The organism is Acinetobacter sp. G11 (genome assembly GCF_049808495.1).
Lineage (GTDB): Bacteria > Pseudomonadota > Gammaproteobacteria > Pseudomonadales > Moraxellaceae > Acinetobacter > Acinetobacter kookii.
Map to the genome: position 1 here is coordinate 1 of NZ_JBNCAT010000007.1, position 57671 is coordinate 57671.

43 protein-coding genes, 1 other RNA gene and 3 pseudogenes (1 of these 47 running past the window's edge) are annotated in these 57671 nt (G+C 43.2%); 18 read left to right on the forward strand and 29 right to left on the reverse strand.

All coding sequences use genetic code 11. The features are described 5' to 3' along the window. A pseudogene (locus ACPUEY_RS04505) lies at positions 1-148 on the forward strand (IS4 family transposase); the annotation flags it as partial. A 66-nt stretch (positions 149-214) separates the two neighbouring features. On the opposite strand, the gene ACPUEY_RS04510 reads toward ACPUEY_RS04505, so the two are convergent. From ACPUEY_RS04510 to pilG, 6 genes are all read right to left on the reverse strand, one after another. Continuing rightward, a complete protein-coding gene (locus ACPUEY_RS04510) occupies positions 215-673 on the reverse strand; it encodes a hypothetical protein (protein WP_131273600.1) in 459 nt (152 codons plus the stop codon). A gap of 4 nt (positions 674-677) precedes the next feature. After that, the gene (locus tag ACPUEY_RS04515; RefSeq protein ID WP_425121281.1) at positions 678-5177 is read right to left on the reverse strand and encodes an Hpt domain-containing protein; all 4500 of its coding nucleotides are present in this window, start codon (positions 5175-5177) and stop codon (positions 678-680) included. A 173-nt stretch (positions 5178-5350) separates the two neighbouring features. Then, entirely contained in the window at positions 5351-7423 is a 2073-nt protein-coding gene (locus tag ACPUEY_RS04520; protein WP_425121282.1) for a methyl-accepting chemotaxis protein, read from the reverse strand. A 45-nt stretch (positions 7424-7468) separates the two neighbouring features. Beyond that, positions 7469-8005: a chemotaxis protein CheW gene (locus tag ACPUEY_RS04525; protein WP_092818787.1), complete on the reverse strand. Its 537-nt coding sequence runs from the start codon at positions 8003-8005 to the stop codon at positions 7469-7471. 5 nt (positions 8006-8010) lie between these two features. Further along, on the reverse strand, positions 8011-8379 hold the full coding sequence (locus tag ACPUEY_RS04530; protein WP_131273602.1) for a response regulator: 369 nt from the start codon (positions 8377-8379) through the stop codon (positions 8011-8013). A 24-nt stretch (positions 8380-8403) separates the two neighbouring features. After that, positions 8404-8787, reverse strand: coding sequence for a twitching motility response regulator PilG (pilG, locus tag ACPUEY_RS04535; protein WP_086195987.1), 384 nt, complete (start codon positions 8785-8787; stop codon positions 8404-8406). A 280-nt stretch (positions 8788-9067) separates the two neighbouring features. Between pilG and ACPUEY_RS04540 the strand changes: the two genes are divergently transcribed. The 4 genes from ACPUEY_RS04540 (at position 9068) to ACPUEY_RS04555 (ending at position 15846) form a co-directional block, all read left to right on the forward strand. Then, positions 9068-9712 carry a hypothetical protein gene (locus tag ACPUEY_RS04540; protein ID WP_425121283.1) on the forward strand — a complete coding sequence of 215 codons (645 nt, stop codon included), beginning with the start codon at positions 9068-9070 and terminating at the stop codon, positions 9710-9712. A gap of 62 nt (positions 9713-9774) precedes the next feature. Then, on the forward strand, positions 9775-10899 hold the full coding sequence (locus ACPUEY_RS04545) for an efflux RND transporter periplasmic adaptor subunit (protein ID WP_425121284.1): 1125 nt from the start codon (positions 9775-9777) through the stop codon (positions 10897-10899). Positions 10900-10926: 27 nt separating this feature from the next. Further along, positions 10927-14031, forward strand: a complete 3105-nt coding sequence (locus tag ACPUEY_RS04550) for an efflux RND transporter permease subunit (RefSeq protein ID WP_425121285.1) — start codon at positions 10927-10929, stop codon at positions 14029-14031. A gap of 96 nt (positions 14032-14127) precedes the next feature. Beyond that, positions 14128-15846 carry a proline--tRNA ligase gene (locus tag ACPUEY_RS04555; RefSeq protein WP_425121286.1) on the forward strand — a complete coding sequence of 573 codons (1719 nt, stop codon included), beginning with the start codon at positions 14128-14130 and terminating at the stop codon, positions 15844-15846. Between the two features lie 54 nt (positions 15847-15900). On the opposite strand, the gene ACPUEY_RS04560 is transcribed toward ACPUEY_RS04555, so the two are convergent. The 6 genes from ACPUEY_RS04560 to ACPUEY_RS04585 all read right to left on the reverse strand — a co-directional run bounded on the left by ACPUEY_RS04560 (position 15901) and on the right by ACPUEY_RS04585 (position 23991). Beyond that, positions 15901-17193, reverse strand: coding sequence for a hypothetical protein (locus ACPUEY_RS04560; RefSeq protein ID WP_425121287.1), 1293 nt, complete (start codon positions 17191-17193; stop codon positions 15901-15903). A gap of 39 nt (positions 17194-17232) precedes the next feature. Then, positions 17233-19557 (reverse strand): DUF6160 family protein, encoded by a 2325-nt coding sequence (locus ACPUEY_RS04565; RefSeq protein WP_425121288.1) that lies wholly within the window; start codon positions 19555-19557, stop codon positions 17233-17235. A 28-nt stretch (positions 19558-19585) separates the two neighbouring features. Then, positions 19586-20305, reverse strand: a complete 720-nt coding sequence (locus ACPUEY_RS04570) for a hypothetical protein (RefSeq protein WP_425121289.1) — start codon at positions 20303-20305, stop codon at positions 19586-19588. 11 nt (positions 20306-20316) lie between these two features. After that, on the reverse strand, positions 20317-22425 hold the full coding sequence (locus tag ACPUEY_RS04575; RefSeq protein ID WP_425121290.1) for a hypothetical protein: 2109 nt from the start codon (positions 22423-22425) through the stop codon (positions 20317-20319). 245 nt (positions 22426-22670) lie between these two features. Next, positions 22671-23240 carry a dCTP deaminase gene (dcd, locus tag ACPUEY_RS04580; RefSeq protein ID WP_092818796.1) on the reverse strand — a complete coding sequence of 190 codons (570 nt, stop codon included), beginning with the start codon at positions 23238-23240 and terminating at the stop codon, positions 22671-22673. Positions 23241-23397: 157 nt separating this feature from the next. Further along, on the reverse strand, positions 23398-23991 hold the full coding sequence (locus ACPUEY_RS04585) for a LysE family translocator (protein WP_261182846.1): 594 nt from the start codon (positions 23989-23991) through the stop codon (positions 23398-23400). Between the two features lie 276 nt (positions 23992-24267). Between ACPUEY_RS04585 and ACPUEY_RS04590 the strand changes: the two genes are divergently transcribed. Further along, positions 24268-24810 carry a DUF2062 domain-containing protein gene (locus ACPUEY_RS04590; RefSeq protein ID WP_092818798.1) on the forward strand — a complete coding sequence of 181 codons (543 nt, stop codon included), beginning with the start codon at positions 24268-24270 and terminating at the stop codon, positions 24808-24810. Positions 24811-24982: 172 nt separating this feature from the next. On the opposite strand, the gene apbC is transcribed toward ACPUEY_RS04590, so the two are convergent. Beyond that, a complete protein-coding gene (gene apbC / locus ACPUEY_RS04595; RefSeq protein ID WP_425121291.1) occupies positions 24983-26260 on the reverse strand; it encodes an iron-sulfur cluster carrier protein ApbC in 1278 nt (425 codons plus the stop codon). A 377-nt stretch (positions 26261-26637) separates the two neighbouring features. On the opposite strand from apbC, the gene ACPUEY_RS04600 reads away from it, so the two are divergent. After that, positions 26638-26925, forward strand: coding sequence for a hypothetical protein (locus ACPUEY_RS04600; RefSeq protein WP_425121292.1), 288 nt, complete (start codon positions 26638-26640; stop codon positions 26923-26925). A gap of 254 nt (positions 26926-27179) precedes the next feature. On the opposite strand, the gene ACPUEY_RS04605 is transcribed toward ACPUEY_RS04600, so the two are convergent. Next, complete coding sequence (locus ACPUEY_RS04605) at positions 27180-27560, reverse strand: hypothetical protein (protein ID WP_425121293.1); 381 nt, start codon at positions 27558-27560, stop codon at positions 27180-27182. Between the two features lie 10 nt (positions 27561-27570). Between ACPUEY_RS04605 and ACPUEY_RS04610 the strand changes: the two are divergent. Then, positions 27571-28086: pseudogene (locus ACPUEY_RS04610) on the forward strand (CoA-transferase); the annotation flags it as partial. Between the two features lie 222 nt (positions 28087-28308). Here the strand turns inward: ACPUEY_RS04610 and ACPUEY_RS04615 are convergent. Beyond that, the gene (locus tag ACPUEY_RS04615) at positions 28309-28791 is read right to left on the reverse strand and encodes a VOC family protein (RefSeq protein WP_425121294.1); all 483 of its coding nucleotides are present in this window, start codon (positions 28789-28791) and stop codon (positions 28309-28311) included. A 1579-nt stretch (positions 28792-30370) separates the two neighbouring features. Here ACPUEY_RS04615 and hcaE point away from each other — a divergent pair. From hcaE to ACPUEY_RS04635, 4 genes and pseudogenes are all read left to right on the forward strand, one after another. Continuing rightward, positions 30371-31738, forward strand: a complete 1368-nt coding sequence (gene hcaE / locus ACPUEY_RS04620; protein WP_131273617.1) for a 3-phenylpropionate/cinnamic acid dioxygenase subunit alpha — start codon at positions 30371-30373, stop codon at positions 31736-31738. Further along, positions 31735-32253, forward strand: a complete 519-nt coding sequence (gene hcaF, locus ACPUEY_RS04625) for a 3-phenylpropionate/cinnamic acid dioxygenase subunit beta (RefSeq protein WP_425121295.1) — start codon at positions 31735-31737, stop codon at positions 32251-32253. The genes hcaE and hcaF overlap by 4 nt, the downstream gene beginning before the upstream one ends. Before the next feature lie 48 nt (positions 32254-32301). Further along, complete coding sequence (locus ACPUEY_RS04630; protein WP_425121296.1) at positions 32302-33267, forward strand: 3-carboxyethylcatechol 2,3-dioxygenase; 966 nt, start codon at positions 32302-32304, stop codon at positions 33265-33267. A gap of 13 nt (positions 33268-33280) precedes the next feature. After that, positions 33281-33406: pseudogene (locus tag ACPUEY_RS04635) on the forward strand (3-phenylpropionate/cinnamic acid dioxygenase ferredoxin--NAD(+) reductase subunit); the annotation flags it as partial. A 139-nt stretch (positions 33407-33545) separates the two neighbouring features. On the opposite strand, the gene ACPUEY_RS04640 reads toward ACPUEY_RS04635, so the two are convergent. The 8 genes from ACPUEY_RS04640 to ACPUEY_RS04675 all read right to left on the reverse strand — a co-directional run bounded on the left by ACPUEY_RS04640 (position 33546) and on the right by ACPUEY_RS04675 (position 43968). Next, positions 33546-33887 carry a DUF3325 family protein gene (locus ACPUEY_RS04640; protein WP_425121297.1) on the reverse strand — a complete coding sequence of 114 codons (342 nt, stop codon included), beginning with the start codon at positions 33885-33887 and terminating at the stop codon, positions 33546-33548. Further along, the gene (locus ACPUEY_RS04645) at positions 33884-35401 is read right to left on the reverse strand and encodes a PepSY-associated TM helix domain-containing protein (RefSeq protein ID WP_425121298.1); all 1518 of its coding nucleotides are present in this window, start codon (positions 35399-35401) and stop codon (positions 33884-33886) included. The genes ACPUEY_RS04640 and ACPUEY_RS04645 overlap by 4 nt, the downstream gene beginning before the upstream one ends. Then, positions 35402-35686 carry a hypothetical protein gene (locus tag ACPUEY_RS04650; RefSeq protein WP_425121299.1) on the reverse strand — a complete coding sequence of 95 codons (285 nt, stop codon included), beginning with the start codon at positions 35684-35686 and terminating at the stop codon, positions 35402-35404. A 73-nt stretch (positions 35687-35759) separates the two neighbouring features. Continuing rightward, positions 35760-37955, reverse strand: coding sequence for a TonB-dependent receptor (locus ACPUEY_RS04655; RefSeq protein WP_425121301.1), 2196 nt, complete (start codon positions 37953-37955; stop codon positions 35760-35762). Between the two features lie 405 nt (positions 37956-38360). Beyond that, positions 38361-39809 carry an NAD-dependent succinate-semialdehyde dehydrogenase gene (locus ACPUEY_RS04660; RefSeq protein WP_425121328.1) on the reverse strand — a complete coding sequence of 483 codons (1449 nt, stop codon included), beginning with the start codon at positions 39807-39809 and terminating at the stop codon, positions 38361-38363. 16 nt (positions 39810-39825) lie between these two features. Further along, a complete protein-coding gene (gene gabT / locus ACPUEY_RS04665) occupies positions 39826-41088 on the reverse strand; it encodes a 4-aminobutyrate--2-oxoglutarate transaminase (RefSeq protein WP_425121302.1) in 1263 nt (420 codons plus the stop codon). 281 nt (positions 41089-41369) lie between these two features. After that, on the reverse strand, positions 41370-42551 hold the full coding sequence (locus tag ACPUEY_RS04670) for a hypothetical protein (protein WP_425121303.1): 1182 nt from the start codon (positions 42549-42551) through the stop codon (positions 41370-41372). Positions 42552-42696: 145 nt separating this feature from the next. Continuing rightward, positions 42697-43968 (reverse strand): Glu/Leu/Phe/Val family dehydrogenase, encoded by a 1272-nt coding sequence (locus ACPUEY_RS04675; protein WP_425121329.1) that lies wholly within the window; start codon positions 43966-43968, stop codon positions 42697-42699. A 318-nt stretch (positions 43969-44286) separates the two neighbouring features. On the opposite strand from ACPUEY_RS04675, the gene ACPUEY_RS04680 reads away from it, so the two are divergent. Beyond that, positions 44287-45789, forward strand: a complete 1503-nt coding sequence (locus ACPUEY_RS04680; protein WP_131273627.1) for a PLP-dependent aminotransferase family protein — start codon at positions 44287-44289, stop codon at positions 45787-45789. Positions 45790-46206: 417 nt separating this feature from the next. Continuing rightward, positions 46207-47652, forward strand: coding sequence for an amino acid permease (locus ACPUEY_RS04685; protein ID WP_180176442.1), 1446 nt, complete (start codon positions 46207-46209; stop codon positions 47650-47652). 149 nt (positions 47653-47801) lie between these two features. Here the strand turns inward: ACPUEY_RS04685 and ACPUEY_RS04690 are convergent, their stop codons facing one another. Further along, entirely contained in the window at positions 47802-48401 is a 600-nt protein-coding gene (locus tag ACPUEY_RS04690) for an NAD(P)H-dependent oxidoreductase (protein ID WP_425121304.1), read from the reverse strand. Between the two features lie 116 nt (positions 48402-48517). On the opposite strand from ACPUEY_RS04690, the gene ACPUEY_RS04695 reads away from it, so the two are divergent. Then, the gene (locus ACPUEY_RS04695; protein ID WP_425121305.1) at positions 48518-49141 is read left to right on the forward strand and encodes a TetR/AcrR family transcriptional regulator; all 624 of its coding nucleotides are present in this window, start codon (positions 48518-48520) and stop codon (positions 49139-49141) included. Between the two features lie 99 nt (positions 49142-49240). On the opposite strand, the gene ssrA is transcribed toward ACPUEY_RS04695, so the two are convergent. Further along, positions 49241-49600: a transfer-messenger RNA gene (gene ssrA, locus ACPUEY_RS04700) on the reverse strand. A 131-nt stretch (positions 49601-49731) separates the two neighbouring features. On the opposite strand from ssrA, the gene glpK reads away from it, so the two are divergent. After that, positions 49732-51216, forward strand: coding sequence for a glycerol kinase GlpK (gene glpK, locus ACPUEY_RS04705; RefSeq protein WP_425121307.1), 1485 nt, complete (start codon positions 49732-49734; stop codon positions 51214-51216). Between the two features lie 56 nt (positions 51217-51272). On the opposite strand, the gene ACPUEY_RS04710 is transcribed toward glpK, so the two are convergent. The 3 genes from ACPUEY_RS04710 to ACPUEY_RS04720 all read right to left on the reverse strand — a co-directional run bounded on the left by ACPUEY_RS04710 (position 51273) and on the right by ACPUEY_RS04720 (position 54738). Next, positions 51273-52802 carry a DHA2 family efflux MFS transporter permease subunit gene (locus ACPUEY_RS04710; RefSeq protein ID WP_425121308.1) on the reverse strand — a complete coding sequence of 510 codons (1530 nt, stop codon included), beginning with the start codon at positions 52800-52802 and terminating at the stop codon, positions 51273-51275. Positions 52803-52808: 6 nt separating this feature from the next. Continuing rightward, positions 52809-53960, reverse strand: coding sequence for an HlyD family efflux transporter periplasmic adaptor subunit (locus ACPUEY_RS04715; RefSeq protein WP_425121309.1), 1152 nt, complete (start codon positions 53958-53960; stop codon positions 52809-52811). Positions 53961-54237: 277 nt separating this feature from the next. After that, complete coding sequence (locus tag ACPUEY_RS04720; RefSeq protein ID WP_425121310.1) at positions 54238-54738, reverse strand: thioesterase family protein; 501 nt, start codon at positions 54736-54738, stop codon at positions 54238-54240. Positions 54739-54840: 102 nt separating this feature from the next. On the opposite strand from ACPUEY_RS04720, the gene hemB reads away from it, so the two are divergent. Both hemB and thiO read left to right on the forward strand, forming a co-directional pair. After that, on the forward strand, positions 54841-55854 hold the full coding sequence (gene hemB / locus ACPUEY_RS04725; RefSeq protein ID WP_092818830.1) for a porphobilinogen synthase: 1014 nt from the start codon (positions 54841-54843) through the stop codon (positions 55852-55854). Between the two features lie 18 nt (positions 55855-55872). Beyond that, positions 55873-56997, forward strand: coding sequence for a glycine oxidase ThiO (gene thiO / locus ACPUEY_RS04730; RefSeq protein WP_425121311.1), 1125 nt, complete (start codon positions 55873-55875; stop codon positions 56995-56997). Here the strand turns inward: thiO and ACPUEY_RS04735 are convergent. Beyond that, positions 56983-57671, reverse strand: partial view of a TIGR01777 family oxidoreductase gene (locus tag ACPUEY_RS04735; protein ID WP_261182875.1) — the 3' portion only. The gene runs 220 nt beyond the window's last position; the window shows 689 of its 909 coding nt (coding positions 221-909); the start codon falls outside the window, past its right edge; its stop codon occupies positions 56983-56985. The genes thiO and ACPUEY_RS04735 overlap by 15 nt on opposite strands.

The window sequence follows — 57671 nt, forward strand, 5'->3', positions numbered from 1 at the left end:
ACATTTAGGGGAAGCGGGTTGGACAGTTCAACGCTTACTCAGAATAATTCAAGTGAATTTATTTGAAAGAAAAACTTTAAAAGCTTTATTCTCACCCGATAAAATCCCCATTAAACAAGAGGAAGCTCATGTGAGCTTCCTCTTGTAAAAATTGTGGGACAGCAGTGACTTAACAGTTCCTTTTTTATTACCCGGCTTTATACACGCGACAACATTACAATCCTAAAGAAGACTGAATCTGTTCAAGATTAGGCACATAAAACACCTGATCTCCCATGCGTACATACTGGAATACATCAGAATCTGTTGCCGTGCGCTCTTCATCTACCACTTCGGAAATACGCAGACGAATCGTTTTTGGCATCTCATTACACATCAGGGCAAAACGCTGACTGACATCATCGCCTTCAATGACCAATGCTACACCCATTTTACGTTCCGGATCATTCACCGCATACACCGGCAATTTCAACTCATGCCATTCCACAAAAGGCACCTGTGTAGCGCTATCCAGTGCAGACAGGACAATATTTTGCGGAAGAATCATCGCTTCCTTACCATGGCAATCGATAATATAGGTATCGATAAATCCGGTAGATACCGTAATAAGGTGGTGTAACTCTTGTTGTGAAATTCGATCAACAGCAGAGTTTGAAACACTATTTTGGCTCATTGAATTATCCCTGACTGATTTCTAACAAACTTTCCACATTTTCCAGCAGTTCCGCTTCCTGGAACGGTTTGCCCATATAGTGCGTTACGCCCAGGCTGAATGCACGTTCACGGTGCTTCTCGCCTGTTCTCGACGTAATCATGATAATAGGCAAGTTTTGATGCACATCATGGTGACGAACCAGGTTGGTAACTTCAAAACCGTCCATACGCGGCATTTCAATATCCAGCAACATCAAGTCCGGTTTGACATTTTCCAGCTGCTCCATGGCATCAATACCATCTTTGGCCGTCACCACATCAAAGCCTTGACGCTCAAGTAAACGTGAAGTCACCTTACGTACAGTTACCGAGTCATCCACAATCATGATCAGGCGGCGTGCATTGCTGTAACGGGAATGCTCACGCTGATCAGACACATGTTTAAGACGCTGGGTGTTCTGAATTTGTCGGGCAATATTCTGACCATCCAAAATCAGACAGACTTGACCATCACCTAAAATGGTTGCTCCGGCAATGACACCGACACTTGAGAATTGCTGACCAATCGGTTTTACCACAATTTGTGCACGCGAACCAATCAACTGATCGACAAGCAATGCAATGGTTTGCCCATTATTGCCCTTAATGAGCAGCACAGGCAAAGAATGCGCCACATTACTTAAGCGAGGCAAAGGCTGATTGGAAACGAATTCGGATAAATAACGCAGTTTGTAACTGGTGTTATCAATTTTAAAGAAGTCTTCTTTACTGTTGAAATATTGCTCCAGCGCAGATGGTGCAATTCGTACAATACGGTCAATTTGTGCCAAGGAAATCGCAAACTGCTGATCACCTGATTTCACCATCAGGGCATCGCTCACCGCTACTGTGGTCGGTACCCGGATAGTAAAGGTTGTGCCTTTACCCAGTTCAGACTCGATGGAAATATGACCGCCCAGTGCCTTAATTTCGCTCTGCACCACGTCCAGACCTACACCACGCCCGGAAATTTGGGTCACTTCTTTGGCGGTACTAAATCCAGGATGGAAAATTAATTGCAGGATTTCCTGCTTGTCAATGGATTGATCGGCTTTAATTAAACCCAGGCTGAGCGCTTTTTCTTTAATTTTTGCTTCATCAATCCCTTTACCATCATCACTGAACGACACCAGGACGTCGGTACCTTGACGGCTGATATTGAGGACAATTTTTCCGACTTCAGGCTTCTGAAGTTCATGACGTACGTGAGTGTCTTCCAGACCGTGGTCAATCGCATTACGCAGCATGTGCTCAAAAGGCGTGACCAGACGCTCTAGAATGTTACGGTCCAATTCACCTTCGGTGTTTTGCACCACCAGTTCTGCCGGACGGTTCAAGGTTGATGATGTCTGACGCACAATCCGCTGTAAACGTGGCAACAAACGGTCAAATGGTACCAGACGGGTACGCATCAGGCTTTCCTGAATCTCGGCTTGAATGCGTGATTGTTGTAACAGTAAGCCTTCCGTATCACGAATCTTTTCGGACAAGGTGGTTTTGAAATCGACCAAGTCGGATGCAGATTCCGCCAGTGATTTTGACAACTGGTTCAATGATGAATATTGGTCCATCTCCAGCGGGTCAAAATCGGCATAACGTGAGTTATCACCATGTTTGGCAATAATTTGCGACTCTAGCTCGCCTTCCATTCGGCGTAACTGGTCCGCCAGACGCTTGATCGCCAATTCCATCTCGTTGAGGGTATTACCAAACTGCCCCAAGTCCATTTCAATACGCGAACGGTTAATCGCATTTTCACCAGACAAATCGATCATTTTTTCCACCAGATCGGCAGAAATACGGATCATTTCATTGCTGTTGTCCTGTTGATTGCTTGTATCCCACTCACCCATCATCGCTGGAGGTTCGGTACCATCGCCCTGAACAAATTCAAAGACTTTAGCTGTAGACAGCATATCGGACTGAGTCACGCGATTAGGCAACTGCGCAATGACATCAACAAATTCAATCGACTCTAAACTTAATTTAACGCTATCAAAATTACTGTAATCATGCTCGAAAATAGCCTGCTTTAACCATGCCAAAGTGGTTTGCAATAACAGGTCATAAACATTGGAATTGAACTGATGCACAGCGAAGCGTTCGAAGGTGGTTTCCAGCTGGTAAGCAATCGCCCCTACCGGTTCATTTTCCACCATGCGCGCACCACCTTTCAAACTGTGGGCTGCACGCTGCAATTGGAGCAGCAAACTACGGTCACTGCGCTGCTCAAACCATTGTTGCAGCAGGCTATCTGTAGACTCTAGAATTTCTTCTGCTTCTTCCAGGAAGGTTTCTTCTGCAATTAAACGGATACTGTCGTCTGGCTCTTCAACATGGGCTGGACTTGCCAAAGCAATGTCAGCAACTGCATCGACTTCTGCTGCTGAAATTGCAACAGGTTCCACTGATTCCTCAGCAGCTATGTCAGCTTCAATTTGAATTTCTACTTCAGCGCCAGCTTCCGTTTCGACTGGAGTTTCCAGTTCCTCAATTTCAGTTGCAGCTTCAATTTGAACTTCAGGCGCTGCTTCTGCAACGGCAATGCCGACAACCACACCACCTTGAGCTATCGCTTGAATATTACGTAAAATTTCAATTGATTCAGCAGCAGCATAGTCAATCTGATCGTCACGGATGATTTGAATGCGGTCAGAAACGTCATCTTGTACTAGACGAATAATGCTGATGAGCTGTGGATTGACTTCAATTTGCTGACGGATCACGCGTTCATACATGCTTTCCAATTCATGCGAAATCAAACCAATATGCGTCGCCTGAATCATATTTGCTCCCCCTTTGAGGGTATGCAAATAACGCATTAAATTATTCAGTGCTGCTGTATCGGATGGATCTTTCGACCAGGTGTTCAAATCCCGATCTATCCCGCCCAACAATTCTTCCGCTTCTTCCAGGAAGATACCCAACAAATCTTCATCAAAATCACGATTTGCATCAGCAGCATGCATTTGTGCACGGTCTGAACGAATTTTTTGTGAAATCTGGGCCAGATCTAGACTGCCTGAAGCAGGCGTTGCCAAAACTTCTGCTTGCATTGCAACACTCGGTTCATGCGCTGCAAACTGTTCAAGATCTTGCTGAACAAAGGCGGTAAGATCATTCAAAACTTTCTGGACATCAGCGGTTAAAATAACGCGCTGGCCTGCTGCCAAGGTATCGAACAGATGAATGAATTCTTGATGTGCCTGCCCAAACAGATCATAGGCATAATCGATATTGAGCAATTCCGGTTTTAATATCAGGGCTTCATAGCCAGACTTCAATTCATTGGTAAATTGATGAATGCCCATCGCAGCACGATTATCGGTATGGTCCAATAATTGCTGTGCCTGCTGGCTTAAAGTCTGAATGTATTCTGGATATTCTACTTTGGCACGTTTTTCAAATTCAAATTCCGCATCCAGAAGCAAATCAATATTTAATTCGACCAGCTTGGACACCAGACCTTGCGGATTGACATCCTCATCGACTTCTACCGAATTGAAACCATAATCGTCCCATGCTGCATTGAAAGTGGCATAGATTGCATCTAGTTTCTGGGTTTGACCCTGTCTTAAGATATGCAAATAATCACGGACAAACTCAGCATACTGAATCAGTAAGGCAGTCTGACTGGAAGTAGAAACAATTTCTTCTTGTAAAAGTGTTTTAAATAAGTTTTCAACCTTGGTACTGGCTGCAAAAATCTGCTCAATATGCGCCATGGAAGAACTGCCACGCAAGGTATGCAAGGCACGGATCAGGCCATTATAATCCTGATGTTGTTCCTGTTCAGTTTTCAGGAACTGGTCAATCGTGAGCAGATGTTCTTCCGCTTCTTCAATAAAGATCGCGACCGTTTCTTCAATATCATTGTTATCGTCTGATGCAACTGGCGCTGCTGCGGCTGTTGTTTCGATTGCCGTTTCAGGTTCTGCTTCACTAGATGCTTGATCCTGCAATTCCAGGCCAGTGAGACTGTCGACACTGGTCATTGTGGTAGACAACTCAAGCAATTCTTCCAGTGCAGGTTCCAAACTGACCTGCTGCTGTATTTGCTGCCCCAATAGGACTAAAGGTCTTAAGTCGATATCAGCATTTTGTACCGTTTTAAAAATTGGGTATAACTTATATTGATAAATATTAAACACAGACTGAGCAAATCGTTGAACTGTGCTGTCTAAAGGTACTGTACCGGAAATAACACGATTTAAAGTATCTTCCACCGACCATGCCAACTCGCCCGCAGATTTTGCCCCCACCATACGACCCGACCCTTTGAGCGTATGGAAATGACGGCGAATGGTCGTTAAAGTTTCTTGGTCATGAGGATTTTCCAACCAAGCTGGAAATAAAGTACCCAATTCAACGAAGATTTCTTCTATTTCTTCAACAAAAATTTCTAAAATTTCTGCATCTTGATCAAGATAACTATCTTCAGGAAGCGTAGTCGTTTCAACTAAATTTTTTAATATTTCTTTCATAGCTTAGGCTTCTTACGTTTATCTGCCACCAAGAAGGTTGCTCAAACTTAATTGTCACCATCACGCGAGACCTAACTTTGAAGTTAAGTTCATCTTGTCGATGCTTTATCTGTATCTTGTGGATACCCCCTGCCCGAGAGCAGGGTATATCACTGCAACGCTGTTGAATTAACTTAGTCAGGTAATTTAAAGTCAGTTACAGATTCACGTAATGATTCGGCCATATTTGCCAATTCCGATACCGAACGTGCTGTATCGAAAGTTGCAGTTGTTGTTTGCGAAGTAATTTCTTGTACAACATTCATCGTTGTCGCAATGTGACCAGCGGAAGCGGACTGAAGTTTTGCAGCGTCCGAAATGCTGGCAATCAATTTCGCCAGGTTGCTGGATACCGTTTGAATTTCATCCAGTGCCACGCCAGCATCCTTGGTTAAGCTTGCACCACGAACAACCTCTGATGTGGTTTGTTCCATCGAAATTACGGCTTCGTTGGTATCTGTTTGAATGGTTTTTACCAGGCCTTCAATCTGTTTGGTTGCAGAGGCTGAACGTTCCGCAAGACGCTGTACCTCATCGGCTACCACGGCGAAACCACGACCGGCTTCACCTGCCATCGACGCCTGAATTGCAGCGTTCAAGGCCAGGATGTTGGTCTGGTCGGCAATATCGTTAATCAAGGCAACGATGTTACCAATTTCCTGAGAAGATTCACCCAGACGTTTAATACGTTTAGAGGTTTCCTGGATCTGCTCACGAATGGTGTCCATACCTTCAATCGAACGGTTTACAACCTCTGCACCATTGGCAGCAATTTGTACCGAACGCTCCGCAACCACTGCAGATTCTTCCGCGTTTGCCGATACCTGGTCAATAGACATCGCCATTTCGTTAATCGCGGCAGATGCACCGGCAATCTCTTGTGCCTGGTGTTCAGATGCTTCAGCAAGCTGGTGGGTAATGCCCTGGGTATTCGCCGTATACTGCGCAACTTCTTGAGAGGTTTCAGTAATACGCGATACCAGGTCACGTAACTGGTCAATCGCGAAGTTAATGGAGTCGGCAATTGCACCGGTAAAATCTTCCGATACCGTTGCATATGAACGCAAGTCACCATCCGCTAAGTCGGCAATTTCATCCAGTAAACGTAAAATCGCGTTCTGGTTACGGTCATATTCTTCTTGCAGGCTTGCCACACGCTGTTTATCTGACTGGCCACGTAATGCAAGCAATTTGAATACAGCAAACAGGAAAGCAACCAAACACAAGATTAAAAGCAAGGCAGGAAGTGCAATAGCCAAGCTTGAACCGCCAGATAGTTTATTCAGGTTAGTTAACAATTCATCTGACTGGGCAAAAATGGAAGCAGAAGCTTGACGTACTTTTACAATTTGAGCCGAGTTTGAAAGAATCGTTGCAGAAGCAGATTTTAGTACATCATCGTATTCGCTTTTAATCCCTTCCAGTGATTCACGCAATGCCGGATCGCTAATACGTTCTACACCCAGTTCTGCACTACCATTGAGCTGCGCATTCAGGTAAGAACCGAAGGTTTCAGTATCAGCACTGAAGTCATCCGCAGATTCGCGCGAGTTGTCATTACCTGTAAGTACCGAACTGATCGAACGCAAAATACGTTCTGCAATGAATACCTGGTTTTTCGCAATAACAACCTGGTTAGACGGCATGTTTTGACGTGCCATCTGGTCAACCATCAGGTTATATTCTGCCTGAATTCCTGGAATTGATTCGCCAATTGCAATGTTGGTATCGTACAGCTTGTTAATCATTTTTTGTTGGGACGAAATTAAATCAATCCCTTCTGATAGCGATTTCCACTGCTTTTCCACGTCCACCAATGCAGCCGTATGTGGATGAATGTCTTTAACCGTTTCCAAGTTTTCAGCAAATTCTTTTTGCGACTGAATTAATTTATCAATCGACTCTTTGGTTCCTGAAGCGGTTGCATCAGTCGCCTGACGTGAAATGGTTTGTGACAATAGACGCAAATCACCCACACTACGTGTCAATTCGTTATTACGTGGCACACTATAGAATAGGTATAATAATAAGAATAGTGCTACGACCAGAGAAAATGCTGCGCCCAAAATCAATGGTTTGGACTTTTCACTGTCACCAAATACACGTGATAATTGCTCTGTTTGTGATTGAATCTTTGCTAATAAAGCATTCCCGCCCTTACGGCCGGTGCCTTCACCTGTATTCTTCTTTTTAAGTTTAAAGCCCATCCAGCTTCTCCCCGAGTTGCGCTATCATTCTTTAGCTTGCGACTATTAATTTATAAATTTTACAGAGGCATTCATGTATTTTGGGTTTTGCAATAAACGACTAAATAAGAAAACATGCCAGTGCTGATTATGTTGATAAAAATATCCCTGACAATATTCTTGTAAATTGCTATCTAATTCACTGTTTTTAGAAAAGAAGCTTTTCTTATTAAAGTGTTGAATCCCCAAAACCTGATCTACCACCAAACCGACATAATGGTCATTATGACTAATACACAATACTTTTTGAGTCGGTGAAAACTGACTTCGATGTCCGGAAATATAATGCGCCAAATCAGCGACTGAAAGTAAACGTCCCCGAATATTGGCCAGCCCCATCACCCATGATTGGGTATTGGGAACCGGTGTATATTTTGGTGGATAGATCACTTCAGATACTTCACCCAAAGGGGCAACAAAATATTGTCCCATCATCTCAAAAGCAATGCCTGACCATCGGTTTACTTCATTTTCAGTGGTAACGTAGTTTTTATTGCCACGTTTAGCCAGCCGAAGTAATTCGATAAATCCATTTGCTGCCATAGAGCTTATCCTGCATTGAGGTGGTGCTTAATCACATCAATTAATTGGTTTTCGTCTACAGGCTTGGTTAAATAATCACTTGCCCCCTGACGTTTTCCCCAAACGCGGTCAGTTGCCTGATCCTTGGTACTGACAATCACAATCGGAATGTGTTTGGTCGTAGAACCCCGTGCAATTTGACGTGTCGCCTGAAACCCGTTTACTCCAGGCATGACCACATCCATAAGCACCAGATCTGGCAATTCTGCTTGTGCCATTGTGACACCATCCGCCCCATTTGCCGCTTCAATCACCTCAAAGCCATGCTTGGTTAAAATCTCTCTAAAACGAAATGTTTCTGTAGGTGAATCATCAACGATAAGAATACGTGACATGCTTTTCCCCCAATAAAAATAAACTTATGCTGTTACGTGATTACGGATTGCGTTTAACAATTCATCTTTACTAAAAGGTTTAGTTAAATACTCATCCGAACCTACAACACGACCTTTTGCCTGGTCAAATAAACCATCTTTACTTGACAGCATAATGACTGGAATATTCTGATAATTCTGCGAATTTTTAATCAATGCACAAGTTTGATAACCGTCTAAACGTGGCATCATGATATCTACAAAAACGATATCCGGATTTGCTTCAGCAATTTTTGCCAAAGCCTCAAAACCATCTACTGCGGTCACAACTTCACAACCTTCACGTTGTAATAATGTTTCTGCTGTACGACGAATGGTTTTTGAATCATCAATCACCATCACTTTTAGATTTTGGAATTTTTCGTCCATTTAATGATCCTTCCCATTTTTAGAATGTACAAACAATTTTAGTCAAAAATTTTATTACAAGTTACGAACATTTTTAACATATCTTTACTTGCCTTTTCAATGAACATTTTCCGCAGAAAGACTCACTTTTTTTTATTTTCAATAACAGCTTCACACTTTCTATCGACCAATGATTTTTTTTTGACAGACAGAGGTTTTTTATTGCTTATTTTAAGTCTAATATAGCCTATTTATTGCTTTTAAAATAAGTAATTTAGTCAACTTTTATTCGGGGGTAACAATGCAAAGTCAGTTTAAATACAAACTTGCTTTCATTGCACAAAAAAAAATGAACTTTAGATTCATTTTTCTTTCTTTTCTCGTTTTGCAGGCAGCAGTGGCATATGCTGAAAATCCACTACCCAAAGCCACCTGGTATCGCTACTACGACAGTAAAGGGGTAGCCAATATTAGTACCAATGTCACCCCCAACCATATTCGCCATGGCTACGAAGCCCTAGATCAGAATATGCAGGTCATCCGGCGTAATCATGCCTATAATACTGAAGCCGACATCAAACAGGCCCCCCAGCGTGCAGCCCACGCCAAGCAGCAGGCAACTGACTTAAAACTAAAAAAAGCTTATGGTAATAGCCAGGTTGCACTGGCAAAACGTAATGACGCATTGGGCAACATTAAAAAGCAGATTGCCTTCCAGCAAGACCAGTTAAAACAATTACAGACTGACCGTATCTACTTTAAGCGTCAGCAGATTGAACATTTACGTAAGGCTGAAAACATTCCTGTCAGCTTGAAAACTACCATCGAGAATAATCAAAAGAATATTGAAGCAAAAAGAACAATGATTCAATCATTACAAATAAACTATCGAAAAACACAAGCAGAATACGACAATATTATCGCTCGCTTAAAAGCGCTGGAATAATTGCATTTATTATGTGAAGCGCTTAATTTAAGCCACAATAAATAAAAAAAGGATGAACCTACATGCTACCTCGACAGCATACAAATAAATCTAAATTAAGGGACCATACGCAATATTTAAGCACCAGTTTCCTCTGTTTGAGTCTACTTCTGACTGCTTGCCAAAAAAATGAAATAGAAAAACCTGTAGAAACCACAAAAAAAATCGAGTTAATTGAAAAGGATTTAGTTTCTGTAAAGAATGGCACTTCTATCGCTAAAAGTGCTTTTACCGGTACACTTCGTGCAGTTAATCAAAGTAGCATACAGGCTCAGGTCACTGCCACCGCAACCCAGGTCTATGTACAGGTCGGACAGTCGGTTTCTAAAGGTCAAGTACTGGTTCGCCTGAATAATCAGGACAATGCGGCACGCTTAGCGCAAGCTCAGGCCAATTTGGCAGCGACACAAGCTCAGGCCAGTCTGGCTAAAAATATGATGCAGCGCAAAAAGCGCTTATTGGATCAAGGCTTCATCTCCAAAGTTGAATATGAACAGGCTCATGTTGACTATCAGGCGCAACTGGAAAATGTGCACGCACAGCAGGCAAATGTGAATATTGCCCAGAAGGCCGAGCGTGAAGGTACCATTTATAGCCCCATTTCCGGAGTGATTACACAGCGCCAGGTCGATGCAGGCCAAACGGTTGCTGCTGGCCAGACCCTGTTTGAAATCGTGGATCCGAATCAACTGGAAATTCAGGCCAAATTACCAAGTGACATGCAGTCCGCATTAAAAGTTGGACAACGTATTGAATACACCATTCAAGGTAATCCAGCGCAACTGACGGCGGTTTTATCTCGAGTCTCTCCTATTGCTGATCCTGCCAGCCGCCAGATTGAATTTTTTGCCAAACCCAACGAGACGATCAACTCACTCAGCATCGGTGCTTTTGTGGAAGGCAACATTCTGGCTTCGACCCAGGTTTCAGGTCAGCTTATTCCGCTCGATGTGATCCAGAATATCAAAGATAAGCCTTATGTATGGGTGATCCGCCAGAACAAAATTGAAAAAGTCCCTGTAGTAATCTTGGAACAGCGCTATCGGGACAATTTGGCTGTCGTGCAAGGACTGCAAGACGCTGACCAGATTAGCCGTATCAAATTTAATGACCAGGACATTCATCAAGCGGTCATCATCAATAAATAATAAAAAAATAAGTACAGGATTGTTCTTATGTGGTTTACCCGAATTAGTGTTAAATATCCTGTTTTCACCATCATGATGATGTTGTGTTTACTGGTACTGGGACTGGCATCTTGGCAACGGATGGGTGTAGAAGAATTTCCCGATGTCGATTTCCCTTTTGTGGTGGTCTATACTTCCTATCCGGGTGCCTCCCCGGAAACCATTGAATCTGAAATTACCAAAAAAATGGAAGACCAGATCAATACCATTTCGGGTTTAAAACAGATTATTTCCCAGTCCAGTGAAGGGCTATCGACCATTATTGTCGAATTCAATCTGGATGTGTCTTCTGCGGTAGCCGCACAGGATATTCGAGATAAAATCTCCCCTGTTACTGCCCAGTTTCGTGATGAAATTCAAGACCCTGTTGTTGAACGTTACGATCCGACCGCCAATGCGGTGATGTCGATTGTATTTGAATCAGACAACATGAGCTTGCGGGATTTAAGCTCCTATTTAAGTCAGCGCATTGTTCCGCAACTCCGCACTGTACCGGGCGTGGGTACAGTGAACTTGTTGGGAGATGCTCAACGCCAGATTCGTATTGAGGTCGATCCGCAAAAACTGCAAAGCTTTGGCATTGGTGTAGACAAGGTTATTAACACCCTGAAAGGTGAAAATATTGAAGTTCCCGGAGGAACCTTAAAACAGCCTACCTCTGAACTGGTGGTAGAGATCAAGTCCAAAGTGATTCATCCGCAATCTTTTGGTGACCTGATTATTGCCAATAAAAATGGTGCACCCATTTACCTGAAACAGGTGGCGAATATTGAAGATGGTCAAGCTGACTTCGAATCAAGTGCTTATTTAAATGGTAAAGCTGCGGTCGCGATTGATATTTTGCGCAGTTCAGACTCCAATGTGATTGATGTAGTCAATGCCACCTATAAAGCCATGGCGAAAATCGAGAAACAGCTACCCGAGGGTACTGTGGCGAAAGTTGCCGTCGATAGCTCCCGGGGTATTCGTGGCAGTATTCAGGATGTGGCACGCACCATTATTGAAGGTGCGGTGCTTGCTGTTCTGATTGTTTTGCTGTTCCTGGGTTCTTTTCGTTCCACCGCCATTACCGGACTGACCTTACCGATTTCGCTGCTCGGTACCTTGACCTTTATTTGGGCTTTTGGCTTCACCATCAACATGATGACCTTGCTGGCCTTATCCCTCAGTATTGGCCTGCTGATTGATGATGCCATTGTGGTGCGGGAAAATATTGTCCGTCATGCCGATATGGGTAAAGATGCCGTCACAGCAGCACTGGATGGCACCAAGGAAATCGGGCTGGCGGTTTTAGCCACTACCCTGACCATTGTCGCGGTATTTTTACCGGTTGCATTTATGGGCGGGATTATCGGTAAATTCTTCTATCAGTTTGGGGTCACGGTCAGCGCTGCCGTGCTGATTTCGATGTTTGTCAGCTTTACCCTTGATCCTATGCTTTCTGCGCACTGGGCTGAAAAACATGATCCCAATAAACGACCCGGCAGAATCAAGCGCTTCTTCAAGTGGATCTCCAACAAGCTTGATCATTTAAGCCATTATTATGAAAAGCTGTTAAAGCTGGCACTCCGCTTCCGTATTTTAACCTTGATGGTTGCGGTCGCTTCACTTTTTGGTGCATTGGGTTTATCCAAATTGATTGGCACGGAATTTGTTCCTGTTCCAGATAAAAATGAAATTCGAATTAAATTTGAAACGCCTGTAGATGCCTCACTCGAATATTCACAAGCCAAGTTGTTGCAAGTGGAAAATATTCTTCGCCAGCATCCAGATGTACGTAATACTTATAGCATTATCAACGGGGTAACGGATCGAGGTAAAAACCATGTCAGTATACGGATCAAGGTCACCCCTCGCCTGGAACGTGAGAAAACCCTGACCCAACTAAATAACGAGTTTCGCCAGCGCTTGCAAAGCGTAGCGGGCATTACCATTACCTCGGTGGCTTCGGCAGATGAAACTGTTTCTGGCGGTCAAAAGCCGATCCTGATTTCCATTAAAGGCACCGACCTGAACGAACTGCAAAAAATCTCCGATCGCTTTCTGGCAGAAATTTCCAAAATTGAAGGGATCGTCGATCTTGAAAGCTCGCTTAAAGAATCTAAACCCACCTTGGCGGTTCATATCAATCGTGTCCTGGCGAGTGATTTGGGTCTTTCTGTCAATCAGATTGCCAATGTTATCCGTCCTTTAATTGCAGGCGATGATGTCACCACCTGGCAAGATGAAAAAGGCGAAATCTATGAGGTCAATCTTCGCCTGACTGAAAACAGACGTACCTTGCCGAGCGATATACAAAATCTTTATCTGAACTCACAAAAAACCGATGCCTCTGGTCAGCCGATATTAATACCGCTGGCAAGTGTGGCATCGTTTAACGAAACGTTGGGCGCTTCGCAGATTACCCGGCGTGACTTGGCCCGTGAAGTACTGGTAGAAGCCAATACCGCCGGCCGACCGGCAGGCGATATCGGTGCGGATATCAAAAAAATTCAAGATAATTTTGATTTACCACCCGGCTATAGCTTTGCCACCCAAGGTGCGAATAAAGACATGGCAGAATCGGCAGGCTATGCCTTAACCGCCATTACCCTTTCCATTGTGTTTATCTATATTGTATTGGGTTCACAATTTAACAGCTTCATTCACCCTGCTGCGATTATGGCTTCCCTTCCCCTCTCGCTGATTGGGGTATTCCTGGCTTTATTCCTGTTTAATTCCACCATGAACCTGTTTTCCATTATTGGCATTATCATGCTGATGGGACTGGTGACCAAGAATGCCATCCTGTTGATTGACTTCATTAAAAAAGCCATGGATCGTGGGGTTGATCGTTATGACGCCATTATTGAAGCGGGTAAAACACGTCTACGTCCTATTTTAATGACCACTAGCGCCATGGTGATGGGGATGATTCCCCTGGCACTGGGTCTGGGTGAAGGGGGCGAACAAAGTGCCCCTATGGCGCATGCCGTGATTGGCGGCGTCATTACCTCCACATTGTTAACGCTGGTGGTTGTACCCGTTATCTTTACCTATCTGGATGACTTGAAGAATTTTATGACGCGCCAAATCCGAAAAATCATGGCATAATAAAAGCCATAACTTTGAGGTGACATTCTGAAATGTTCACCTCATTTTTTATCATATAATCTTATGCTTTAACGCTTAATTATCAGGACAGTTTCCATGCGCGCGAGTCGCTTTTTATTTGCTACGTTAAGAGAAACCCCAAACGATGCTGAAGTGATTTCACATCAGCTCATGTTACGTGCGGGGATGATTCGTAAATTGGCTTCGGGTTTATACACTTGGTTGCCGATGGGCGTACGTGTGCTAAATAAAGTTGAAGCGATTGTACGTGAAGAAATGAACCGTGCCGGATCGCTTGAAGTCTTCATGCCAGTAACCCAGCCTTCAAGCCTTTGGGAAGAATCAGGCCGCTTTGTGCAATATGGTCCAGAGCTTTTACGTTTTAAAGACCGCCATAACAACGATTTTGTACTTGGCCCAACCCATGAAGAAGTCATCACTGATCTTGCGCGCAACGAACTGAAAAGTTACAAACAGCTTCCAATGAATTTCTACCAGATTCAAACCAAATTCCGTGATGAAGTGCGTCCACGTTTTGGCGTAATGCGTTCACGTGAATTCATCATGAAAGATGCTTACTCTTTCCATATCGATCAAGCCTCACTGCAAGAAACCTATGACGTGATGTATGACACGTACTGCCGTATCTTTAGCCGTTTGGGCTTAGACTTCCGTCCAGTACAGGCAGACACTGGCTCAATTGGCGGTTCAGGTTCGCATGAATTCCACGTTCTGGCATCAAGTGGTGAAGATGATATCGCCTTCTCTACAGAATCTGATTATGCTGCCAATGTAGAAATGGCAGAAGCTGTACTGGTGGGTGAACGCGCAGCTGCAACTCAAGAATTAAAACTGGTGGATACACCAGCTCAAAAAACCATTGCGGATGTATCAAACTTCCTGGGTACTGATGCTGCACAATCTGTAAAAGCACTATTGGTGCAAGGTGTGGCAACTGAAGAAGGCAAAGAAGCCCCAGTTGTTGCTTTATTCCTTCGTGGCGATCATGAACTGAATGAAATTAAAGCTGAAAAGCATCCATTAATCGCTGCGCCTTTAACATTTGCATCTGAAGCTCAAATTCAGGCACTTGGTTTAATCACTGGCTTCATTGGTCCGCAGGGTCTGGTTGAAAAAGGTATTACCGTGATTGTTGACCGTGCAGCATCTGTGCTTTCTGATTTTGTTGCGGGTGCCAATGAAGCCGACAAACATGCAACAGGTGTGAACTGGGAACGTGATGCAACCTTTACAGAAGTTTATGACTTGCGTAATGTAGTTGAAGGTGATCCATCTCCAGATGGTAAAGGTACGCTGCAAATCAAGCGTGGTATTGAAGTCGGCCACATCTTCCAGCTGGGCAAAAAATACTCTGAAGCTTTAGGCTGCAAAGTTTTGGGTAAAGACGGCAAACCGATGATCGTAACCATGGGTTGCTATGGTATTGGAGTAACGCGTGTGGTGGCTTCTGCCATTGAACAAAACTTCGATGACAAAGGGATTATCTGGCCTTCTGCAATTGCACCGTTTGAAGTGGCAATTGTGCCTATGAATGCCCACAAATCACCACGTACTCTGGAAGCCGCAGAAGCACTGTATGCAGAACTACAAGCGGCGGGTTATGACGTAATTTTGGATGACCGTGACGAGCGTCCAGGGGTGAAATTCTCTGACCTTGAAATTACGGGTATTCCACACCGTATTGTAATTGGTGAAAAAGGTCTGGATGCTGGTACCTTTGAATATAAAGGCCGTACCGATGCTGAATCTGTAAATATCTCTAAAGAAGAATTACTGGCTAAAATTGCAAAGTAATTGCTCCTTAAAATAAAAAAATCCCGCCATTTAGCGGGATTTTTTATTTTAGGATTAACAGAATTTCAGACCACCGAAACAGTTTGACTTAAAGTTCTGCCCTTGCAAGGTTAAGTTTTGTAATGGAAAATTAATCACTGCAGGGTTCTTAATTTCACCCACATCAAGCGCTGCAGTGGCAACACATCCGATAAGCAAATCCCCACAGGGACGTGGCTTAGAGGTTAAATCATGATTAATCCCTGCAATTGTTTGTTTAAGCACTTCGTCGGTGATTTTTACATTGGTTGTTGGACTAATACTCCCTAAATCCACTTCATCTTCAATTGCTAACCACCATCCTCGATTTGCAGCAACCGATGCACCTGGCCATAATATTTGCTGTGTCTGTAGCGATAATGAACTTGCGTTATTTAAATACAAAGAATGGATCAAACCTAAATTCTGGTTCACTGTAATATCAGTCTGCAAGCCGGTTAAAGAGCCGGTAATGTCTTTATCAAGTGTTAAATTTAAACCCAATGCTGAAATCTGTGCAGCTAAAGGTCCAGCAAAATCGATTTTATTTACCGTTCCCGTTCCTTTTAGGACTGCCTCAGTCAGACGTGTTCCAGATACAATTGTAGATGGAATGGTAAAAGGTGCTGTTGTTGAAGTTAAGTTAAATGAATAATCATTTGACTTATAATGTAATTCTAAAGGGATACCAATCAATGTTCCTATTACAGCACCTTCAATATACTGACCCGTTGCAGCATAATTCATCACCCTTGGATCTGTGGTTGCTACTCCAGAAGAGGCTTTGGTTTTCATATAACCACTAAAGGAGTTAATCCCATTCGGCGTACTGCTATTTTCTGTTCCTATTGTCATTAAGCCAGCAATTTTTTCAGCACTTAAACGAAAGCCCAATACCTCACGAGTAGAAGCAGATTTTGGATTTTTAATAGCGAACTCAACAAATGGATTGGTAATAAGGGCTGAACTTGCCGCACGATCATCAGAGGTATAGTTCGTGCCTTGCAAACCACTTAAAGAAATATTATCAATATCAATATCACATTTGCCAATACCATTTACCCCACCACAACCTAATTGCAGCTTTTTAATATTGGCATTGATTTCCATTTCAGCTTCCAGACCCAATTTATAAAACCCCAGATTCGTCTGGTCTACATTTTGTCCCTTAGCATCAATAACGTTATAACCTGCATTATATTCCATAGACAATAATGCCTGACCACTTACACCAGATAATGAATCATCATCCATAGCCACCATTGCATGACTTAAACCTGGTATTGCAATAGATGAAACAATCAAACTTGCCAATAATATTTTTTTCATAAGATTCTATCCCTATTCTTTTATTTATTCTCAAGCAGATTAACGTGGAGTAATCCCTAAATTACTTCTTATACTTCCACCTGTAATTGCAATATCTGCCATCTTTTGCATTTGATTCGGCATGGTTGACATCGATAATTCGGTCCTGAATACCTGATTTAAAGATTTAGCTGGATTAATATCCACTTTATTATCAAATATGACGGTATCTTTTTGCATCTTGACTCGTGATTCAAGTGCTAGAGCACCTTGCAATTTATTAAAATTAATACTTGAAGTTTTTATCACCGTGTTATTCGCATCGACGTCTTCGTTAATCAAACTAAAGTAGCTCCCCAAAATATTTGGGTTCAATTTATCTGTGTCTGATAATGCATTAAATTCAAAATTGGCACGGAAAGATAAGAAATTATTTTCTGCATTATCATTCATACCGGGAATAATGAACAAATCCCCTTTACCATCGAGTTTAAAGGCGATGGAGGTCAGCACATCATCTTTACGGGCGAAATTATCAACAGGCACGACACTGCCACATTTAGCAGAGCCAGTGGTACAGTTATAGAGTGAGCCAGGTAATTGACCAATCGCAATTTCTGCGCTGGCAGCAACCAGTAAATCATCGGCACTAATATAGATTCCTTGCTCTTCATAACCAATCACGCCTTTGGCTTTGACAAATGCATCAATATTACGTAAACCAGCATAGTAATTTACTTCTTCATTGAGCAGTCCTTTCTTTCCATCGATTAAAATTAACGATGTTGTACTCGCTGCACCTGTTTTTTTGTCAATTCCATACCCATCGGTACTTGCCATCACATTGTAGGCTATTCCTTTTTTGGTCCCAGCATCCACTTTCGATGTATATTCTGTGCCTGCAAGTGCGACATTGGCATTCAAATTATAAATAGGGATACCAATTCCCCAGCTACTGGTATCATTGGTAATTTCAGCCAAAGAGTTATCTGCAATAAACCGTGCTTTACGTGCAATCGATTGAAAATCCATACCGCGTATAGCAATCAGTGCAAAGTCATTCCCTTTTTCAAGAGAAGATAATTGCTGTGTCTGAACTAAACCACTCACCCCTAAAGTTTTTTTAATTTTATCGTTAATTAAAAAATCTAAACTTTTTGCCTGTATCGCATTAATATAAATGTCACCAAAATCAATATAGGCATTTTTGGTATTTACATCTGTTTTAGTACTCGAATTACGAACAGTTAAAGGTGATAAATTGGAAAATTCAATCGCATAACTTCCATTACCTGTATGACCAATTTCAAGGGTTGTTGGGGTCTGATTAGTACCTAAAAGCGTATTCCCTTCACGGGTGAAATCGGCAGAAACACCAAAATGCAGTCCACCCAACCCTACCGCATCATAACCTGTTATTGTGGCTGTTGAGGTACGGCCAAAATCGGTGATCCCACTTTGATTGGCATTTAAGAAAATTGTGGCATTGGTGACTGCACCCGAGGCTCCCATACGAATTAAATTTCGCTGCTGAGTCGGATCACTGCCATAACGCAGGTCGATATTTATCCCTGGATTGGTTGCCGTGGTTCTTGATGAATGTATGGTATCACGACCAGGCTGTGAATTTGCACTGGCAACTGGATCGCTGTCATCCACTCTCCCCAACATCACAACATGATCCGTGGCACCATCACGACTCTTCGTGGTCAGGACAATTCCTTCATCCATGTAGCTGTTTGATGTTCTTTCTTGATAAGAACTCAGATACATATAGCCATCACCAGAAAAATTGAAGTTAAAGTCTTTCAGAGTGAGCTTTTGCCCGTTTAATCCGTGACTGATACTGGCATTTTGTAATTGAAAATTAAGGTGTGCCGTTTCATCTCGATTGAATAATCCTGCTTGCGTTTGAAGAAGTACACGAAGCGGTGAACTGGTTTTGATATCAAGAGAACCTAAACTTTGTTGAGGAGTCTGACATTTAGTTGCATCAGTGCACAGTAACATGACATCCTTGACAGCCAATTCAAATGGAGAAATGTTCGCTTCTATACGAATTCCCGCCCCTCGAGCTGTTGTTCCGACATCAAAGTCAAGTTTAGAAACAATCGGTTGATTATTGACGCCTAACAGGGTTACATCTTTCAGACCAAGTTTCATGGTATCAGGGCGTTGCAATGAATCGCTAGGATTGCTTTTTGAAGAAGAATCCACCCAGTTGACAGCATTAATGGTTGCCTTGGAGATCTCATGCGTAATGGTGATACCATCTTGCCCTGTTACCGAACCAAGAGAGTCATCAGAAAGTTGCTCAAATGCATAGCTTTGTTGTGCAATCAAAATACTCGCCGTAAGCATTTTTAACTTTGTTATTTTTTTCATTCTTATATCCCTATTTGACTTTATTCAATTAACAGCGCGCAGTTCCAGCACCTGTACAGTTAAAACTGAATATTTTTAAATTGCCTGACAGGTGCAAATTGCCATGCATATTTAAGCCCATAAAGCCTTTTTCTGTATTTTTATCAAACATGGGGACATCTAAGCCAGGAACTGTAGTTCCATCAGACTTTTTTTCTGTATAGGTAGTATAAATCATATTGTTGGCATAACCTTCAGCACTTGAAGTGCCTGTTTCGACCGCCAAAGTATTAAAACCTAAATTTCGAATTTTAAGCGGCTTATCATCAAAAAAAGAAATTTGTAATGCAGTTTGAGGATTACCGTCACGGTTTATAATGGTCGAACCATCTAATGAAAACTTATCAATTTGTAAAGTGCCTTGAATGCCTTTAAAAACCAACCATTTTTTATTACCCATAGCATCTTTATGATTATTCGGTGCAATCGCTAAACGACAAAATACATTGTCTGTACAACTATAAGAATAAAATGCCTCTGTGGCCTTACCTGTTGCATCAAAAACTGAAATATTTTTTAGAGATAAATCTTTAGCATAACGGTGATTTAACGATAGAGTCCAACTTAAATCTGCACCGCCTTGTCCTGATACATCAGTCATCTCATGATTGTCCATACCCACTAACTGTGCATTGGCAATAGGGATAAACGCCAGCATAGAAATTGAACAAACCAGGTTCAGGATAGAAGTCTTAACACGTGGATACATAGCCTATTCTCCTATAAACCTGTTGTTTTTATTTTTAGGTGCTGAATGAGTACACCATCAATTGCAACCGAGCCTAAATTTGTCGGCTGGCCATTAATATTTTTAAAGACCACCCCGGTTGCATCGGCAGTTTTGTTCGCATTTAACAAATTGCCTGTAGCTGACCGTTCTACCGTACCAATCGTAATACTACTATGGGTTGCATTTCGACCTTGATAAGTCGTCGTAATATTATTTGCAGTCGTGGCAATTTCAGTACCGCAACTATAAACATTACAGGTTGAACCTTTTAAATAACTAGAAAGGGTCGTGTAGGTCACTCCATCTTTATCGACCATCGCAATATTCTGATTATTTTTATCTTTCAACACAGTGGTTGAGTCTGTGTCACTATAATAGGTATAAATTTGTGAATATATTTCTGGCACATTTGGAATACGGGTAATTTCTAAAATAATATTATTGCCTTCAGACCCTAAAATAAAAGGCTGATACATATTTCCTAATACCAAGTTGATATTGGGACTATATAAATACATCCCTTCCACATCATTAAATATTGGAGCTAATGAGCGGTCAATAGCTGGAGTGACTGCTGTGCCATCATATAAATCAGGATTACTGTCCGGACCTTTTTTGGCAGCAGTACTGATTCTAATTCCACGAGCATCTAAATTAGAATCCGTTGCTTTTAGCGTAGATGGATCATCATTAGTATTTAGACGTAAAATTGCAGCCATGCCTAAAGTTTGATTGTAATTGGCATTGCTCGTCGCTGGTAATGTTTGGAATAATCGAACTTGTGACCCATTTAAATTCAAGCCATTGGCAATAAACTGGGTCCTCAAACGATAATCTTTATCCAGGCCAGAAGTAGGTGCTCCAGTTAAGGGATCTACAGTATTACTTGAATTTAATTGGCGTGAAAAAATATCGCTCCAGAAGCCCAATTTAAAAGTATCACTGGTATCTGTCCCTTTTAACTTTAAAGGTGCCTCCAAAGCAATATAACCCACATTGGCCTTATTGCCTTTTGCAAACTGAATCGTATCCACATTACCTGCACGAATCAGCCATGGATTTGCTGCAGTTCCCCAATTAAAGCCTTGATTACTGTATCGGGTACTCAAGGACCCGTCGCTTTTAGACAGGGCCAGACCATAAATAAAAACGTCTGCTTTGGTTCTTAAACTTCCTACTGTAGCTTGAGCTGCTGCCAATTTTGCCAATCGAATGGCTTCAGTTTCAACCGCAGCAAGTGCAGTATTACTTGCTGTAGTAGCTTGGTTCTTCGCATATTCAGCGGCTTGTTGATTGAGCACTTCTTGTGTTTTAGCATCCAATAGATTCTTAACAAGAACGTTATCAATTACATTTTGCCTGGTTACACTTTGTGAATAGGTGGTTGACGGTATGCTTTCAGTTGAACGATTACCATAAAGCAATTCGATCATCTCTAATGTATTTTTTGTAGCATATTCTTGAGATTTACTCTTTATCCCTAATGTCGAGTCCAAAGCACCCGGTTCAGTTGTACCATCATCTGTTACACTTAATGGCCACACATTCCCATTATAATAATCATCATAACGTTGTTGATAATATTGCTTCATTAAAGGAGAATCGATATAACTCTGTACCACGTTCCCCCGATATTCAGCAGTATAATTAGTCGCTACATCCGTTTTCACTGCAGTGTAATTAGTGGTCCGATAACTATCATAAGAAGTCTGATAGGTAGTTTCGTAAACACCATTATAATTCGCAGCCTTCCCGCTTAAGTAAGCATCGGTATAGGCTTGATTATAAATTTTTGTGTAAGCACGCTGACCCAGTAATTCATAATTTTCACCGGTCGGAATAATGCGGATAAAGCCCGTATCATACTGTCCTGCATCGATAATTCCTTTGCCATAACTTGAAGCTTGTGAAATTTCGTTTGGCCCTTGAAAGACCATCTTGAAATTTTCAAGAGCCAGTGCAACCCCTTCACCTGTGGTTTCAGAAAGGTGATCATCTGACAAAGATTCAAGCGCATAAACTGATGGGCTAAGTAAAGCTGCGAGCATACTCGCCAAACAAGATTTTTTAAATCTTGCATTATTCCAACTTTGAGTCATCACGACCTTCCTTTTTATCAGATGCTCCGCATCATTATTTTTAATTCATCCTATACTTGGTATGCCTAATTTTTACTTATTTGTCATGACGACAATGTTATTACCAAGTCTGTACAACTTTTTATTATGCTGAATATTAGTGCAATTGCAAAAAAAACAGATCGAATGAACCCAGTTTCCGATGAATGAATCGCATAAAAAATAAACGGACCCAAATGGTCCGTTTATTCAATTGTTTATAATCTTTATGCTTTCGGCAACGTTACACCGGTTTGTCCCTGGTATTTACCGCCACGGTCTTTATAGGAGGTTTCGCATACTTCATCCGATTCAAAGAACAACATTTGCGCCACACCCTCACCTGCATAAATACGTGCCGGCAAGTTGGTAGTGTTAGAGAACTCCAGTGTCACATGACCTTCCCATTCCGGTTCAAGCGGCGTGACATTTACAATAATACCGCAGCGTGCATAAGTCGATTTACCAAGACATACTGTCAAGACATTACGCGGAATACGGAAATATTCAACGGTACGGGCCAAGGCAAATGAATTGGGTGGAATAATGCAGACATCTGATTCAATATCAATAAAACTTTTTTCATCAAAGTTTTTTGGATCGACAATTGCTGAATGTACATTGGTAAATACTTTAAATTCACGTGCACAACGAACATCATAACCATAGCTTGAAACACCGTAAGAGATGAGTTTTTCACCTGCTTCATCATAACGTACCTGGTTTTCTGCATACGGTTCAATCATGCCGTGTTTTTCGCTCATTTCGCGAATCCAACGATCAGACTTAATTGCCATTATTTCAATCCAAAAATAGTTAATTCGATTATTGCGCTGTACTTTAACTGAAATTGGCTACAATGAAAATAATGATCGGGCGATGATGTCATTTTTTACAAAATGAACATTTTCATCAGCGTGATTTCAAGACTTAAAAGTTTAAAGATTCAAAAGTTTAAAGACTTAAAAGAGCTGAATAACTGAGTGGAATGGAAAAGCTTAATAAAACCAATGAAGCAGTTTTTTGTAAATTGGACTGATTGAGCCAGCGTACTTTATTGGAAGCAAGGATGGAACCGATAAAAATCCAGAACAAGGCAATCGGGACAATTAAAAGCAGGAACATCACAATATGTGCCATATAATGATTTATGCTGAGCCATGCTGTACCTGGAAAAACAGCGGAAGCAAAGAGCAAGGCTTTAGGGTTCAGTAAAGTTGCACAGAACAATTCCTGAGGACGAATCGTCGGCAGATTAAAACTTGCTTCAATATCTGCGGTTTTCCAGAGTTTAATTGCCAGAAAAACAATATAGCCGGCACTCACAAGTTTTAGGATGATAGGTAATATTGGAAATTTTGCAGAAACGGTACCAATGATTAAGCCCCAAACAGTAATTGCAATTAAGTAGCCACATGACTCCGCAGGAATTAATCGCAATGATTTACGTACACCGACCTGAATGCCAGAAGAGGCTAGCAAGGTATTTGTTGGGCCAGGCGTCAATAGAATGGTAATGACTAAACCAATGAATAACCATGAAATCATATGCGATCTCTCTATAGAGTGCGCGAAGAGTAAATCACTTTATTGTACTTAGCAAATCAGAAATTTTACATCTTTTAAAAACCTAAAATCTGTTTTTAAAATCATTTAAAATTCAATAAATTAAAATTATTCTTATCATTTAACTCTTGAGTCATTTGTTAAAAAAAATTTCAATAAATCTTTTTTTAAGTTTAATCATTTACATTTATCTAGCTTGATCTGTCCCTTAGGGATTGATTCAGGCACAATACCTCATCATTTAAGCGGCCTCTTTCTATGGCAAAACAGTTCTTTCAGTCATGGCTTCCCTCTCCGCAAAAAGTTGCAGGGATGAAAGTAATGAAGATTTTTGGTGAACGCACCTTAAATCCTTTACTTTGGTATGTGAACAGAAAGTCCATTTCAAAAGCCGTTTTTATTGGCACGTTTTGGGGCATGATGCCCTTACCTTTTCACAGTATTTTGATTGTATTGACCGTATTGCTATTTGAAGTCAATTTGCCTGTGAGCTTATGTCTTGCCTGGCTGACCAATCCTTTTACCTTGGTTCCGATCCTGTATTTGGGGTTCTGGTTAGGCAGCAAAATTTTCCAGGTCAATATGATTGATCAGGATATGATGCTGGGTGTGTTGCATCAAATCAGCCATGCTATCACTCACTTTGGGCATGGACACATCGACTTGAGCCTGGCGAAAATTTTATTATCCGGCTTGATACTAGAGGCTTTCATCTTTGCAATTGTATTCTTCGTAATTACGCGATTATTGTGGCGATGGAATATTATTCAGCACCATAAACGGCGCCGAAATTTTCAATAATCATTGTATCTTTAACCCTATTTAGCTTATTCACATGCTCTTTAACGACTAAAATGAAACCAAGCTGATTTATGGAATTTTCTCTATTAAAAACAAGAGCTGAATCTAAAATATAAAAAGCCCAAACAAGCTTAGGCTTTTCAAAGACATTGGCTTGATTAAACAAGGAAAATTAGAAAATCCGGTTTTGTGGCTTTTCTGTCTTTGGCAATTGATCGGCAATTTTCTGGGCAATGGCCATATAGCTTTCCGCAGCATCATCTCCTACCAGCACAGAAGGTTTACCGGCATCGGCATTTTCGCGAATTTGCACATTTAACGGTAAACGCCCGAGTAAAGGAATATGGTATTGTTCAGCCAGTTTGTCACCGCCCCCTGTACCAAAAATCTGTTCCTCATATCCACAATTAGAGCAGATATGCGTCGACATGTTTTCCACTACACCAATTACAGGAATCTGAACTTTATTAAACAGTTCAATGCCTTTGGTGGCATCCAGCAAGGCAACATTTTGTGGTGTGGTAACAATGACCGCACCTGTCACCGGAATGCGCTGCGCCAAGGTTAATTGAATATCGCCTGTTCCTGGTGGCATATCAATCATCAATACATCCAGATCTGGCCATAAAGTCTGGTTAAAGAGCTGCATTAAAGCACCGGTGGCTTTGGGACCACGCCAGGCAACCGGCGTGTTGTGGTCTCCGGTTAAATGGCCAATGGAAAGCACGGCCATGCCATATGCATCCAGCGGAACAAAATTCTCTGCTTCAATCATGGGGGTACGTCCGGCATTGCCCAGCATGGTCGGAATACTTGGCCCGTAGATATCTGCATCCAGAACACCGACTTTTAAGCCCAGTTTTTGTAAAGCCAATGCAAGATTGACGGTGGTGGTCGATTTACCCACACCACCTTTGCCCGATGAAACCAGGATCACATTTTGAATGCGTGGATGCTTGGGCACATCTCTTTGCTGCGGTGCGGGTTTCTGGATCGGTGGATTATTCGGATCTTCCGCAGCTTTGCTTTCAGCTGGAGCCGTTTGTCCAGCAGCATCTACCACAGGGGGAAGTTTTTGCGCTGAAGCTGCCGTTGAAGCCTGTGCATTACTTGCACAGTTATGCCCCTGTTTGCCATGATCAGGGTTAGAACAGCTTTCACCGTGTTTATGCTTTTGCTGAATGACATGCATATTCAGTTCCCGGATGCCGCATTTTTCCAGTGCATCGGCCAAATCATCATGAATTTTTTGCAGATGATCAGCTTCTTCGGGATAAGTATGCAGAGTGAGTTGTAATACCTGACCTTCTACATTGACCTGAGTAATCCGGTCTTTCAGGGCATGCTTGGAATTGGGCAAGATATAGCCTTGTAGCACATTCTGGATTTCTTCCTCCTTCACCTCTTGCGCAGGTGAAAACACAGATTTAAGAGAAGAAAGCCACGACATAAGTTTACTCCAAGTATGGGCATACAGCTGAATAGCATAGTTTAGCTTTAAATGCGGCGAAGGTTAAGCATAGTTCTATATCGCTGGAAGTATGGGAGGATAAATTCAAATGAATCTCCCGTTTGGACGATTCAATATTGTTTTTATCTAGCTCTATAAGACATCTTGTCTGCATACATAAAGAACATACGATAGATATGATAAAACAGTCTTAAATCCGATTGATTTGTCTGCCAGTCTGCTTATTTCTGTTAATAATTCTGCTACAGACATGCTGATATTTTGTTCTTTATATTGTTAAATTATTATAATTTTAATTTTATTTTGGGGATAACATGTTATTTAAGTACCTAATTCCATTTATTTTTTTGTCCATAATGACATTTGGTCATGCAGCTGAAACATCTTCAATACGCACGCCTGAAGGTCAAACTCTCAGCTTGGGCGATTCTTTTACTGACATGCAAACTCGTCTGCATTTATCTCCAAGCTCTATGGTTAGCCGCGAGTTCAAAGAAAATAAAAAAGATTATCTGGCTATGGACTATACCTATGAAGTTGAAAATATGCTTTACACCATTACCATTGTGAACGATCGGGTGAAAAAAATTGAATGGTTGAATACCGATCAGGACATTAAAAAAGCTCAAATGACCAAAGAATGATTTAAAAGCATGCATAAAAAAGATAGCTAAAGTGGATAATGCTTAGTGCCACACTCACTTTAAGGCAGAGCAGATCTAAGCTGATTATTTTTTAATTTGTGCAAGGTGTGGATGGCTGTTTTTTTAGCTATTCAAATTGCAGCGGCATGTACAGCAAACCGCTGCAATACAGGATGAATTGTTTATCTCCAGCAATGTACTTATTTTTAAAAAAACCATGACTGCGACGAGGCACTCTGACCCTGATTTACTCTTTATTTAATCGGGATCATCAAGTGCTGGTAAGGCGTTCCTGGCCACATGACATAAGGTACAGCAGTATCCGGCTGGGCATTTTTGGGATACATGTCATAAAAACCGGGTTCGGCACCCACAATCATGACGTGAGGACCCGTCTTGATCCAGTGGTTACCTTTGGTCGGTTTTTGGGCATACGGATCGGTATTACTGGCATCGGTTCCACCCTCTAACATGTACATAAAGCCGATTTTACCTACATTTGGCGGTTTGTGTCCCATCCAGGCTTCTGCCCATTCCAGCGCAGCCTTGTCCATGCACAACGGGTCTGGACCTGGGGTCGTCGGATTATCAGGCATACAGGTAAAACCATTACTACCTTTGCGCAGAGTACGCATCTTGCCATAGTCTGAAAATGGCTTGTTGGGTATTGACGAGTTCCCGACTGCAGAAACCGTTGACCCCGATCTGATCAATGCCGGCAAGCAGACCGTGACTGCACGACAGGGTGCGGCGTTTTTCTCAAGTTCAGAATCTTTTGCCATGATTCGCGGCGGGCACGTGAACATTGCCATTTTAGGGGCAATGGAAGTTTCGGAACGTGGCGATTTGGCCAACTGGATGATTCCAGGCAAAAAAGTCAAAGGTATGGGCGGTGCGATGGATCTGGTTGCCGGTGTACAAAAAGTCGTGGTACTGATGGAACACAGTGCAAAAGACGGTAGCCCGAAAATCGTTAAAAATTGTGCCCTGCCCCTGACAGGTCAAGGCGTCGTGAACCGTGTCATCACTGAACTTGGCGTAATGGACATCACTTCTGAAGGCGTAAAACTGGTTGAACTTGCTCAAGATGTCACGCTTGAACAGATTCAGGCAGCATCAGGGGTCAATCTGGTTATCCCCTCAGATGTGGTGGCAGCGTAAATTTTTCATGAAAAAAGCAGCTTCGGCTGCTTTGATCTGTGCTGAAAATACAGAAGACTTTAATTTTGCAGTTTCCAATCAGGCAACCGGTAAAAGTTTTCTCATAAAAGTTTTCTCATATTTAATTGGGTTTTTAAATATGGTCTTTTCAGCGTGCTTTACGTTGATCCATCCAACGCAGCGGTTATCGCTTGAAAGCGTGATCAGGCTTCCACACACATCTCAACCACGAAATGCTGCTTCTATTGCAGCAATGTCAATTTTTCTCATCGTCATCATGGCATCAAATGCACGCTTGGCGGCTGCACGGTCGGGGCTAGTGTATGCCTTGGTTAGGGCAATCGGCGTAATCTGCCAGGAGATGCCCCATTTATCTTTACACCAGCCGCATTCGCTCTCCTGACCGCCATTGCCGACAATTGCATTCCAGTAGCGATCCGTTTCCTCCTGATTCTCGGTCGCCACCTGAAATGAGAACGCTTCGTTGTGCTGAAACACGGGGCCACCATTCAGCCCGAGGCAGGCAACGCCAAGTACCGTAAACTCCACAGTTAAAATATCTCCTTCCTTCCCTGACGGATAATTTCCAGGTGCACGGTGTACCGCACCGACCGATGAATCTGGAAAGGTCTCGGCATAAAATCTTGCAGCGCCTTCAGCGTCATTGTTGTACCACAGGCATATGGTATTCTTTGCTATATTCATCATTTCACCTCTTTATAAAGAATGCGGCTTATGCGATTCGGAATGACTAGCACGCGTTCCCAATATTGGTTTAAATATTTTGTTCAACACCGTTTCTATATTTGACCAAAAAATGAAATAGACCTATTTCATAATTGTATTTTTATTAGACTTCTTTCATAAATCCTTTTAAAAATTCAAATTGTTCGTAAAGCTGAAATTGAAAATGATCAAATTCATTTTTTACCAAAGAAATTTGAGTTTTGACTTGGAATAATTCTGGGATAATTTAATGATTGCGACTTTTATTAAATGCCGATTTAGAGTTCAACCTAATCTGCATAATATTTTGGAGATCTAAATCCCTATTTTCATTCATGAACACCGCATTAGACTTAAGTAGTAAAAGATAGAGCATATTTACACAGGAATTGATTAACGTAGGCTTTTTGATAGTTTTTCTTAATGCTGCCATGCTTAGAAAAATAGCTAAAATTGCTCCATCTGAACGATTGAGTCTGATTTAAAAATAAACGATTTATCAAAAGAAATAAAAAATGTACCGCTGAACTTCTCCATAACTGCATTCGGACTTGCCTAAAGAATCAGGATGGCAGATCGCGATGCATGCTCAGATCAATACATGACAGTATTTCAAGGATTTTTTCACCGCTCTAGGGTTACTTTCTTTACCATCAATAACATACAAGCAAAAACTCTACATCCAGTGGTTGCCGTAGTTGAATCACGGCTATTCATGGTCAATGGCGCGATATAGCCCAGCAAAATGCGACATGCTAAGTCCATCCCGATCGAATTGATGCTAAACAGGACATTATTGGTTTTTGTCCCCTCTTAAATTTGAGGTCCTTAGCTTGAGTAAAGTCCAGAATCGCGTTGTGCAGCGTCAAGTGCCCATTCAAGGAAAATACACTTTCCCCAGCAAACGTCACTTTAAGTTTGATGCAGTGCGGCTTTTCACATCAACGCCTTATCCCAATCTTTGTTTTATGGACTGAGAGAAGTTCAATTCTTCAGCAACAATTATAAAGCCATGCAGTCACCATAATTTTATATAACCGACCCGTCGAGTAATAAAAAACATCACACCTAAAAAAATAAATAAACCCAGATTAAATACAAGTATTTTGGTAGGAATTAACACTTTAACCATCATTTTAAAATACAAAAATTAAAATAAAATCAAACCTTAAAAACACTAGTAATTTAGTAGGAATTACCCCTGAAGAATAATTAACAAGCAGATCAAAAAGAACAAATCTATTCAGATTAAGTGTTTGTAAATAAATAATATAATTACAAAAATAATTTCATTTAAATAAAATTCATTAAAATAAAATAACACATTTTAAATACCAGTAATTTAGTCGGAATTAATATAAAAAAAACACCCCGATTAAAATAAAAAATAAATCAAAATCACGACCAATTTAATAGGAATTAAACCACCAACAATAATCCATTTAATATCTCAATTAAAATAAAAAATATATTTCATCAAAATCCCCTTTGCTTCCATCATCGTTGCAAAGTTTGAATCTATGACTTTGTACCTAGACGGGTCACAGGAGAAGTTTTCATGAATGGAAAAATTGATGTGTGCGAAATCGACGCTTTGGTCGATGCACAAAATGGACGTATTACCCCAGCGATCTATACCGATCCTGGTCTTTATGAGCTGGAACTTGAACGTGTCTTCGGCCGTACATGGTTATTCCTTTGCCATGAAAGCCAAATTCCAAAAGCGGGCGACTTTTTCAATACCTATATGGGCGAAGATCCGATTATCGTGGCACGTCAAAAAGACGGTTCCATCAAAGCATTTTTAAACCAATGCCGTCACCGTGCGATGCGGGTCAGCTTTGCCGATTGCGGTAATACCCGTGCCTTTACCTGTCCATATCACGGCTGGTCCTATGGCGTCGATGGCTCATTGAAAGACATTCCATTAGAAGACCGTGCTTATCCGCAAGGCGCCTGCAAAGAAAAATGGGGTTTACTCGAAGTCAACCGTGTTGAAACTTATAAAGGCTTGGTTTTCGGTTGCTGGGATGAAACCACACCTGACCTGATCGACTACATGGGCGACATGGCATGGTACTTAGATGGTGTGCTGGATCGTCGTGAGGGCGGTACCTGTATCGTGGGTGGCGTACATAAATGGGAAATTGAATGTAACTGGAAATTTGCAGCGGAACAGTTCGCCTCTGACCAATACCATGCCCTGTTCTCACACGCATCTGCGGTACAAGTACTTGGTGCAAAACCGGATGATGAATCGACCAAAACCTTAGGTAAAGAACAGACGCCTCGCCCTGTGTGGGAAACTGCCAAAGATGCCTTGCAATTCGGTTCTAAAGGTCACGGTTCAGGCTTCTTCTTTACTGAAAAACCCGATGCTAACGTGTGGGTAGATGGTGAAGTCGCCAACTATTTCCGCGAAACCTATGAAGAAGTCAAAGAACGCCTAGGTGAAATCCGTGCCCTACGTCTTGCCGGTCACAACACCATGTTCCCAACATTGTCTTGGCTCAATGGTACCGCGACGCTTCGTGTCTGGCATCCACGTGGACCAAACAAAACTGAGGTTTGGGCATTCTGTATCTGCGATGCGGATGCACCACAAGACGTAAAAGATGCATTCGAACGTTCTGCAACACGTGCTTTTGGCCCTGCCGGTTTCCTGGAGCAAGATGACTCTGAAAACTGGGTAGAAATCCAGAAAGTGCTGCGTGGCTATAAAGCACGAAACAGCAAGTTGATTGTTGAAATGGGTAAAGGTACTGAGAAAGTCCGTGAAGACGGTGTGCCCGGGATCACCAGCTATATTTTCTCTGAAACAGCCGCACGTGGTTTCTATCGTCGTTGGGCAGATCTTCTGGTTCATAAAGAATGGGAAGACGTTGAAAAAGCAACTGAAGCATATGAGAAGGAGCTTGTGAAATGAGCCAAGTGAGCCTAGAACTTCATTACCAAATTAGCCAGTTCCTGTATCGTGAAGCAAAATTGCTGGATGACTGGAAATTCCGCGAATGGTTAGACCTCTTAGCTGAAGATATTTCCTATACCCTGCGGACTACGCCAAACGCTCAAACCCGTGACCGTCGTCGTTCTGTTGAACCACCAACAACCTGGGTATTTAACGACAATAAATTCCTGTTGGAACGTCGTGTGGCACGCCTTGAAACAGGTATGGCTTGGGCTGAAGAGCCTCCATCACGTACCACGCACATGGTCTCTAACGTGATTGTGGAGCCGACTGAAGTTGAAGGCGAATACGATGTGTATGTGACTTACCTGCTCTATCGCTCACAGAAGGAAAAAGACGTGGTGATTTACTGTGGTAAGCGGCATGACAAGATCCGCAAAGTGGAAGGTGGTTTAGGTTTCCAAATCTGCAACCGTAAGATCACCCTCGATCAGGTGACCTATACTTCACATAACTTAAGCGTGTTCTTCTAAGAACGGATCGGCAGCCTGTATCGGCTGCCTTTTTTTCAGGAGCTTATCATGGCCGTTAAACTGATTTGTGCATCGCATAGCCCGTTAATGGAATTTGCGACACCTCAAGAACAATATAAAGAACAAGCCGTTCGTGATGCTTTTGCCAAACTTGCAATTGAGGTCAAAGCCTATGACCCGACCCTGATCATTAGCTTTGGCCCTGACCATTTTAATGGTTTCTTTTATGACTTGATGCCAAGTTTCTGTGTGGGCATTCGTGCCGCCGCAGCAGGTGATTGGGATTACGGTAAAGACAACGACAAGATTAATGTCCCTGAAGATAAAGCCTTGGCTTTGGTGCGCCAAGTGCTGGATCAAGGCGTGGATGTGGCTTATTCCTATCGTATGCAAGCCGATCATGGCGTGACCCAACCCCTGCACTTCTTGTGTGAAGGACAGCTGGACCGTTATCCAACCATTCCGATCTTTGTCAATGGCGCTGCTGCACCGATGCCCACTACCAAGCGCACCATTGCTTTAGGTCGTGCTGTGGGTCAATTTATCCAGTCTTTAAATCTGGAAAATGAACGTGTATTGATTTTGGGAACCGGTGGTCTTTCTCACGATCCACCGACACCGCAAATGGGATCCGTGCCGCCTGAGGTGGAAGAATTCCTGATTGCGGGTCGTAACCCAACAGCTGAAGCACGTGAGGCACGTCAAGCCAAGGTCATTGCTGTGGGGCAAAAATTAGCAGCGGGTGATACCTCTGTTTCAGTGCCCTTGAATCGTGACTGGGATTTAGCCTTGCTGGAAAAATTCGAAAATGCTGATTTTGCAGCTTTAGAGGCCATGACTGAAGCGGAGATTCGCCGTGATGGCGGTCGTGGCGGTCAGGAAGTTCGGGCATGGATGGCAGCATTTGCAGCCCTGCATGAAGTGGGTCACTATGAGATGACCACCCATTGCTATGAGGACATCAGTGAATGGATTGCGGGCTTCGGCATCGTATCTGCAGAATTAAAAGCTTAATCACATCAGCAACATCGAAACCATCCGTGGCAATAGCGTAAATAAAATCAACGCCGAAGCACCTACGGTTGAACTTCAAAATGGTGACGTTGTTGCTGATCACAAGCTGCTGCTTGCAACTGAAGGTGTAGCACATCAATAGCGACCAGAAAAAGAGGCACACGATCGAAATAGAGGTAAAAGACTCGGTTTGAGATTCAATTTAATCGCTGGAATCTAAAACTTGGAACGAATCTACACCTTGAAACTAAATAAAAGTGATTTATGAGAAAGACCTATTATTGAGTATATTTAATTAATGAATACAGAACAGATAAGAAAAATAAAAATATCCAGGCGAAAAAAAACCATCGTTTAAAGTGATAGTAAAATAAAAGCTGTAAAAAAAATGCTGAAGTTATGATCAGGAAAATCCAGGTGATCATTCCCACAGAAAGACCATGGTCCAGACAATTCAGGTATAAAGAAATACCCATAAAAATAAATGCGCATATTTTTAACGAAGATTGAGCATAATCAAAGGTCAGGAAATTATAATTGAGTTTTTTCATTCCACTTTGACTGGTCATACACAGCTGCATCATTGCAACAATTGCCCACAATATTGCAGCCAAACTCATTTAGCCACCTCCCTCATTTTTATTTTCCTGAAATAATAACAGGCAAAAATATATCCTGTGGCTATGAATATAAATACCAGATCAACGCCTGCCACCGACCATTGCTGATGCCGCAATGTATTGAAGATGAAAGCTTGTGGAGATAGAAATATTGGACTGAATACCGTCATCCATAAAATAAAAGCTGTAAGTATGAAGGCTAAAACAATGGCTTTTTGCATTTTAACCAGCATCGGAATGACCAGAATTCCAATCCAGCTCATAAAAAATATGAGTAACTCATACTGAACCCGATGTTCAAGACTGGCCAGTAAAATCCGGTTAGCCAAAAAATACATGGCTGTTGCCAACGGCAAACCCAGGAAGGTGAAATAATTAAGGTAACTAACCACTTTATAACTTGATTTATTGTGCTGTTTAATGCGTTTCTTTTGCCATAATAAAGCTCCCGCGACCAGCATGATACAACCGATTAAACCTAAACTTGCCAGCATCCATCTCATCGATTGATTGGCGTAATATCCTAAATGAATGCCATAGGTTGCCGAACTGATTTGAGCGACAGGATGCAGGTTTCTTTCAGAACTCAGATTCTTCCCGGTATTTGCTGCAAAAATAAATTGTGGATTATTGAAAGTAATTAATTTGTTATATCCATAATCAAACGTAATTAACGCTTCTGCAGTATTTGGGTTTTTGACTTCAAATTTTTCCAGAACAGCCCCATTACTCCCCTGCTGAGGCAATTGACGAGAAAATATGGAGAATTTTTTTAATTGAATACCTGAATCTTCTGCCGGTTTTGGAACATTGCTATATTGTATTTCACTATAAAACTTTTTTATTCCATTCTCGCCATATTGTTGATTAATACCCATAGGCATGAGCAGATAGAAGAAAATCGTGACACCGGTAAAGGCCATAATCAGATAAAAAGGCAGGGTCACTACGCCGGTAATATGATGTAAATCCAATAAGGTACGCTGTCCCTTGAAACTCCGGAATACAAAAAAATCTTTAATTATTTTTTTATGGGTAAATATCCCGGTGATTAATGCGATGAGAAATAGCACCCCGACAATAACCACAAGCGTTCTACCGACGACATCGGGCAAAGGATACAGACTATAATGTAATTTAAAAAAAAAGTCGCCTCCCAGACTTTCCCTTGCCTCTTTTAAAATTAACCCTGTATTGGGGTCTTGCAGCTGATAGTACTTATGGTTTTGGTCTTGCCATTCCAAGGTGTTAAAAGGCATACGGGAACTGGCAAGACTCACTCGCCATCTTTTGGCATCTGGGGCATGAGTATTTAAATAATCATAGGCAACCTGGGCCGACTCAAAGGAACTAGGAGGTGCTTTTAGATATAAAAAATTTTCAGGTTTAGACCAGAGATTGATTTCAGTTCTGAAATAGGCAATAGACCCGGTAAAAAAAATCAGGAAAACTGACCACAATACAACGATACCGAACCAGCTGTGTAAAGTTGCCTGTACCTGGCGAAATTGCATTTAATGTTCTCCCAGTTTCCTTATGATCCAATAGCCCAGCAATAAAATATAACTAAGATAATTGATTCTCTTTTGCCATAATTTAGAGGGATTACAAGGAACTAAAACAATATAAAAAATGAGAAAAATAAAACTTAGAAGAGCGGATAAATAGATATCTTCAGCTTTTGCAAAGGGCAAATAATCCGGTAAAACCCAAGAGATCCATAGGCTATAGCCATAAGCGGCCAAGCAGATATAAAAAATTTCTTGAATAGATAACCATTCCGGTTTCTGTTTATCCATTGACCTTATCTTTCATCACATATCAGGAAATGAGGAAGTATCTGTACGGCGACAGATACTTCTTGGGTGAGTATTAATAATTAATGGTATAGCTCAGGCCAAAAGTACGACCCTCAGCAGGGATGGCCAACAGGGAGTTGCCATTGGTTACGGCTGCTTGCTGTGCAAATACATTTTTATACTGCTTGTCCCAGACATTATAGACACCAAAATCGACACGGCCTTTCGCTACAGGGAAATGGGCCAAGACATCCATAGTGGTATAGCCTTTAATCTCTGCTGCACTATTACCATCAGTTAAACCCGCGGCTTTTAATGCCTGGTCATCTTTGTAGGCTTCGTCTGTGCCTTTAATGGCTTGCATTTGCGCACGCACACCATAGCCTTCATCATTATTCCATTCAGCAAACAGAGTGCCTTTCACCGGGGAAACAGCAAAGGCATTCAGTTCATGCCAGTGATCTGCGGCATCTTTATACTGTCCCCGCGTATAACCCAAGGTACCACCGACCTTATAGTTTTCCATAAATGGGTAGCTTACAGTCGCTTCTGCTCCATAAATGCGTTGATCGGTATCCACCACATTTACTGAACGGTCAGCGTTGAACTGTACAACTTTATCGGAAGTGTTATAGAAACCCGTTAGACCCAAGTTGAGGCCGTCGTCCTGATTTAAGCGCCAACCCAATTCATAGCTATTGACCGTGATCGGTGCAATACCTGACGTCGTTAAGGTATAGGCGGCTACATCACGCAGCACCCGTTGTACATCGGGATAACTATAACCTTGTGAGAAGTTGGCATAAACTTGCTGCGCGTCTGTTAACTCATAGACTGCACCTAAATTGAACAGGAACTTGTCAGCATCGGTAGAGTCAGCCGCCATTAAAGTAATCGGATTGCGTGCAGTTAAATAACTGTCAGTGTCTGCCTGAACGTACTGATAGCGCACACCAGCCTGAACATTTAAACGATCCGTCAGTGCATAATCCCCTTGTACAAATGTGCCAATATTCTGGATTTCTGTATCCGGTCCAGAACCTTGTTTTTCACCTGTCGGGGTATAGACCAGGCCATTGTGACTTGGCGTATAGAAATCAGCCCACTGATGGTCTTTTTCCCAGTCATAGTCCAGACCATAAGTCAGCTTTAAATCTCGCTCGGCCACCTGCAGGTCAGATTGAACAGTAGAGCGAATTCCTGCATAGTCCACATTGGATTGGCTTTGCTTTACATTCACGCCATCTTTGGAATAACCATACGGTACAAAACGCGCTTTTTCATTACGGTAATACGCTTCAACATTCAAAATTTGTCCCAGGAAATCCTGGTTTTGATACTGGGTATTAAACGCATAGCGTTCTGTAAAGGGTTGTTGATCTAAACTCCACCCTTTAATGGCTTTATAAGAAGGCTGTGTCCCGGTTTGCAGATAAGAATAGTCAGGACCATATTCGGTATCCTGTTCATCATGATAGTATTGTGCACCAAAACTTAAGCTTTGCTTATCGGTTAAATTAAAGTTTAAACGACCATTCACATCAAGCGTATCGGTATCCATCGTGCTGCCCTGCCAAGGGCTTAACGAGATACGGTCGCCGTTACCATCAAACTGCGAACCCCGACTGGTAAAATCTACCCCTAAAAAACCGTCCATCTTGTCATGACTAAATGAAGCAGTCTGCCCCACTTGATAAGCTAAACTGTCACGACGGAAATTATCAGCCGATGTCAGGCCTAACTTGGTCTGAAAGCTGACCGGTTTAGATTTGTCCGCACGTTTGGTAATAATATTAATAATCCCGCCCGTCGCACCTGAACCATAAATACTGGTCGCACCTGAAACCACCTCGATATGATCAATCATATTCGGACTGATGCTGTTGAGCTGACGCGCCACATCGCGCGAACCGGTCTGTGAAACTCCGTCAATCATCACCAGTACATTCCGCCCACGCATGGTCTGACCGTAATTACTGCTGGTCCCGCTGCTTGGGGCCAATGAAGGTACCAGCTGCGCTAAAACATCTGCGACTTTTCGGCTCGCTCCAGCCTGTTGAGCAATTTCTTTACCCTGAATAGTCTGTACAGTTCCTGCAACTTCAGCAATCGTTTTAGGGGTACGGGTTGCTGTGACCACAATAGGAGAAAGCTTTATTGTTTGATCTGAACCTTCAGGCTCCTTCGATGCAGGACCAAACTCTTCTGCGTACAGTTGTGAAGAAATAGCGACACTAAGAAAACACAGACTAAATTGAGATAGTCGCATTTTTAATCCCCTTACACAAATATTAATAATGACGCAAATAATAATCATTACTATTATCAATGTAAATTTTTTATTGCCATATTTACTGTTTTTTATATCCTTTTTCGATTTGCTCTTTATGAATTAAGCTAAATCCCTAACTAGGAAAATCCGAATTTTAAAAACGATAAAAAATGGTGAAGTGTGTCTGGAATTTTGGCTAGGATCAGAAGCATTTTAGCCAATAAAGATGTTTGGCAGAAAATCAATTCCTGTTCTTGCTATAGATAAATCTTGTTGCTTAAAAATATTTTTTAACTGCTGTGTGAGTTAAATTTAAACTGTTTTTATTGTATAAAAAACAGTTAATTAAAAATCAGCCCTGAATGGGCAGGGCTGATTTTTAACTGGTTGATGGAGCATTTATTATGAAGATAAATCTACACACAGATATTTCATTTCAAGATATTCATCAATACCGAGTTTAGAACCTTCACGTCCTAAACCAGATTGCTTCACACCACCAAATGGCGCAACTTCATTAGAAATGGCACCGGTATTAATTCCGACCATGCCATATTCCAATGCTTCACCCACACGCCATTGACGCGCTGTACTCTGTGTGAATATATAGGTAGCCAGGCCAAACTCGGTATCATTTGCCATCGCCACCGCTTCTTCTTCCGTGTGGAAGCGGAATAACGGAGCCAATGGACCAAAAGTTTCTTCTTTCGCCACTTTCATGTCCTGGGTTACTTCAGTCAGCACGGTAGGCTCAAAGAAAGTACCGCCTAGACTTGAACGCTGGCCACCAATTTTAATCTGCGCACCTTTGCTCGCGGCATCTGCAATATGCGACTGCACTTTGGCAATTGCATCTTCATCAATTAACGGGCCTTGAGTGGAACCGTCTTGACGGCCATCACCCACTTTTAAATTGGCCACAGCTGCAGTCAATTTCTCGGCCAGCGCATCATAAATGCCATCTTGCACATAAATACGGTTGGCACAGACACAGGTTTGACCGCTATTACGGAACTTGCTGACCATAATGCCCTGAACCGCCTGCTCCAGATTAGCATCATCAAAAACCAGTACTGGCGCATTACCACCCAGCTCAAGTGACAGTTTTTTGATGGTTGGCGCACATTGCTGCATCAGAATGCGGCCGACTTGAGTCGAACCGGTAAAGCTCAGCTTTTTCACCGTGTCGCTTTCACACAAGGTTTTGCCCACTTCAATGGCATCGCCACTAATGTGCAGCAATACATCTTGTGGTAAACCTGCCTGCAAAGCCAGCACTTCCAGAGCATAGGCTGTTAATGGCGTTTGCTCGGCCGGTTTAACCAGCATAGAACAGCCGGCAGCAATTGCAGGGGCAGCCTTACGGGTAATCATGGCTGCAGGGAAATTCCACGGCGTAATTGCAGCGGTGACCCCAATCGCCTGTTTGATGACCAGCAAACGCTGATTCGGCAGCGTTGGTGTCAGCACTTCACCGTCAATACGGCGTGCCTGTTCAGCAAACCAGCGGATAAACGAGGCAGCATAAGCAATCTCACCGCGCGCTTCAGCTAAAGGTTTGCCTTGTTCAGCAGTCAAAATCTGAGCCAATGACTCTTTATTTTCCTGCATCAAATTAAACCAGGCCCACAGCACATCAGCGCGTTGTAGTGCTGTTTGTGCTTTCCATGCCGTCTGTGCCGTCTGTGAACGAGCAATTGCTTGTTCTACCGACGCACGGTCATGGGATTTCACCCATGCCAGCGTGTCATGTGTTGCCGCATCTTTAACTTCGATGTAATCACCTGTTTCAGGTTGATCAAAATGAATGTCTGGATGCTGTAATAAATCTTTATATTGCGCTTGAAGCATAGTCATTACTCTTCAATTATGCTGCAGCAGAAAGTGCAAAACCTTGTTTTAAAATGTTTAAGCCAGCACGGAATTGCTCTGCAGGAATCGTTAAAGGATATAAGAAACGAATCACATTACCATAACGACCACATGTCAAAATGAGCAAGCCATTTTGCATGGCATAGTTTTGAATCGCTTTGGCTTGATCAGCCGTTTCCAGTTCTACAGCAACCATTGAACCTAAGGCACGAATATCTTTGACAATAGAAGAAGACTGTTTCAGTTCATTTAGAACCTCAACTAACTCTGCACCTAATACATTGGCGCGTTCACAAAGACCTTCTTCTTCAATCACATCAATAACTGCATGTGCTGCAGCAACTGCAATCGGACTGCCCGCATAAGTACCGCCTAAACCGCCAGGATTCGGTGCATCCATAACTTCAGTACGACCAACCACGCCAGAAATCGGGAAACCACCGCCCAGGCTTTTTGCCATCGTGATCAGGTCTGCTTTGGTTTCGTAGTGATTCATGGCAAACAGTTTACCGGTACGGGCAAAACCTGTTTGCACTTCATCTGCAATCATCAAAATACCATGCTGATCACACAATGCGCGTAAACGCTTTAAAAATTCTGCCGGTACAACATTAAAACCGCCTTCACCTTGCACAGGCTCAAGTACAATTGCCGCCACATCATGTGCAGCCACATCTTCAGCAAAAATGTCTTCAATGCTTTGGATGGCATCGTCTACAGTAATACCTTTTGACTCTACCGGATAGCGTGCATGGAAAACACCCGCTGGCATTACCCCAAAGTCACGTTTGTAAGGGGCCGTTTTACCCGTCATGGCCATGGTCATGAATGAACGGCCATGGAAACCGTTACCAAAAGTCACAATGCCGTGACGGCCAGTATAGGCACGGGCAATTTTAACTGCGTTTTCTACTGCTTCAGCGCCGGTAGAAAAGAATGAGGTTTTTGCAGGGCCATCAATCGGTGCACGCTCATTGATACGCTCAGCAAGAGAGACATAACTTTCGTAAGGTACAACCTGATAGGCGGTATGGGTAAATTTTGTTAATTGTTCAGTAACAGCAGCAATAATTTTAGGGTGACGATGACCGGTATTCAGTACCGCAATACCACCTGCGAAATCGATATATTGATTGCCTTCGGCATCCCAAATTGTCGAGTTCTCTGCTTTCTCCGCGTACCATTGACACATGACACCAACACCACGAGGCGTCGCTTGCTGTTTACGTGCATTCAGTGCAGAGTGTTTACTGTCCATTTTGTATCCTCATTCTTGATTCATACATTGTAAAATTTTGGCATCCATATCATGTGCTTGATGATATGCAAATGACTGATTGATCTTCCTCATTTTGCGCTTTTATCGGCCTGATACGAGAGCCACTTTGAATCAGATAGACAGAGCCAATTCACCCCACCCCGAAGATTTTAAAAATCAAAAAAACAAAATAATTAGATACAAATCATAAACTTGAAATTACACCATAAAAAATGGCACCTTTTTTACAAGGTGCCATTTTGATAACTGAGAACAAAAATTTAAAAATTATACATAAACAGTAAATTCAGCAGCCGGCTATGGCCTGCTGCATCTCCTTGCGCCAAAGAACCGGCATCACCGCCAATGAATACATCATTTTTACCGGTGATATATTCGGCTGCCAGCGAAAACTGCTTAACATCCAGCTGAGCACCCAAAATATTGCGTGTAGATGTGGCGAAACCGGACTTGTCTTTATCAAAGACGGTATAGCTGACATAAGGCGTCAGATCGTAATCTTTGTAAAAATCAGTCATTTGATAATCCAGATTCGCCACATAATAATTGGCTTTATTGGCCACATGATACTTCGATTCAAAAGAACCTACCGTCGCATAATCTGGATTCTCTACAGCCTGGGTATCTGCGCGATTCTGTCCGGCAGTCAGGGTCAGGTTTGCATTCTGGTAGTTTAAGCGACCAAACACATTCCATGCATTGCGATGCCCGGTTTGACCATTGCGGTTATTTTCCAAATCTGAATACCAGTAAGAGCCGCCGACATTCAGCTTAACCGGGCTGTCCTGCAGCGGAATCTGCTGATTGATGCGTGCAACCCACATGTTTTTTTCTTCAATGTCATCGGTGCTGGCATCTTCCGGCTTGACATAATTGGCCGCATAACGCGCCGCATCGTCACCAGTGCCGGCAAAACTTCCCCCATCACGCACAAAATAAGCCACATTGACTTTGGTATTTGTACCGAGCTGCTGCTGCCAGTTAATACCCAGATTATGCACATCTTCCAGTCCGGCATTGTCCATTGAACTACCGTACCAGCTGCTGCTCCAGAAGCGGCCAATACCAAAAGGCATATCTTGCAGACCCAGGGTGATGCGGCTGTTATCATTCAGCTTATAGCCCAGGTTGGCATTCACCAAGGTTGAAAAATCACACAGGGTATCATTTTGATAGCAACGGTATTCCACATCGCCGAACAATGACTTGGCATCATATTTCAGGCTGAGTTTCGCCGCATTAAACTTTAATTTATGGTCACTGTCCGAATAATCCTTATCCTGATAATTTGCTCGTAGCCACCCCGATACGGTCAGTTTGCCTAAATCGGTATCGGCATCGCCCCAAGAAAGCGTATCTGCCTGCACGGTGGCAGACATCGTAACGGCACTGGCGACAAACGCACAGAACGAAAATGGTTTCACTAAAAAACGTTGCGACATTATAGAAGCCCCAAAAAAGAAATAATAATTTTCAAAACCAGGTCGCTGGCAAAAGCAAAGTTTCTGACCAAATGGAATCAGCAAAGGCGTTAAATATGCAAACTTATGCCAGGTCAAATATTGCATCCTGCAAGAGACCCTACCCCTAACCTGGATAGATGCCGCGCTCTTGGCGAGCCATCAGAATCCGTTCACATGCCAAAATATAAGCTGCGGTACGTAAAGAACATCCGGCATGCATGGCTTTGAGCCAAACGTCATGCACAGCATTTTTCATGATCACATCCATGCGCTGATTGATTTCTTCTTCTGTCCAGAAATAGCTGGCAAGGTCTTGTACCCATTCGAAATAGCTGACGGTCACACCACCGGCATTGCAGATCACGTCCGGTACAACCGTGATTTGACGCTGACTCAGGATTTCATCCGCTTCAGTGAGGGTCGGACCATTGGCCCCTTCCAAAATGATCTTGGCTTGAATGGTCTGGGCAACATGCACATCAATCACCCCTTCCAGCGCCGCAGGGATAAACACTTCCGCGGGAATTTGCCAGAATTTTGCCGCCGCGATTTCGTCGCTTGCAGCAAATCCCTGAATCTTGTGATGGGTGTTTGAATATTCCATTAACTTGGGAATATCAATGCCTTGTTCCTGATATAGGGTTGCGGAATGATCCTGTACGCAAATCACTTTGCTGCCATTTTCATGAAACAGCAAGGCGGCTTCGCTGCCGACATTCCCAAATCCCTGCACGCACACCCGGGCATCCTTTAAATCCAGGTCAATTTGCTGAGCCACTTCACGTCCGCTAATATACACGCCACGTCCTGTAGCTTTACTGCGGCCTAAAGAACCGCCAAGATGCACGGGTTTTCCGGTCACCACACCGGTAATGGTAGAACCGGCATTCATGGAAAAGGTGTCCATCATCCAGGCCATGATTTGCGGATTTGTCCCCACATCCGGTGCCGGAATATCTTTTTGCGGCCCAATAACCAAATTGATTTCTGCGGTATAACGCCGTGTCAATCGTTCCAGTTCACGCTTGGATAACTGGCTTGGATCAACCCGTACCCCGCCTTTGGCACCACCAAAAGGTAAATTCAGCGCCGCACACTTAATCGTCATCCATGCAGACAGTGCCATCACTTCATCTAGATTGACATCAGGATGGAAGCGTACACCGCCCTTGCCCGGACCGCGGGTCAAATTATGCTGAACCCGATAACCTTCAAAATGCTGAACGCTGCCATCATCCATAATCACCGGAATATCCACAATCAGGCTTCGTTTCGGGCGTCGCAACATATCCAGTCTTTCGCTGAGTTCACCCAGATAAGGAGCCACTTTATCCAGCTGTTTCAGATAATTGTTCCAGGCCGTCGTACCGTGCTCGGTATAGGTGAGCCCCTTCATCATTGTGTTCATTGCATGATCCTGTTTTTTGTATGCAGACGCATTTCCTTGCGGCCGCAAAAATATAAATTTATCTCTGCTTGTCGGCATTTATTGATTCAGGTGTCTAGCCAGCGTGATCTGGGCTAAAACATTCAGCGTGGATTTTTCGCTTTGGCTTTAACCAAGATATGTGTATATTGCCTGCCGTTTACAGGCCCGTATTTACATCCACTGCGCAACAACGGGATACTTTACAATTACTGCCTGACCAGATTATTTTGCACATACCGATATCGCTCTCACGAGAGCCACTTTGAATTTGTAGGAGAGAGCCAATTGCGTAGCTTGCTTGGAGACTATTTGCTGCAGCGATTACAGCAAGATATCGATGGAACATTGCAGCTGCGATTATTTCGCTGCTTGCGCAATGCCATAATTGATGGCGTATTGGCACCCAAGACTCGCCTGCCGGCATCCCGCGATCTGGCCAAAGAGATCAAGGTTTCCCGTAATACGGTATTAAGCGCGTATGAACAATTACAGGCACAAGGCTATGTCGATGCCCGCACAGGACAAGGTACCTGGGTCACAGATAAACTACCCGAATCCTTTTTAGTCAAGGCGGAAAATAGCAACGCCCCTGTTCAAGAAAAAAAATCTCAGCAAAGTTACAGCTTGTCTCAGCGCGGTTCTTACTTAATCGGCTATTCAGCAGCTTCTCCTTATCAATGGGGTGCCTTTGTCCCTGGTGCGCCAGATGTGACAGAGTTTCCGCACCACATTTTTAGCAAAATTCAGACCCGTTTGAGCCGTGAACCGGAAATTACCCGCTTGATTTACAGCAATGCCGGCGGCTGTCTGGAACTGCGCCAAGAACTGGCGGAATATCTGAAAATTGCACGTTCGGTGCAATGCGATGCCGATCAAATCATTATTACAGAAGGCACGCATCAGGCGATTGATCTAGTCTCGCGTACCTTGAGCGACATTGGAGATGAAGTCTGGATCGAAGACCCAGCCTACTGGGGCGCCCGCAATATTTTGCGCATTAACGGGGTCAATCTGCGTTCACTGCCGGTCGATCAGGAAGGCATTATTCCTGATCTTGATCCGAAAGTACCTCCCAAGCTGATCTTTGTTACACCTTCCCACCAGTATCCTCTAGGTTCACATCTAAGCCTGGAACGGCGCAAACAGCTGATTGCAATTGCCCGGCAGCATAAAAGCTGGATTGTGGAAGATGATTATGACAGTGAATTCAGGTTTTCAGGCCAGCCCTATCCGTCTTTACAAGGATTGGAACCTGATTCCCCGGTCATTTATATGGGCACATTCAGCAAAACCATTTATCCTGCACTGCGTATCGGCTATCTGGTGGTTCCGAAGAAACTGTTTTCCCCGCTGCGCATTGTGGCCTCAGAACTCTATCGCGGTGGACATTTAATTGATCAGAAGGCACTGGCAGAATTTATCCGTGAGGGCCATTATGAGGCGCATATCCGGCGCATGCGCTTACTCTACAGTAAACGCCATGCATTTCTGATTGATTTAATTCACCGCCATTTAGGTGAAGATTTTCTGCACGAATACAACACGGCAGCAGGCCTACACCTGATTTTAAAACTGCCAAGCAGCAGTGATGATGTCCTGATTGCGTCGAATGCACTTGATCAAGGTATTAAGGTCAGAGCCCTGTCGCAATACTATACCAAGCACTATTCTACCCGGCAGAAAGGATTACTGCTCGGTTTCGCCTGCGTGAGTGAACAAGAAATATTGGTGGCTTTCGGCGTACTGTTGAAATGCTTGCGCGACAATGGAATTCATACTTTAAATTAGTAAAATTTCGATTCTAATTAAAATTTTATTTTTAAAATCAATATATTATCGGCCTGTTTTTAAACAAGGAGTAAAACCTTTTATGGCCCCTTCATTTTATTTAGTCTTTATTTTTCTGTAAACATTTCTTTCGGTAATTTTCACCTTTTTAACGCAATTGGCTCCCTTCAATAGCTAAAAAATGGCTCTCGTCACCTGACAACAAAAAAGAGAAATTAGCAGCATACATAAACAGCATGTAACAGTTTTGTAATCAAAGTGTGATTTTTCATGTGTTTATAGAAACATCGGCTTTATTAAGTTTAACTTAAAATTAATGAAGTGATTGCGAATTCGGTTACAGTTTCAAAGGATAGATAGTGTACACAAGGTAGAGAGCTCTATTGCTGTTGCACTATGGATATTAAGGGAAATTATATGGCAGAACATCAACATGTCTCCACGCCCGATTCATCACACGGCTTAAAAAGTGGACTTAAGTCACGTCATCTTACAATGATCTCGATTGCCGGGGTAATTGGTGGCTCACTGTTCATTGGCTCTGGTAATGTAATCTACTCGGCAGGTCCCGCTGCAATTTTGGCCTATGCCTTTGGTGGATTGCTCATTCTATTAATCATGCGCATGCTGGGTGAAATGGCCGTTCTCAACCCGGATAGCGGTTCATTCTCAACTTATGCTGATCGCGCAATTGGCCGCTGGGCAGGTTTTACCATTGGCTGGCTGTATTGGTGTTCTTGGGCATTACTGATGGGCTGGGAAGCGTATGTCGCAGGTAAAATTCTCAACAGCTGGTTTCCGTTTATCCCCATCTGGGGCTACATGCTCCTAGTTATTGTGTCATTGGTTGTCGTTAACTTACAAAATGTCAAAAACTATGGCGAATTTGAGTTTTGGTTTGCCCTGATCAAAGTGATCGCAATTGTTATTTTCTTAGTCATTGGTAGCTTGGCAGTTATGCACTTATGGCCGTGGAGCCAAGCAGGTGTGTCAGGTATTACCCATTTAACCTCTGAAGGTTTCATGCCCAATGGTTTCTCTGCGGTAATCACGGCATTACTCGGGGTTATGTTTGCCTACATTGGCGCTGAAATTGTGACGGTGGCTGCCGCAGAATCACAAAACCCTGCACGTGAAATCCGCAAAGCATCTAACTCAGTGGTATGGCGTATCATGTTGTTTTATGTCGGTTCAATGCTTATTACGGTCTGCCTTATTCCACATAACAATCCACTACTCAAAGACCCAACTTGGGGAACCTATAGTGTGACCTTAACTGCACTCGGTATTCCGGAAGCAAAACACATTGTCAATTTTGTGGTCCTCACTTCAGTGTGTAGCTGTTTTAACTCTGCACTCTATACCTGTTCACGTATGCTGTTTTCATTGTCAAAACGTCACGATGCACCGAAAAGCTTTGGTTTAATCAACCGTAATGGTAGTCCTTGGATGGGTGTTCTGGTGTCATCATCATTCGCTTTATTGGCAACCTACCTGACTGCCACTGAAAGTATGAATGTCTACGACATCTTTATGTTAGCGACAGGTACAGCGGCACTTTATGTCTATCTCACCATTGCCTTTTCTCAATTACGTATGCGTAAGAAATTAGAAGCGGAAGGACAAGTGATTGACTTTAAAATGTGGTTATTCCCTTGGCTGACTTATCTGGCAATCTTCTTTATTATTGGTGCCCTGATTACCATGCTGGTTGAAGGAACATATTTCAAAGAAGTGACTTATACCAGCTTGCTTGCGCTCTTTATTGTCGGATTAGGCATCTGTGCACAAAAATTCAATTGGGGTAAAGATTCACAAAAAAAAATTTCACAAAATAGAATAAACTTGAGCGACAATATTTAATGCTCAAGCTGATAAAATAAATCTTGCTGACAGAATCAGCCCGGCTGGTAGGTGAATGTTTAATCTAAATTTTCACCTACCAATCGCAACAAAAAAATCTTTTATCATTCAAAAACTGCTCTTCTTTGATCAGCAGGCTTTCCAAGCCATTAAATTGCTGCATCCTGTTTGGCATACTTTTCCATTAGTCTTAACCATTTTTCACGTTTTAGCTCACTTGAACCGCGAACAGAACCAATATAAGCCGTTTTGATCTTTTTTATACCGCAGAACGCTAAGGTGGTTTTTTTCAGCTGCCGAGTACTCGGTTCACCATAATACCATTTATAGAACCAGCCCGGCTGGTCCAATGTGGTGATGATTCTGGCTGTTTTATTAAATAAATGCCCTTGGATACGGTGGCTGTTCTCCACATAACTAAAAGCAGTACGAGGCAAAAATACACGGTCAATAAAACCCTTTGTTATTGCAGGCAGTCCGCCCCACCATACCGGAAAAATCCAGACCAAATGATCAGCAAGCTGAATTTTTTTCCAAGCCTCTGTTAAATCCGGCTCGAGCTCCATTCTCTTTTCATAGCCATGTTTCAAATTAGGATCAAAATGCAAGAGCCCTACTTCAATCAAATCAACCTGTACATTGGACTTTACCAGATAGGATACATAGGCTTCGGTTAAGGCAGCATTAAAACTGGTTTTTGAAGGATGCCCATTAATAACAACGATTTGTTTATCTGCACTAAGACTCATAACAATCTCTATAATTGAACCATATTTTTCAAATTACAAGTGATATCTGAAAACAAGTAGCAAATTTATCGTATAAAATTTAAGATATCAATTGTTATCTCATTTCTTTTATCTTTATGAATCCAGCAAAACTTTCACGCGATGAAAAACAGCTTAAAACCCGTCTGGCGCTCATTGAATCTGGATTTTCACTCATTTCCAGTCATGGTTATGGGGCAGTTTCTATTAGAAATATCTCCAAGCATGCCAATTATACTCAAGGGGCTTTTTATTCTAATTTCAGCAACAAAGAAGATTTTTTATTGGAATTAATGCGATTACAGTTTGAAAAGGAAAATATTCAGCTTCAGAAAATAATATCCACAGAAAACTCAAATTTTGATCATACTATTGATGGACTCCGGATTTGGCTTATTAATTTTTTTAATAATTTTGAATGGTTAAAAATATCCATTGAACTGCAATTATATGCAGCTCGTGATCAAGCTTTTGCATTGGAATATCAAAAAATTTGGCAGACGCATCAAGATGAAGTCGCCAGAATTTTAAGCAGACTCATTCCAGCAACGCAATTGGTCGATCAGAAGCGTATTGAGAACATAACTGTTGAACTCATCTCGTTAAGTTATGGTTTAGCCTTGCAATATATGATTTTTAAAGATGACATTGAAAAATATATAGATATTATTATTAAAAGTTTAAACCACAGTCTTGAAGTCCTAAATACGGATATAAATTGAAGCCAATGTTTAACAACTGGAAGTAAGCTACATTTTTATAATAAATATATGAAAATAAAAAAGCCACTTATGTAAGTGGCTGATTTATAACAATAATTTTGGTGGAGGTGGCGGGAGTTGAACCCGCGTCCGCCAGCACTACGCTCGAGAATACTACATGCTTAGATATCGTCTATTGTTTTAACTCTTTGTGACCCGACGAACAGGGTACAAATCGCGATCCTCTAAGTTTAGTACAAAGCCCCGAGGCTTGGCTTTATACGGACTTGTGTGCGTGCGCTTCAGTCGGGATCTCTAACCACAAGTATTCAGAGATGCGGACAAGCTGCCCTTAGGCAGCTAGAGCGTATGATTCGTCGTTTGCGACTATTAAAATGCAAATTTGATTTACGAGAGAAAATGCGCTCTCGACATGCATCTATGAGTTTCATCACCAGCGTCGAAGCCAGAAACACCCCCAAAGTAATCACAATCATAACATAAATGTTCAAACCCGCAGCGCGTTTTTTAAACATTTACACAAACAGATGCGATTAATTCAATAATTGCGCTAATATTTTATTTTTCAAGTCCTATAAAAGAAAAAAATTATGAGCCATTTACTTGCACTCGATCAGGGAACCACTTCTAGCCGTGCGATTATCTTCAATGAACAGGGAAAAGTGCAGGCAACAGCTCAGCGTGAAATACATATCTCTACCCCACATTCAGGCTGGGTAGAACAGGATGCACAGGAAATCTGGACCACACAAATTGCCGTTGTGCAGCAGGCCCTCGCTTCTGCCCGTATTCTGGCCAAAGACATTAAAGCCATTGGACTGACCAATCAGCGTGAAACGACCATAGTTTGGGATAAGCGCAATGGCAAGCCGCTTGCCCCTGCCATTGTCTGGCAGGACCGCCGTGCAACCGAATGGTGCAACCGGCTGCTGCAACAAAATTTGCAACAGACCATCCAGCAAAAAACCGGTTTATTGATCGACCCTTATTTCAGTGCCGGAAAACTGGTCTGGCTGCTGGAAAATATCGAAGGCCTGCGTGATCTGGCACAACAGGGACATGTGGCTTTTGGTACCGTCGATAGCTGGCTGATGTGGAATCTGACCCAAGGTGCAGAACATGTTATTGAAGCCAGCAATGCCTCCCGTACCATGCTAATGAATCTGCAAGCTCAGGCCTGGGATGAAGAATTAGTGGAGCTGTTTAATATCCCTAAATCGGTTCTGCCGAAAATTATTGCTTCGGATAGCTATATGGCCGACACGGCTACAGGTTTATTGGGTGCAAATATCCCCATTATGGGAATTCTGGGCGATCAGCAATCGGCCCTTTTTGGTCAGTCCTGCTTTGAAGTGGGCAGTGCAAAAAATACCTATGGCACGGGTTGCTTCATGCTGTTCAATACCGGGCATAAGGTGCAATTTAGCCACAACAAGCTCTTGAGCACCTTAGCCTGGCAATGTCATGAAAAAACCACGTATGCACTGGAAGGCAGTGTATTTATGGCGGGTGCCATTGTGCAATGGTTACGTGATGGTTTAGGAATTATTCAAAACAGTCGTGAAGTCGAACAGCTGGCTTGTCAGGTAAAAGATACCGACGGCGTAGTTTTGGTACCGGCGTTTACCGGACTCGGTACGCCGCATTGGGACAGTGATGCGCGTGCCCTGCTCTGCGGCATGTCGCGTGGAACAAATAAAGCTCACATTGCCCGTGCTGCCCTGGAGTCGATTGCCTTTCAGGTCTCCGATGTCCTGATGGCCATGCAATCCGATATTACCCATCCCTTAAAAGAACTGCGTGTCGATGGCGGTGCAAGTAGCAATGACATGCTGATGCAGTTTCAGGCGGATATCTTAAATGTGCCGGTATTGCGTCCTAAGATGCTGGAATCTACCGCTTGGGGTGCGGCAGCCATGGCCGGATTAAAAGCTGGCGTATTTTCCAGTATGTCGGATATTTCCGCATCCTGGCAACTGGAGCGGGCTTTTGAACCCAATATGAATGAAGACCAGCGCCAATTTCATCTCAGCAAATGGCAAACTGCATTAAAGCGGGCCAAATCAGATATTTAATATATTCAAATATTAGTCCCAGATAAGCAAAAACCGCTTCGAAAAGCGGTTTTTGATTAATGTACATGTCCACTCCCGGTGACACCGCTTTTGGGTCTTGGACATAGCCAGATAATCAGCGCGGCAAAAACAAACACCATCGCCAGAATTAAAAACACATGGTTGGCAGATAAGGTAGAGGCTTCTTTATCGACCAGACTCGAAATATAGGCCAAACTGCTTTCTGGACTCATTCCTCTTTGCAGCAAGGTATTTTGCACTTCATCCACATGCAGGCTTCCTGCCATCTCACTACGTGCCACCTTTGCATGATCATCCCACAGGGTTACCGCAATCGACGCACCAATTGCCCCGGCCATGGTTCTGAGGAAGTTCATCAACCCTGCGGCAGAAGCCATTTCCTGTGGCAACACTGAAGCCAGCGCCATATTCGAGAGTGGAATAAAGAAGAACGGTACGGCAAAACCTTGCAAGATTTGCGGCAATGCCAAGGCCATAAAGTCGGCTTCTGTGGTCCAGAAGGCCCGCATCAAGGTTACCCCGCCCAACAGGCACAAACCAAAACTGGCCAAAGCGCGCTGATCATATTTGGTCGCCAGTTTGGCCACAATGGGCGACATCAGCAAACTGCCAAAACCCATGGTTGCGGTCAGATACCCCGCCCAGGTGGCGGTATAGCCCAGATTCACCTGTAACCACTGGGGAATCATGACAATACTGCCAAAGAAAGCACCAAAACCAAAGGCCAGAGCCAGGACAGAAATGGTAAAACCACGATATCTGAAGATCTGGATATTGACCACCGGATGACGCTCTGTAAGCTCCCAAATGGTAAAAACGATGAGCCCGATCAAGGCAATCATGGCCAAAATGACAATAAAGGGATGATTAAACCAGTCATACTCATGGCCTAAATCCAGCATCAGCTGCAATGCCCCAATCCATAAAATCAGCAGCATTAATCCGCCCCTATCAATTTTCAGTGTATTGGTTGCTGTTTCCGCAGATTTCAGCAAACGCATCGCAGCGAGCGCACAGCCAATCCCGACCGGAATATTGATAAAGAAAATCCAGTGCCAGGACCAGTTATCGCTAATGGTCCCGCCCAGAATTGGCCCCAAAATGGGTCCCACAACGGTGGTCATGGCCCACATGCCCATGGCCTGAGACTGTTTCTCCGGCGGGAAAATACGCATCAGCAGGGTTTGACTGAGCGGCATAATCGGCCCGCCAAACAGGCCTTGTCCAATCCGGCAAAATACCAGCATTTCCAGGCTGGTGGATAAACCGCATAGCACCGAAAACAGGGTAAAGCCGAACAGGCTGATGACAAAAATCCGGACCGTGCCAAAGCGTCCCGCCAGCCAACCGGTTAAAGGCACACAAATGGCTTCGGCAACGGCATAGGAGGTAATGACCCAGGTCCCTTGCGATGCAGAAACCGCAAGGCTGCCGGTAATATGCGGAACCGAGACATTGGCAATGGTCATGTCCAGCACGACCATAAAGTTGGCAAAGGCCAGTACAAATGCCGCCAGAAGCAAGCGGCCGCCAGTCAGGTTCGGTATTGGAGCGTAGTTATTCATACATGACTACTTCGAAGACAAATCGATCTTCGCTTCCATGGACAAGCCGACCCTTAATGGATGTTCAGCCAGTTCTTTGGGATCAAGCTTGATGCGAACCGGCAAGCGCTGAACCACCTTAATCCAGTTACCCGTCGCATTTTGTGCCGGAATCAGGGCAAAAGCAGAACCAGTTCCGCCAGAGAAACCTTGTACCGTGCCGTGATACTCAACTGAATCGCCATACAGGTCAGAGGTTAACACCGCTTTTTGACCGGGACGGACTTTCTCCAGCTGGCTTTCTTTAAAATTGGCATCAACATACAGCTGTGAGGTAGGTACCACCATCATCAATACTGTGCCGGGTGCCACACGCTGACCGACCTGAATATTACGGCGTGTCACTACCCCATCAAAAGGTGCCTTGATTTCGGTACGTTCCAGATCTAGCAAGGCCTGCTTTAATTTGGCCTGTGCAACCAGCACGTCCGGGGTACTATTTTCATCGGCACCGCGAATCAGCGCTTCATTGGCCGCCAGGTTGCTTTGTGCGGCTTTTTGGCTGGATTTCGCTTGCGCCAAACCCGCTTGAGCCGATGTATAACCCGCTTTGGCAGTAGTCAGCGCACTTTGTGCCGTACTGAGTTCTTCTTTAGAAATGGCCCCAGAGACACTGAGCTTTTCACGGCGGTTTAAGTCATCCTGTGCCTTGTCCATTTCTGCTTTGGCCTCGGCCACTTTGGCTTCGGCACTATGAATGGCATCATCACTGACAAAAATCTGTGAATTCAGCGAGCTGCTATTGGCCTGCGTCTGCTTGTATTGACGCTGCGCCTTGACCAGTTCCGCTTTGGCGGTAGCCAGGGAAATTTCTGCATCACGCTGATCAACACGAACCAGCAGCTGACCTTTTTTGACCGTTTGAGTATCACTCACCAGTACCTGTTCAACCTGTCCAGTCACCATGGAAGTAATTGACGCTGTTTCAGCCCCGACATAGGCATTGTCGGTATCAACAGAATGGTTGAAAAATACTGTCCAGACGGCATACAAAATCATGGCAATGATTAAAATCAGCGCGACAAAACCCAAGGCTTTTTTACGCTTGGCTTTTAAGGTCGTATCTGAAACGGGTTCATCGTTTTTTGTTTCTGGCAGGGTGTTTTGAGCATCTGTCATCAATATGTCCTAAATCCAACAAACTTGGTCACCAGCCATCCTGAATGCCTTGTAGTGTAAGCTACAGGCATAGAGACAAGAGTTGCCCTGAGATGATATCGATGAGAAAGTCATTTTTTCAATTTTATACTGCCAATTTTAATGGTAAAAATTCATAATATGAGAATAAAAATGTAACTCACCAGTTTAGAAAACAAATTCGGCACCGAATTTTCATTCAATGCCGAATTATTGCTCTTGGTTTTACTTCTTTTACCTTGTCAGGCTTAAAACAAACTTAATACGCATAAGAAGCAATTGCGGTTGCAATCGGTTTGTCTTCATCATTCACTAAAGTCATGCGCATGGTGCATCCCTTACGGCCTAAACGTAAAGTTTCGGCATGTGCGGTAAAGGACTTGCCACGACCCGGCGCGAGATAATCGACCCGCATATCGACTGTTGCCAGACGCGATACCTTTTTAATAGTCTCGGGCAAATCATCAGGCGTGGCTTTCTTGTACAGCTCCCCCATGGCCACAATACCGCCAATGCTGTCCAAAATGGTCGCCGCAACGCCGCCATGCAAAATCTGGAAGGCCACATTGCCAATCATATACGGCTGCATGTCGATATGGGCCTCAATCTGCCCATCCACCACCCGCATGTTCATGCCATTGTGCTGAAAGAAAGGAGATTTGTTAAAAGCCTTGCATAACTGGTTCAGCAGTACATCAATATCAACTTTCGAGCCTAAATGTATATGACCGGTCCAACTTTTTTCTCTTTCGTTTACCATTCGCTCGAATTTCCTGATTGAATAAAAATCTGTTAAACATCACCCAAAAACATATTCTAGGGCTACAATAGCCAAAGTTTAATACTGATCATTGAGATTGTTATGACCTATACGTTCAATCGTCCAGCATTTCCCGCTACCCGCATGCGCCGCATCCGTAAAAACGACCAGTTACGTGCCATGGTACGTGAAACCCAGCTGACGACCGATCATCTCATTTACCCAGTATTCGTCCTTCCGGGGCAGAACCAAACCCAAGACATTCCAAGCATGCCGAATGTACAGCGTCTGTCTGCCGACCTGCTGTTAAAAAAATCTGAACGTCTACTGGAATTGGGCGTTTCTAAATTAGCGCTATTTCCAGTTACGCCACAAGAAGATAAAAGTCTGTCCGCTGAAGCGGCCTGGCGTGAAGACGGTCTGGTCCAAAATACCGTTCGCCTGCTAAAAAAAGAATTGCCAGAAATGGTGCTGATCACGGATGGCGCTTTAGACCCCTATACCACGCATGGTCAGGATGGCATCATTGATGACACCGGCTATGTACTAAATGATGAAACAGTAGAATGTCTGATTAAACAAGCCTTAAGTCATGCCGAAGCCGGTGCAGATGTGGTTGCACCGAGTGACATGATGGATGGCCGGATTGGTGCTATTCGTCATGCGCTGGAAGCCAATGGTCATATCTATACCAATATCATGGCTTATTCAGCCAAATATGCCTCCAGCTTCTATGGTCCCTTCCGTGATGCCGTCGGTTCATCGACAAACCTGAAAGGTGGCAACAAGTACAATTACCAAATGGACATCGGCAACCGTGCCGAAGCGCTGCATGAAATTGCCCTGGATATTCAGGAAGGTGCAGACATGGTGATTGTCAAACCGGGCATGCCTTATCTGGATATCGTCCGTGAAGTGAAAGACACGTTTGGGGTTCCGACATTCGTGTATCAGGTCAGTGGTGAATACGCCATGCTGGCCGGTGCCATTCAAAATGGCTGGCTGTCCGACAGCGTGATTATTGAATCCCTGATGAGTTGCCGCCGTGCCGGTGCTGACGGCATCTGGACCTACTTTGCCGAAGAAGCAGCTCTTAAACTGAAAGACATGAAATAAGGATTTGTGGTCTAAGCGATGAAAATTGCCATTATTGGAGCGGGCATTAGCGGTCTGCTGTCTGCTTTAGAGCTGTTGGAACAGGGATGTTCCGTGATGATTTTCGATCAGCAGCAGGCAGGAAAAGCTGCCTCCTGGGCCGGTGGCGGGATTCTCTCCCCGATGTATCCCTGGCGCTATCCGCACGCGGTGAATCAACTGGCGCAATATGGCAAGTCATTGTATTTAGGGTGGAACAAAAAGTTAAAGCCTGTTTCAGGCATTGATTTTGAAATTCATGAAAGCGGTATGCTGATTTTTGATGAAGCTGATTTTGAAAGCGGTCTGAATTATGCCGAGCAGTTTCAGGAACCAATGCAGCAATGTGAATATTTACAACAGGAACAGATTGAACAGCTAAATCCTTTTATTGACGCCAAATTTCAACACGCCATTTATTTCCCCCAGATTGCCAATGTTCGAAACCCGCGCTTACTGCAATCTATGGTGGCCTATTTAAAACAGCATCCACAAGTCGAATTTATCGAACACTGCCCGATTGAACAGTTCAATATCAAAAATGGCAAGGTTCAGTCTGTACAGGCTAAAAATGGCAAAACGTATGATGCAGATCAGTTTGTGATCGCCACTGGCGCATGGTCGCAGCGCTGGTCTGAACAACTGGACCTGGAAATTCCAGTTCGTCCGGTTCAGGGACAGATGGTGCTGTTTAAAACCCCGGCAAACTGGTTGCCGACCATGTGCATGAATGATGTGATGTATTTAATTCCACGTCTGGACGGTCATGTGGTCTGTGGTTCCAGTATGGCGGATTGCGGTTTTGACACCACCCCAACAGTAGCAACCAAGCAGAAAATTCTGAAGGCCTGTTTCGAGATGGTTCCCGAACTGGCTAATTTTCCCATCGAAAAACAATGGGCCGGTTTAAGACCAGGTTCCCCAACGGGTATCCCTTATGTCGGTAAAATACCCGAGATGGAGAATGTGTGGGCCAACTTCGGACATTTCCGTAATGGCTTGTGTATGGGTCCCGCCTCTGCACAATTGCTCAGACAGCTGATGCTGGGCCAAACTCCTCTCGTAAACCCGGCAGCTTACAGCCCTGCACGCCTCAAATCTGAAGCAGAGTTAATGGTGCACTAATATCTCTTCCAAAGCGCTGTTCAAGGTCGGATATTTAAACTCAAAACCGGCCTTTTTGAGTGCTTGTGATTGTACATATTGGCCATTCAATACCAGTTGTGACTGCTCACCCAGCATGCATCGCAAAACGAAAGCTGGTAAAGAGAACACCGGTTTACGTTTTAAGACCTGGGCAGCAGTTTGGACAAACTGCGCTTGCGAGACTTTTTCAGGTGACACGACATTAAATATTTGTGCTTCAGTTTCATGCAGCATTAAAAATTCGATGGCACGCAGCACATCCTGAACATGCACCCACACGACGGGTTGCCGCCCGTGTCCAATCTGTCCCGCCAGATTCAGTTTAATCGGCAAGAGCATGCGCGGCAGAATCCCGCCATTTTTCCCAAACACAATGCCAAGACGAATAATCGTGGTTTTTTGCTGACTAAAACTGAGGGCAGCCTGCTCCCACAACTGGCACAATTCCGACATAAAAATGGACTGGGGTGCGGACTGTTCGGTACATGTTTCTAACCATTGTTCAGTCGGGTCTATACCGTAATAGCCAACGGCGGAACCGGAAATAATCCGCTTTGGAAAAATCTGTCTTTTTTCCAGGTAGCGATAGAGCTGCTGCGTGGTTTCTACCCGACTTTCAATCAGTTGTTGTTTTCTTTTGGCTGTCCAGCGTC

Coding starts and splice junctions, on each gene's coding strand:
- ACPUEY_RS04560 (WP_425121287.1), bottom strand. CDS start 17,193: ATGAAAAAAATATTATTGGCAAGTTTGATTGTTTCATCTATTGCAATA.
- ACPUEY_RS04590 (WP_092818798.1), top strand. CDS start 24,268: ATGGCAAAACAGTTCTTTCAGTCATGGCTTCCCTCTCCGCAAAAAGTT.
- ACPUEY_RS04575 (WP_425121290.1), bottom strand. CDS start 22,425: ATGACTCAAAGTTGGAATAATGCAAGATTTAAAAAATCTTGTTTGGCG.
- ACPUEY_RS04555 (WP_425121286.1), top strand. CDS start 14,128: ATGCGCGCGAGTCGCTTTTTATTTGCTACGTTAAGAGAAACCCCAAAC.
- ACPUEY_RS04715 (WP_425121309.1), bottom strand. CDS start 53,960: ATGACAGATGCTCAAAACACCCTGCCAGAAACAAAAAACGATGAACCC.
- ACPUEY_RS04650 (WP_425121299.1), bottom strand. CDS start 35,686: ATGGATAAACAGAAACCGGAATGGTTATCTATTCAAGAAATTTTTTAT.
- pilG (WP_086195987.1), bottom strand. CDS start 8,787: ATGGACGAAAAATTCCAAAATCTAAAAGTGATGGTGATTGATGATTCA.
- ACPUEY_RS04600 (WP_425121292.1), top strand. CDS start 26,638: ATGACATTTGGTCATGCAGCTGAAACATCTTCAATACGCACGCCTGAA.
- ACPUEY_RS04685 (WP_180176442.1), top strand. CDS start 46,207: ATGGCAGAACATCAACATGTCTCCACGCCCGATTCATCACACGGCTTA.
- ACPUEY_RS04570 (WP_425121289.1), bottom strand. CDS start 20,305: ATGTATCCACGTGTTAAGACTTCTATCCTGAACCTGGTTTGTTCAATT.
- ACPUEY_RS04585 (WP_261182846.1), bottom strand. CDS start 23,991: ATGATTTCATGGTTATTCATTGGTTTAGTCATTACCATTCTATTGACG.
- ACPUEY_RS04540 (WP_425121283.1), top strand. CDS start 9,068: ATGCAAAGTCAGTTTAAATACAAACTTGCTTTCATTGCACAAAAAAAA.
- ACPUEY_RS04520 (WP_425121282.1), bottom strand. CDS start 7,423: ATGGGCTTTAAACTTAAAAAGAAGAATACAGGTGAAGGCACCGGCCGT.
- ACPUEY_RS04675 (WP_425121329.1), bottom strand. CDS start 43,968: ATGAAGGGGCTCACCTATACCGAGCACGGTACGACGGCCTGGAACAAT.
- ACPUEY_RS04530 (WP_131273602.1), bottom strand. CDS start 8,379: ATGTCACGTATTCTTATCGTTGATGATTCACCTACAGAAACATTTCGT.
- ACPUEY_RS04695 (WP_425121305.1), top strand. CDS start 48,518: ATGAATCCAGCAAAACTTTCACGCGATGAAAAACAGCTTAAAACCCGT.
- hcaE (WP_131273617.1), top strand. CDS start 30,371: ATGAATGGAAAAATTGATGTGTGCGAAATCGACGCTTTGGTCGATGCA.
- gabT (WP_425121302.1), bottom strand. CDS start 41,088: ATGGACAGTAAACACTCTGCACTGAATGCACGTAAACAGCAAGCGACG.
- ACPUEY_RS04670 (WP_425121303.1), bottom strand. CDS start 42,551: ATGTCGCAACGTTTTTTAGTGAAACCATTTTCGTTCTGTGCGTTTGTC.
- glpK (WP_425121307.1), top strand. CDS start 49,732: ATGAGCCATTTACTTGCACTCGATCAGGGAACCACTTCTAGCCGTGCG.
- ACPUEY_RS04565 (WP_425121288.1), bottom strand. CDS start 19,557: ATGAAAAAAATAACAAAGTTAAAAATGCTTACGGCGAGTATTTTGATT.
- ACPUEY_RS04515 (WP_425121281.1), bottom strand. CDS start 5,177: ATGAAAGAAATATTAAAAAATTTAGTTGAAACGACTACGCTTCCTGAA.
- ACPUEY_RS04525 (WP_092818787.1), bottom strand. CDS start 8,005: ATGGCAGCAAATGGATTTATCGAATTACTTCGGCTGGCTAAACGTGGC.
- hemB (WP_092818830.1), top strand. CDS start 54,841: ATGACCTATACGTTCAATCGTCCAGCATTTCCCGCTACCCGCATGCGC.
- ACPUEY_RS04720 (WP_425121310.1), bottom strand. CDS start 54,738: ATGGTAAACGAAAGAGAAAAAAGTTGGACCGGTCATATACATTTAGGC.
- ACPUEY_RS04615 (WP_425121294.1), bottom strand. CDS start 28,791: ATGAATATAGCAAAGAATACCATATGCCTGTGGTACAACAATGACGCT.
- ACPUEY_RS04640 (WP_425121297.1), bottom strand. CDS start 33,887: ATGAGTTTGGCTGCAATATTGTGGGCAATTGTTGCAATGATGCAGCTG.
- ACPUEY_RS04690 (WP_425121304.1), bottom strand. CDS start 48,401: ATGAGTCTTAGTGCAGATAAACAAATCGTTGTTATTAATGGGCATCCT.
- ACPUEY_RS04655 (WP_425121301.1), bottom strand. CDS start 37,955: ATGCGACTATCTCAATTTAGTCTGTGTTTTCTTAGTGTCGCTATTTCT.
- ACPUEY_RS04660 (WP_425121328.1), bottom strand. CDS start 39,809: ATGCTTCAAGCGCAATATAAAGATTTATTACAGCATCCAGACATTCAT.
- ACPUEY_RS04710 (WP_425121308.1), bottom strand. CDS start 52,802: ATGAATAACTACGCTCCAATACCGAACCTGACTGGCGGCCGCTTGCTT.
- ACPUEY_RS04510 (WP_131273600.1), bottom strand. CDS start 673: ATGAGCCAAAATAGTGTTTCAAACTCTGCTGTTGATCGAATTTCACAA.
- hcaF (WP_425121295.1), top strand. CDS start 31,735: ATGAGCCAAGTGAGCCTAGAACTTCATTACCAAATTAGCCAGTTCCTG.
- ACPUEY_RS04545 (WP_425121284.1), top strand. CDS start 9,775: ATGCTACCTCGACAGCATACAAATAAATCTAAATTAAGGGACCATACG.
- apbC (WP_425121291.1), bottom strand. CDS start 26,260: ATGTCGTGGCTTTCTTCTCTTAAATCTGTGTTTTCACCTGCGCAAGAG.
- ACPUEY_RS04550 (WP_425121285.1), top strand. CDS start 10,927: ATGTGGTTTACCCGAATTAGTGTTAAATATCCTGTTTTCACCATCATG.
- dcd (WP_092818796.1), bottom strand. CDS start 23,240: ATGGCAATTAAGTCTGATCGTTGGATTCGCGAAATGAGCGAAAAACAC.
- ACPUEY_RS04645 (WP_425121298.1), bottom strand. CDS start 35,401: ATGCAATTTCGCCAGGTACAGGCAACTTTACACAGCTGGTTCGGTATC.
- ACPUEY_RS04630 (WP_425121296.1), top strand. CDS start 32,302: ATGGCCGTTAAACTGATTTGTGCATCGCATAGCCCGTTAATGGAATTT.
- thiO (WP_425121311.1), top strand. CDS start 55,873: ATGAAAATTGCCATTATTGGAGCGGGCATTAGCGGTCTGCTGTCTGCT.
- ACPUEY_RS04605 (WP_425121293.1), bottom strand. CDS start 27,560: ATGCGTACTCTGCGCAAAGGTAGTAATGGTTTTACCTGTATGCCTGAT.